The following is a 57,671-nucleotide window of genomic DNA, read 5'->3' as shown; positions in this document are numbered from 1 at the left end:
TGCGCTCATGGGCGGTCCGGACTGGGCGCCGAACCACGCGAGTCCCGCCTTGAGCTGTTCGGACTCGAAATACTCGTCGAGGAGGGAATCGCCGGAGGCCATCAATTCGGCGGTCAGGTTCAGCACCCGGCCGCCGCGCCGGCCGAACAACCCCGTGCGTGCCGTGGTGGCGGTGCCGCCGAGCCCGCCGAAGGCCCGGCCGAACTTCCCCATCGTCGCGGGTTGGTAGAACGCATCCATGACCGCCCGCGCCCGCGGCGTCCACATCTCCACGAAGCGTCGATATGCGGCGGCATCGGCTGCACCACAGGCGTTCTCGATGGAAGCGCACGTCGCGTCGAGGTCGGTGCGGAAGACGATCGGCGGGGCGGTCGCGGTGGCCGGGACGAACGCCCACGGATCGCAGTCGATGTAGCGCAGGCCGTGCGCGGCGAGGTCGAGGTCGTCGAGAACGGGGGAGTGACGGATCATCAGATGCGACGACGACCCCCGGTCGACCCGATGTCCGGGGAACCGTTCGACGGTGGAGACCGCGCCGCCTGGGATGTCGTCCCGCTCGAGTGCCTCCACATCCCGTCCGGCCTGTGCCAGGTAGGCCGCGGCGATCAGGCCGTTGTGGCCCGCGCCGATGACGACGGCGTCACGCCGTGTGCCGTGCATCGTCAGCTCCCGGTACCGGCGCGGCGGGCGGCGGCCGGGGGTTGCAGTTCCAGGGGGAGCGGACGGCCGAGGAACGCGAACGGACGCGGATCGCCGGTGAAGGTGAAGTGGCGCAGGACGTCGGTGAAACCCATCCGCCGGTACAACGACCACGCGCGGTTGTCCTCGGCGGGGATCTCCGGGGTCGACAGCAGCACATGGCGTTCGGGCCGGTCGGCCAGCAGCCGGGCGAGGAGCCCCTGGCCGATACCTCGGCCCTGAGCGGTCGGGTGGACGTGCAGCTCGGTGAGCTCGAAGTAGTCGCGCGCGATCGCCTCGACCGTCTCGGGCGGTCGGCCCGTCTGGCGGAGTCCGAGCCGCAGCTGCTGGTTCCACCATTGACCGGTCGCGCCGGTGTAGCCGTAGGCGATGCCGACGAGCAGGTCGTCGGGTCCGAAGCCGACCGGCGGACCGACCCGGCGCCGCGCGGCCGGCATGGTCCGCGCCTCGTGTGGGGTCACCGTCTCGACCGCGCCCATCGCACGCCATCCGGGCCGCGCGATGTGTTCGCGCCAGAGCCCGGCCCGATGGATCTCCGTACCGCGCGGATAATTCATCGCGGTCACGTAGATCTCCAGGGCCGGCTCGAGCCAGGCCCGGGCGTCCTGGCCACTCAGGCTCACCAGGCGGATGGTCAACGGATTTCCGTTCTCTGCATCGTTCGTCCTGCGTCGTCGACCTGCAGACGAGGTCGGCTGCCGCTGGGGCGGGCCGCCCTCTGCCGGGGGCATCGCGTCGCAGGCCACTTCCGGGAATTGTCCTATCGATGATGCACACTCGGCAGGAATCGGCCCGCAGGTGGTGGCGTTGTACTCCCCGGCGGGGGTTTCGGGTCACAGATGTCTTGAACGCCGACGCCGGGATAGCTATATTGAACGTGTCGAACGGATGTTCGATGAATGTGCCTCCGCAAGCTGTTCGCGTTCATCCGACGACACGGTCCGGCGGCGGACGAGGGAAGCGTCTGCCGCCGGACACAGCCCATACGCACGAGGAGGACGACATGGCCAGACACCGCAGCGCCACGGCTCTCACCCACGCGGCGCCCGTCGACCCGGTGATGGTCGGTCGAGCGCGCGATCTCCTCGAGCGTGCACACGTGCTCTTCGACAATGCCGACGGCGTCGACGACGACGTCGAGCGGTTCCGTCAGCTGTACCTCGTTGCCCTCCGCGCCTCGGGCGCGGCCCTCGCCGTGCACGAACCGGTCGGGACCGTGCGGCGCAGGACGTCGAACGCCTGGACCCGCATCGGTGTGGTCGCCCCAGAGCTGGCGCCGATCGCCGCCCGGTTCGCCGCGCTGTCGCCGGTTCGGATGAAGATCGAGTCCGGGATCATCCGCACGATCGACCCCGACAGCGTCGCCGGCATGCGGCTGCTCGTCCTCGACTTCCTGCGTCGGGTCGAGACGATGGTCATCGCCTACGAGCAAGGAAAACTCGGTGCCGAAGCGCCGCAGATCGGCGCGACGGCGTGAATCCGGCCACACTTTGCGGTTTCTGGCACCGCCCGGTCGTCGGCAACAGCGAGTAATGGTGGTCGCGGTCGATTTCACCTCGTATCATGGGACGATATAGGCGCAGACGCCTTTCCGGTCGCGGGTGACCTTCGTCGGCGTCACGGATCAGTGAGAAGGAGGGTCGGTGCCACTTTCGGAGCACGAGCAACGCATGCTCGAACAGATCGAGAGCGCGCTGTACGCGGAAGACCCCAAGTTTGCGTCCAGTGTCAAGCGTCGGCGCCTTGGGAAGTCGAGCGGTCGTCGTCGCCTGCAGGCGGCAGCGGTCTTCGTCGTCGGCCTGGTGATGCTGGTCGGCGGACTCATCGTCAACATCAACATCGGCGGATTCCCGATCGTGAGCCTCCTGGGCTTCCTGGTGATGTTCGGGGCCGGCCTCTTCGCTCTCTGGGGAGACAACAACACCGCCGAGGCGGGCTCGTCGTCGACCAGGTCCGGCAAGAAGCAATCGGGGTCGTCCGGCGCCAAGCGCAAGCTGTCAGAACGCATGGAGGAGCGATTCAATCGCCGGTTCGAGCAGGAGTGATCCGCTGATCCCGACTCCGCGTTCGTCGATCGGCTGACCGACTCCCGCAACTTCGCATATTCGACTGAGCCGCGTGCCTGCGGGCACGCGGCTCTTTCATGTCCTCGATTGCTCTCCAGAGCACGCTGAACGGATCCGGGCGCACGGTCGACGGGATCGAACGCCCGGTCAACGGTCCTCGCGCTTCCATACTGGCGATCCCCACTTCTCGCCACCGGCGATCCCCACTTCTCCCCACCGGGTCGCCCCACTTTGCCCCACTAGAGGATTTACGCCTGGAATTCCCGCCTCTCGGACCTCATCGGTATCTCTGGTCACACGCTGGTTGCCCTTCTTTCCGCCCATGACGCGCCGGCGACACGCGCGTTCATCGTCATCATGAGCTCTCTGAACTGGGAATTTGCTGTCAGTGGGTGAATGCGGGGGCGGTGGGGGTGGAAAGTGGTGGAAAGTGGGGTACTGTGGCATCACTGGGTGAGGCGAGATACGACGCGGAACCCGGTGGGCAGGAGGTGTCGACGTGTCCGTGCGATTCGTCGGTACCTACACGCCCAAATTGGACGACAAAGGGCGGCTCACGTTGCCCGCCAAGTTCCGCGATGCACTGGCAGGAGGGGTAGTGGTCACCAAAGGCCAAGATCACAGCTTGTCGGTGTACCGGACCGAAGAGTTCGACGCGATAGCCGCTCGGATCGTCGAGGCGTCTCGGAACGACCCTGATCTGCGCGCGTTCCAGCGAACGTTCTTCGCCGGTTCGGAAGAGCAGCGACCGGACGGTCAGGGCAGGATCAGCCTGTCCGGCGACCATCGCGTGTACGCGGGGTTGTCCAAGGAGTGCGTGGTGTTCGGCAGCTTCGATCACCTCGAGATCTGGGACTCGGCCGCATGGAACGAGTACCAGACGCGGCACGAGGAGAACTTCTCGGCCGCCAACTCCGCCGCGCTGAACGCGGTGCTGTAGCCGGAGGACCGGCCCGCCACACCGCCGAGACAGCAACACCAACGACAGCAACCGACCAGAAACCGACCGAAGAGACAGCAACCGATGGGCGAGTTCGGTGCCCAGCGGCTTCGGGTGGCACGAGGCCCCGGCCCGGTGGCGACCCTGGCGTACTTCCCCAACGCCAGGTGCGTGATCGGGTCGGGACCCCGCTCCATCCGACCGCCTGCTCTCGCCGACCCGAGGCATCCGCCCACCGCCGATACCGCATACATGCCGATGGGGGGTCTTCATCATGGTCGATGCCGAGGACGAACCGCGTCGGTCCGGCGAGTTCGGCCACATCCCCGTCATGGGTGCGCGCATCGTCGAACTGCTGGCCCCCGCGCTGGATTCCGACGATCCGCGCGTCTTCCTCGACGCCACGCTCGGCGCGGGCGGGCACAGTCAACTGGTTCTCGAGTCGTTCCCGAACGTCCGCGTGGTCGGCATCGATCGGGACGCCTCGGCACTCGAGATCGCCCGCGAGCGCCTGGCGTCGTACTCCGACCGGATCTCGCTGCACCAGGCCACCTTTCACGAGATCCGCGACGTGATGGACGCAGCGGGGGAGTCGGTCATCGATGCCGCACTGTTCGATCTCGGGGTGTCGTCGATGCAGCTGGACCAGGCCGGACGCGGTTTCGCCTATGCGGTGGACGCGCCGCTCGACATGCGCATGAACTCCGACGACCCGCTCACCGCCGCCGACGTGCTCAACACGTACTCGCACGGCGAATTGGCCCGCGTGCTCTCCGATTACGGGGAGGAGCGCTTCGCCGGCCGGATCGCCTCGGCGGTCCTGCGGGAGCGGGACAAGGAGCCCTTCACGACCAGCGCGCGTCTCGTCGAACTCCTCTACGACGCCATCCCGGCCGCCACCAGGCGGACCGGCGGGCACCCGGCGAAGCGGACGTTCCAGGCGCTGCGCATCGAGGTCAACCACGAATTGGACGTCCTGCGTGAGGCTCTGCCGGCTGCGCTGGACGCGCTCGCCGTGGGCGGACGGATCGCCGTGATGAGTTACCAGTCTCTCGAGGATCGGAGCGTCAAGCGCGAGTTCGCGACGCGCACATCGTCCACCTCACCTCCCGGGCTCCCGGTCGAGTTGCCCGGCACGGCACCGGAATTCCGTCTCGTCACGCGGGGCGCCGAACGTCCGGACGAGAACGAACTGGCCACCAACCCGCGCTCGGCGCCGGTACGTGTCCGCGCGATCGAACGAGTCGAGAAGAAGGGCTGAGCATGACCATCCTGCACGAGGCCCCGTCGCGGTCCGCCGACGACGAGCGCGATTCGCGACGGTCACGCCGAACCCGCATCGAGTCCGAACGTGCGACACGATCGCGGGCCGCCCAGCGGGCGCTCGACCGTCGACACCGACGCTCCGCGGCGGGTCGTGCCACGCCGCCGCGTCGTACCGGCGGCGGACTGTCCATGACCGGGGTGTCCCTGCGAGAGCGACTGCAGCACACCCCGTTTGTCGTGCCGGTGATCGCGCTGCTCGTCCTCGGACTCGGTCTCAGCCTGTGGTTGTCGACCAAGGCGGCGCAGGACTCCTACAAGCTGGGAATCGAGCGGACGCAGAACCAGTCCCTCATCGATCAGCGCGACGCGCTCAAGCGCACGTACGAATCGGGCAACTCGGCGCCTGAATTGTCCGACAAGGCAGCACGTCTCGGCATGATCCCCGCCGACAACCCCGCTCGGATGATCGTCGACGACCCGCGACGCCCGAGCGTGGTGGGCAAGCCGGAGCCCGCGTCCGGGCGTCCGATGGGGAGCCTGAATCCCGATACCGCACCGGATCCCGCGGAATCGATCGACCCGAGCCAGGTCGACGACTCGATCGGGCTGGGCGGCGGACCGGGTTCCGCGGGACCCGAGGCGGGTGGGACGTCCACACCGCAATCCGCACCGTCGCAACCCACATCGTCGCAACCGGCATCCGGCGAACCGGCGGCCGCCGGACCGTCTCCGTCGCAGACCGCACCGCCGGGCGCGAATCCGCTCCCGTCCGGTGCGAGTCCGGCTCCCTCCGGGGCCGGTGCCGTGCCCCCGGCCGCGCCGTCGGCCCCGACTCCGGCGCCGAATGTGGTGCCCACCCCGTGAGTTCGCCCCGATCCGCGCTTTCGAAGTGCGCTGGATCTCCGGCGCCATCTCCAACCCGCCGGGGTCAAATCCGGGGTAACCACGTTGAAGCGGTGAACAATTGACGACCATGACACGTGCGACCTTCGAGCGGCTCGGCGCCGGCCCGTCGCGTCCGGGACGCCGGCCCGGGCGTGGACCCGGAGCGGGGTCGGGAGGATCGGATCGGAAGGGGCCCGGCGGGCGGAACGGCCGTGGGCCGCAGGGTTTCGTCTTCCGTGCGCGCGCGGCCGGCGTGGTGGTCCTGCTGGTCGTTCTCGCCGTCGCGGTCAAGATGATCGTCGTCCACACGGTGCAGGCGAGTTCGATCTCTGCCGAGGCCGCACAGCAGCGCGAGTACACGCAGGTCCTCACCGCCAAGCGCGGTGCGATCCTCGACCGCAACGGGCGCCCGCTGGCCTACACCGACGAAGCGCGGTCGTTGACGTTCCTGCCCAAGGCCGTTCGCAAGACGATCGAGGAAGAGCACCGCAAGAACCCCGCGCTTCCCGACGTCGAGACCAGGCTCGAGGAGATCGCGAAGGGGGTGTCGGTGGCCCTCGGTGGTTCGATCAGCGAGGAGGATCTCCTCGAGAAGGTCACCGGCGAGGACACTTTCGTGTACCTCGCGCGGTCCGTGAGCCCCGACGTCGCGTCCCGGATCACCGAGGACTTCCCGGAGGTCGGTGCCGACCCGCAGAGCATCCGCCTGTACCCGGGTGGGTCGCTGGCGGCGAACGTGGTCGGCGACGTGAACTACGACGGCAACGGACTCATCGGGCTCGAGGCGTCGCTGGACTCGATCCTGTCCGGGACCGACGGCTCGCGGACCTACGATCGGGGATCGGACGGGGCCGTCATCCCCGGCAGTATGCGCAACGTGCATCCGGCTCTCAACGGGGCGACGGTGCGCCTCACCCTCGACTCCGACATCCAGTGGTTCGTCCAGAGCCAGGTCATGAAGGCCAAGCAGGCATCGGGTGCGCAGGGCGCGTCGGCCGTGGTGCTCGATGCCAAGACCGGTGAGGTGCTGGCGATGGCGAACGACGGGACGTTCAACGCATCCATCCCGTTGTCCGAGCAGCCCGATGCCGAGCTGGGCAACCCCGCCGTCACCTCTCCGTTCGAGCCGGGTTCGGTCAACAAGCTCATCGCCGCCGCGGCCGCCGTCGAATACGGCATCACCCGGCCCGAGACGGTGCACCGCGTTCCGGGCAGCATCCGGATGGCAGGGGTGACGGTGCGCGACGCCTGGGAGCACGGGGTCGAGCCCTACACGACCACCGGCATCTTCGGTAAGTCGTCGAACGTCGGCACCCTGATGCTCGCGCAGCGGATCGGTGAGGAGCGCTTCGCCGACATGGTCAAGAAATTCGGTCTCGGTCAGCGAACCGGGGTCGGCCTGCCCGCGGAGAGCGCGGGAGAGGTTCCCGCCCTGAGTCAGTGGTCGGGTGGTTCGTTCGCCAACCTGCCCATCGGACAGGGCCTTTCGATGTCGCTGTTGCAGATGACCGCGATGTACCAGGCGATCGCCAACGACGGCCTGCGCATTCCGCCGCGCATCCTGGCGTCGGAGCAGCGGGACGGGTCGGCGCCCGACGACCGGGCGCGGCCCCAACCCGTCCGGGTGGTGAGCGAGTCCACCGCCCGCACCGTCCGGGACATGTTCCGGTCGGTGGTGCAGGACGACCCGACCGGTGAGCAACAGGGCACCGGGACCAAGGCGGCCGTCGACGGCTACCAGGTGAGCGGCAAGACCGGCACCGCGCAGCAGGTCGATCCATCCTGTGGGTGCTACTCGAACTCGCGGTACAACATCACGTTCGCGGGCATCGCCCCGGCCGACAACCCGCGCTACGTCGTCGGGATCATGCTCGACAACCCACGGCGCAGTTCCGACGGGTCGGGCGGTCAGTCGGCGGCCCCGCTGTTCTCCACCATCACGTCGTGGATGCTCCAGCGCGCCCAGGTGCCGCTGTCCGCGCCGACGCCGCGCCTGACCCTGACCGCGCGGTAGCGCCCGCGGCGTCGGTCGCCGATCAGCCGGGCACCCGGACAGGTTCGGCCACGGGCGCACCGTGTGCCGTGGCGTCGGGGCGGGTCGGTATCGTGAGTGCGATTCTGCGCCTCCCGACGAGGCACCGACGCACCTCGCGGCACAGCCCGGTCCGACGTCCTGACACCGACACCCGTACCGAGCAGTCCCGCACGACCAGCACAGTCCCGAGGAGCGAGCATGTCCGCTCGCCCGTGGGAAACGCCGAGAGAAGAACCGAGGAGGCGAGGAGCACCGATGGCGTCTCGTCGACCATCACCCGACCGGAGTGGCGGACCCATCCGTCCGCGTCATGTCACGCCGACGCCGGTGTCCGTGTTGTCCACCGCCACCGGGGCCCGACTCGACCTGGTCGGCGGCGCCGACGCCGAGACCCAGGTGACCGGGGTCGTCCTGCGGGCGCAGGACGTCCGGCCCGGTGACCTGTTCGCCGCACTGCCCGGGGCCAGCACGCACGGCGCGAAGTTCGCCGATCAGGCCGTGGCGGCCGGTGCGACGGCCATCCTCACCGACCCCGCCGGCCGGGCCGAACTGGCTCGCGTCCTGCCGCCGGAGACGGCCGTCGCGGTCCTCATCCATCCCGCTCCACGCACGGTTCTCGGCAATGTCAGCGCCCGCGTGTACGGCAATCCGTCCCAGCGACTCAAGCTGATCGGCATCACCGGCACGTCGGGCAAGACCACCACGTCCTATCTGGTCGAGGCCGCTCTACTGGCCGCCGGGCACTCGGTCGGGCTCATCGGCACCGTCGAGACCCGCGTGAACGGCGTCGCCCAACCGAGTTCGCTGACCACGCCGGAGGCGCCGACCCTGCAGGCCCTGCTCGCGGCGATGCTCGAGGACGGCGTCGACATCGTCGTCATGGAGGTGTCGAGTCACGCGCTGGCGCTCGGTCGTGTCGACGGTGCGCATTTCGCGATCGGCGCGTTCACCAACCTCTCGCAGGACCACCTCGACTTCCACCTCACGATGCGCGCCTACTTCGACGCGAAGGCCCAGTTGTTCGTCCCGTCCGCCCCGACGCACGCGGTCCGGGCGGTCGTGTGCGTCGACGACGAGTGGGGTCGGCGAATGGCCGAGCTCGCCCGGCGGCCGGGCGAGGCCGCCCATCTGCAACCGGTCCTGGTGTCCACCGGGCCGACGTCGGCCCACTGGCATGCGGGTGAGTCGTCGGTCGCCGCCGACGGCTCGTCACGCACCCCGTTCACCGAGCCGGACGGCGAGCACGAGCTCCTCATCCCGTTACCCGGCCGGTACAACGTGGCCAACGGGCTCCTGGCCGTCGCCGTGGCACACGCCGCCGGGGTGCCGGTGCCGACCGCGCTCGAGGCGGTCGCGTCGGTGAGCGTGCCGGGACGCCTACAGCGCATCGATCGTGGACAGCCGTTCCTGGCCCTCGTCGACTACGCGCACAAGCCGGGCGCGATCGAGGCGGTGCTGGCGACACTGCGCGGGCAGACGACCGGACGGGTGGCCATCGTCGTCGGTGCCGGCGGCGATCGCGACACCGGGAAGCGACCGCTGATGGGGGAGGCGGCCGCGCGTGGTGCCGAACTCGTGGTCGTGACCGACGACAACCCGCGTACCGAGGACCCGGGTGCGATCCGGGCCGAGGTGCTCGCCGGTGCACAGGCCGTGCCCGGAACCGAGCGCCCCCGCGGCGCGGAACCGATCCGGGAGATCGGCGATCGCGCCGCCGCGATCGAGGCGGCCGTCGCCTGGGCACGACCCGGCGACATCGTGCTGGTCGCCGGCAAGGGACACGAGGCAGGACAGGAGATCGACGGCGTGAAGCATCCGTTCGACGATCGGGAGGTCGTCGCCCGTGCGCTCGAGTCCCGCGCAGCCGAGGCTCCGGGTGCGGTCACGGAGAGCGAACGATGACCACCGGAGCGGTCACGGTCATCCGCGGCGATGCGCCGGTGTCGGTCGACGACGCCCGCCGGCTGATCCGGCGCCTCGCCGAGTCTGCCGGCGCCGGCCGCACCTGGGCGGTCATCGCCGAGCTGGCCTCGCCGGCCGGCCTGACCGAGAACCAGCGCGTCGTCGAACACGATCTGCTGGGTCGCCTGGCGGTCCGGCTGGCTGTCGACAAGACTCTCTGCGTGGGGGATTCACGATCGGTGCACGCGCTGCACCAGGGCGCGGTCATGGAGGGTTCGTGGGGTGACGAGGCGCGCATCGTCGAGTCCGTCGACGCCGCCGCCCGACTCGCCGACACCGAACCGGACTGGCGGCCCGCCGCCGGCGACGTCATCCTGCTGGCCGCGGCCGGCGCCGATCTCGACTCGGTGATCACCGCGTGGTCCGAGCGGGGCGGATGGCGGGTCGTCGACGCGACGGCCGCCGACGAGGCGGCACCGTGAGCGCTCGCGCGGGCGTGAGTGGGCCGACGATGCCGCTCCGCCGCGGGGTGTCAGGCAGGTTCGGGAAGATCGCGGCCGGGAACAGACCGGTCGCGTACGGAGAGGATGCGGGGGCAACGCGGTGACACAGATACTCCTCGCGGGGGCGATCGCGATCGCGGTGTCGATCCTGCTGACGCCGGTCCTCATCAAGGTGTTCTCCCGGCAGGGCTTCGGGCAGGAGATCCGGGTCGAGGGCCCGCAGAGCCACCAGACCAAGCGCGGGACCCCGTCGATGGGCGGCGTCGCGATCCTGGCCGCCCTCTGGGCCGGCTATTTCGGCGCCCACCTCGTCGGGGTCTTCACCGACGCCGGGAACGGGCCGACCGCCTCCGGACTGCTCGTCCTGGGGCTGGCGACCGCGTTGGGCGTCGTCGGGTTCCTCGACGACATCATCAAGATCCGCAAGCATCGCAATCTCGGTCTGAACAAGACCGCGAAGTCGATCGGGCAGTTCATCGCCGCCATCCTCTTCGGCATCCTGGTGCTGCAGTTCCGCAACGACTACGGCTACACGCCGGCGAGCACGAACCTGTCCTACGTCCGCGACATCGATGCGATCACGCTCGGGTCGGTCGTGTTCGTGGTGTTCTGCTGGCTGGTGGTCGCGGCCTGGTCGAACGCGGTGAACTTCACCGACGGGCTCGACGGCCTGGCCGCCGGCTCCATGGCGATGGTCCTGGGCTCCTACGTCCTGGTCACCTTCTTCCAGTTCGTCAACGCCTGTGCGGGCGGCGCGAAACCGCCGAGCGAGATCCCCACCGGCTGCTACCAGGTCCGTGACCCCCTCGATCTCGCGCTCATCGCCGTGGCCGGCGGTGGAGCGTGCCTCGGCTTCCTCTGGTGGAATGCGGCGCCCGCCAAGATCTTCATGGGCGACACCGGCTCGCTCGCCCTCGGCGGCATGCTCGCCGGTCTGTCGATCACCACGCGAACGGAGTTGCTCGCGGTCGTGATCGGCGCGCTGTTCGTCGCCGAGATCATGTCGGTGGTGATCCAGATCGCCTTCTTCCGGACCACCGGTCGTCGCGTGTTCCGGATGGCGCCGTTCCATCACCACTTCGAACTCGGTGGCTGGGCGGAGACCACGGTGATCATCAGATTCTGGTTGCTCACCGCCATCGCCTGTGCGCTCGGCCTGTCGCTGTTCTACGGCGAGTTCCTGACCACCAATGGCTGATCAGCCGGAAGCGAGTCCGACCCCCGGGGGGCCCGACCCGCGCGCCCTGGCCGGCCGGACCGTCGTGGTCGGCGGGGCCGGGACCGCGGGGTTGTCCGCCACCCGGTTCCTGGTGACGCTCGGCGCGCATGTCCTGCTCGCCGACGACCGGTTCGCCGGTGCTGACGCGCCGCCCGTCGACCGGAACGCCGCGGCCGCGGCGGTCGCCGGGGTCACCGAACTGATGTCGCAGGGCGTCGAACCGGTCGCCGTCGCGGATCTGCTCACCGGTCCCGGGCGACTGGCGACGGCCAAGGTCGTGATCGTGTCACCCGGCTTCGCGCCCACCCACCACCTGGTGGCGGCCGCGGCCGCCGCCGGCGTACCGGTCTGGGGCGAGGTCGAACTGGCCTGGCGCGTGGACGTCGCGGGACTGCTGGGCGAACCACGCACCTGGCTTGTCGTGACCGGCACCAACGGCAAGACGACGACCACGTCGATGCTCGCCGGGATCGTCGAGGCGTCGGGCCGCAGGGGTGCGGCCTGTGGCAACATCGGGCTCCCGGTGCTCGACGCGATGCAGGCCGAGCCCAGGGTGGACGTGCTGTGCGCCGAACTGTCGTCATTTCAGCTGCATTGGGCGCCGTCGGTCCGTCCGCATGCGGGAGTCGTGCTCAACGTGGCCGAGGATCACCTCGACTGGCACGGGACCTTCGAGGCGTACGCACTTGCCAAGGCGGGAGCGCTGCGCGGTGCGGTGAGTGTCGTCGGACTCGACGACCCGGTCGCGTCCGGCCTGCCCGCCGCGGGCCGCCGCATCGGTTTCACGCTGCGCGAGCCGCAGCCCGGACAACTCGGCGTCGCGGACGGTGTGCTGATCGACCGCGCCTTCGACGCGGGCCGGTTGTATGACGCCGACGAGGTGCGCCCGGCCGGACCGTCGGGTGTCGCCGATGCGCTGGCCGCGTCGGCTCTCGCGCTCGCGGCCGGCATCGGGCCGGAGGCGATACGGGCGGGGCTGGCGTCCTTCCGGCCGGCCGGTCATCGCGGCGAAGTCGTCGCCTCGCGGGACGGGATCGACTTCGTCGACGACTCGAAAGCCACCAACCCCCACGCCGCCCAGGCGGCGGTCGCCGCCTTCGATCGGGTCGTCCTGATCGCGGGCGGTCTGCTCAAGGGTGCGTCGATGGATGAGATGCTCACCGCGGTGGGCAGTCGGCTGGCCGGGGTGGTCGCGATCGGCCGCGACCGGGACCTGGTGATCGAGGCGATCGCGCGACACGCCCCAGAAGTCCCAACAGTCACAGTATTCACAGGGGACGATGGCACGGTGAACGCGCATCGTCCGGGACAGGCCGGTCCCCAAGCCTCAGCAGTTGATCTCCCGGGGACGGGCTCCTCGACATCGGTGGCGGTCATGGACCGGGCCGTCGAGGAGGCGTGGGTGCTCGCGGAGGCGAGCCCGTCCGCGCCCGACGCCGTGCTGCTCGCACCCGCGGCGGCCTCGCTGGACATGTTCGCCGGATACGGCGCGCGCGGTGACGCTTTCGCCGCCGCCGCGCGTCGGATCGCCGGCTTGCCCGACACCGGACGCTGAGTCGGATGAGCAGCCGCAACCCGGCCGCGGACAACGACCCCGTCGACGATGCCGACGACCGCAGCGGTCTCGACGGCGTCGGAGATGATGGTGTCGCTGCCGACAACGGGAGCGCTGATGTCGAGACCGGCGGGGACACCGGTGGCCGGACGCGCACGAGAGACGAACGGCCGGGCGTGAAGCGCGGCACCGGCGCCAGGTCGGCACGGGACGACGCCTCGGGCCGCTCCGCGGGTGCGGCAGCAGCGACTGCCGCGTCGATCCCCGCGATCGTGCTCGACGCCATCCGCAACCTGTTGGCGCGTCCGCTGGCGTCCTATCAGCTGATCCTCACGATGTCGTTCCTGCTCACCACATTCGGCCTGGTGATGGTCCTCTCGGCGTCGTCGGTCGAGGGGTATTCCAAAGAGGGATCGGCGTACGGGCTGTTCGCCACGCAGGTGATCTTCGCCCTGCTCGGCCTGGTGGTCTTCTACTTCATGCTGCGGATTCCGGTGCGGTTGCTTCGACGGTTCGCCGCTCCGGCGATGTTCGTCGCGGTGGTGCTGCTGGCGCTGGTCCTCATCCCCGGCGTGGGCACGCTCAGTCAGGGCGCGCGCCGCTGGTTCGTCATCTACGGCCTGTCGGTGCAGCCGTCGGAGCTGGTGAAGGTCGCGTTGTGCATTTGGGGTGCGCACCTGCTGGCCTCGCGCCGACGGGACAACGCCTTGCTGCGCGAGCTGCTGGTCCCGCTCGTCCCGGTGGCCATGCTCGTGTGCCTGCTCATCATCCTCGAGCCGAACCTGTCGACGACGATCACCATCGCGATCATCGTCGGTGCGCTGTTGTGGTTCGCGGGACTGCCGGTCAAGGTCTTCGTCTCGTTCGCGGTGTCCGGCATCGCGCTCGCCGTGATCCTCGCCCTGGCCGAGGGCTACCGCTCGCAGCGCGTGATGAGCTTCCTCGGCAACGTCGATGACCCGCAGGGCGCCGGCTATCAGGCGCGCCAGGCGACCTACGCGCTCGCCAACGGCGGGGTCTTCGGCGTGGGCCTCGGCCAGTCGAGTGCCAAGTGGAACTATCTGCCGAACGCGCACAACGACTTCATCTTCGCGATCATCGGCGAGGAGCTCGGGCTGCTCGGCGGGCTCATGGTGGTGTTCCTGTTCGTCGTCCTCGCCTACATCGGCTTCCGGATCGCATCCCGGTCGACCGATCCCTTCCTGCGCCTGATGTCGGCGACCATCACGGTGCTGATCACCGCGCAGGCGTTCATCAACATCGGCTACGTCATCGGATTGCTGCCGGTGACCGGGATCCAGCTGCCGCTGATCTCGGCCGGCGGCACGTCGACGCTCACCGTCCTCGCGATGCTCGGTCTGCTCGCCAACGCCGCGAGGCACGAACCCGAGGCGGTCGCCACGCTCACCGGCGGGTCGCCGAGCCGCGTCGCACGGTGGCTGCGCCTGCCGACGCCGGTGGCCTACCGGCAGACACGGGCGGAGTCGCTGCGCGATCGACTGGACCAGCGCCGCACGGCCGGTCCGCGTCCGACGGCCGGTGCGGGTCGCGGCGGCCGAGGACCGCAGTCGCGTCGCCGTCCGCCGAGCGGGCCCGCGCCGTCGGCCGATGCCGGACGTGGCCGTCGACGCTTCCCGTTGCCCTGGCGGCGTGCCGCCGAGACGTCGCAGCGGCGTGCCGCCCCGTCGTCGCAGTCCGCGCGGGACGATCGGCGGCAGGGCCGGTCGTCGACGCGATCCGGTGCCGGCGACACCCGAGGGGCCCGGTCGGCGGCCTCCGGCCGGGCGGGTGTCCCGCGCGGGCGGGTCCGGCCGGGGACTTCTTCGCGGAGCGGCGTCGACTACGGTGTCGGGTATCGGGGGAGCGGGTCGTATGTACGCGGCGCCGGGAGCGGAGCGAGCGGGCCGTATGTACGCGGCGCCGGGAGCGGAGCGAGCGGGCCGTATGTACGCGGCGCCGGGAGCGGAGCGAGCGGGCCGAATGTACGCGGCGCCGGCCGTCGGTGACCGGCGGTGGGAGCGGCTGAGGTGCGGGCCCACGACGGGAGATCTCCCGGCCGGGAGCCCGCGAATGAGATCGAAAGCTGAAATGGAGTGACGACGCCGGTGAGTTCGGGTGCGGTACAAGCTGATACGACCGGACGGCCGAGCGGCCGGCCGTTGTCGGTGGTCGTCGCAGGCGGCGGCACGGCCGGTCACATCGAACCCGCCCTCGCCGTCGCCGACGCGGTCAGCCGCATCGATCCGACGGCCCGTATCACGGCGCTGGGTACGAGTCGGGGCCTCGAAGTCGATCTCGTCCCGGAACGCGGATACGACCTGCAGCTGATCCCGCCGGTGCCGTTGCCGCGCAAACCCGGCCTCGACCTGGCGCGCACCCCCGGTCGTCTGCTGGGTTCGGTGGCCGCCACCCGCAAGGTTCTCGACGAGGTGGACGCCGACGTGGTCATCGGTTTCGGTGGTTACGTCTCGGTGCCGGCGTACCTCGCGGCGCAGATGCACCTGCGCCGACGCAATCGGATCCCGATCGTCATCCATGAGGCCAATGCCTCGGCCGGCATCGCCAACAAGGTCGGTGCCCGCTTCGCCGATCGGGTCCTGGCGGCGGTCGACGGTTCCGGGCTCGATGCGACGGTCGTCGGAATCCCGGTGCGCGGTGTCCTCGCCGAACTGGACCGGCCCGCCCTGCGGGCGAAGGCGCGCCACTACTTCGGACTCGACGACGACGCTCCGACGCTGCTCGTCTTCGGCGGCTCGCAGGGCGCGCAACGACTCAACGACGCCGTGTCGGGCGCGGCGAAGACATTGGGTGAGGCCGGCATCGGCGTGCTGCACGCATACGGTCCCAAGAACTCGATCGACCCCGCCGTCGTCGATGACGCGCCGCCCTACCGCGCCGTCGGGTATCTCAAACGGATGGATCTCGCGTACGCCGCCGCGGATCTCGTGATGTGCCGGTCCGGCGCGATGACCGTCGCCGAGGTGTCGGCGACCGGGTTGCCCGCGATCTATGTCCCGCTGCCGCACGGGAACGGCGAACAACGACTGAATGCGCTCCCGGTCGTGGAGGCGGGCGGGGGACTGCTCGTCGACGATGCGACGGTGGACGCGGAGTGGGTTGCCCGCGAAGTGCCTGCGCTGCTGACGGATTCGGCTCGGCTGCACGAGATGTCGATCGCTGCCGCGGGCACCGGGCATCGGGACGCCGCGGCGGCGGTGGCCACCGCCGCCATCGAACTCGCGCAGGATTTCCGGGCTGGACGTCGTCGCGGTGGGAGGTCGGCCCGTGAACGATGACGCCGTGAGCGAAGCGACGGAGAGGGACGAGGCGGCGTCGGCTCCGGGGTCGCTGCCCGATGAACTGAGCCGCGTCCACATGGTCGGCATCGGCGGCGCCGGGATGTCGGGGCTGGCCCGGATTCTGCTGGCCCGCGGGGGACAGGTGTCGGGGTCGGATGCCAAGAACAGTCGCGGCATCCTCGAACTCCGGACCCGCGGCGCCCGGGTGCAGGTCGGGCACGATCCGTCGGCGCTCGACCAGATCCCCGGTGGCCCGTCTGTCGTGGTGACCACTCACGCCGCGATCCCGAAGACCAATCCCGAACTCGTGGCGGCACGGTCGCGCGGCATCCCGATTCTCCTGCGACCGCGCGTCCTGGCCCAGCTGATGGCGGGTCAGCGCAGCCTGCTGATCGCCGGCACCCACGGCAAGACCTCCACGACCTCGATGGCGGTCGTCGCGCTGCAGCATGCCGGGACCGACCCGTCGTTCGCGATCGGCGGCGAGCTGAACGAGTCGGGGACCAACGCCCACCACGGTGGAGACCCGATCTTCGTCGCCGAGGCCGACGAGAGCGACGGCTCCCTGCTGGAGTACACACCCGACGTCGTCGTCGTCACCAACATCGACGCCGACCACCTCGACTTCTTCGGTTCCATCGAGGCATATGTCGAGGTGTTCGACCGGTTCGTCGCGCGCATAGCGGGCGGCGGGTCGCTCGTCGTGTGCCTCGACGACCCGGGCTCGGCCGCCCTGGCCGGCCGCGTCGCCGAGTCGCTCACCGCGCGCGGGGTGGAGGTCCTCGGTTATGGACGGGGGACCCACGCCGCGCTGGCGCCGACCGTCCGCAACGTCGCGACCATGACGTCCTGGCAGCCGCGCGGAGGCGGCGGAGCCGCCACGGTCCGGTTCACCTCGCCGCTCTGCCCGGATGTCGAGGATCGACCGATCGTCCTCCCGCTCCCGGGCGAGCACATGGCGCTCAACGCGATCGCCGCGGTGATCGGTGCCGCCCGGGTGGGTGCGCAGCTCGGCGTCGCAACATCCGACGCATCGACCGGGGCCGGGCGGCTCGATGGCATCGTGGCCGGGATCGGCGCGTTCGGCGGTGTCCACCGCCGCTTCGAGTTCCGCGGCCGGCGCGGCGGCGTCGAGGTCATCGACGACTACGCCCATCATCCGACCGAGGTGCGGGCCGTGCTCTCGGCGGCGCAGGACATGGTGTCCGCCCGCGGCGGGCCGAGCGGTTCGCGCGGGCGCGTGATCGCGGTGTTCCAGCCGCACCTCTACTCGCGGACCGTCGAGTTCGCCGACGAGTTCGCCGCTGCTCTCGACCTCGCCGACGCAGTCGTCGTCGCCGATGTGTACGGGGCCCGTGAGGCCCCGATCCCGGGAGTCAGCGGGCGCACGATCTCGGACAAGCTGACCGTGCCGGGGATTTTCGCCCCGGACCTGTCGCGGCTGGCCGCGCAGGTCGCGCGACTGGCGCGGTCCGGGGATGTCGTGCTGACCCTGGGGGCGGGCGACATCACCATGCAGGGTCCGGAGATCCTCGACGCCCTGGCCTCGGCCTCGACGACCGCCGACACCGCCACCGTGACCGGTTCGGGCGCGACTCCGACCGACGGCCCGGCGGACTCCGACGGCCGGACGGGGCGGGTGTCGTGATCCGCTGGCCGCAGCGCCGCCGGTCGCGCGTGGTCCTCGGCACGCTCATGGTGGTCGCGGCCGGCGTCGGATTGGTGCTCATCGCCTACCTCACGCCGCTGATGTCGGTGCGCGGCACCGACGTCCGCGACAACGGGTCGATTCCGGCCGACGAGATCCTGCGGGTCGCGGCAGTGCCGTCGGGCACCCCGCTGCTGCAGGTCGACACCCGGGCGGTCGCGCAGCGCGTCGCCACCATCCCGTCCGTCGAATCGGCGCGCGTGCAGCGGAGTTACCCCTCGTCGCTGACCATCACCGTCGTCGAGCGGGTCCCGGTCGTGATCGTGAACAACGGCGACGACGTCCACGTGCTCGACAAGTCCGGGGTGGCGTTCCTCGACTACGACCGCACGCAGGGCGTCCCGCCCGAGGTGCTCAAGCTCCCGGTTCTCGACACCCCGAACCCGGGGCCGGCGGACCCGACCACCAGGGAGACCATCGCGGCGGTGGCGGGCTTGCCCGAATCGCTGGCGCGGCAGGTCATCCGGGTGACCGCGACCTCGCCGGTCGACATCGAGTTCACGCTGTCGGAGAAGCGCACCGTGGTGTGGGGGGACAGCGACCGCGGCGCCGAGAAGGCCCGCACACTGACGCATCTGCTCACCCGCGAGGCGCGGATGTACAACGTGTCGAGTCCCGAGTTCCCGGCCTATCGCTGACCGCACGCGGATCCGGCCGACCCCGAATTCTCCGGTCGGGGTGGCGCGGACCCGCGTGACGGAACCGGACGACCCCCGTGGGGCGGCGAAAAGCTGAGGGTTCCGGCGGATTTCGCCACGACTTCCCGACACGCCGAGCGCGGATCTGGATACCGGGGCCCGCGATGCCTAGCGTCATCACCACAACGAGTTACTTGACATAACTCTAAATCTATGGTTCAGGTTTAGGGTTTGTCGCGAGCGGGACGTGGACCGGCCGGTTCACACAGGACATATCGAGACCAGAACTCGAACAACGAGATCGACCACACAAGGAAGGCGAGCGCATGACGCCACCGCACAACTACCTGGCCGTCATCAAGGTCGTCGGCATCGGCGGTGGCGGCGTGAATGCCGTCAACCGCATGATCGAACAGGGACTCAAGGGAGTCGAGTTCATCGCGATCAACACCGACGCCCAGGCGTTGTTGATGAGCGACGCCGACGTCAAGCTCGATGTCGGGCGCGACTCGACACGGGGTCTCGGCGCCGGTGCCGATCCCGAGGTCGGTCGCCGCGCCGCCGAGGACGCGCGCGACGAGATCGAGGAACTGCTCAAGGGCGCCGACATGGTCTTCGTGACCGCGGGCGAGGGCGGCGGGACCGGAACGGGTGGTGCACCCGTGGTCGCGTCGATCGCGCGTAAGCTCGGTGCGCTCACCGTCGGCGTGGTCACCCGGCCGTTCGCCTTCGAGGGCAAGCGGCGCGGCGGACAGGCCGAGGCGGGCATCACCGCGCTGCGCGAGTCCTGCGACACCCTGATCGTGATCCCCAACGACCGTCTGCTTCAGCTCGGCGACGCGCAGGTCAGCCTGATGGACGCGTTCCGCAGTGCCGACGAGGTGCTCCTCAACGGCGTGCAGGGCATCACCGACCTCATCACCACGCCGGGCCTGATCAACGTCGACTTCGCCGACGTCAAGGGCGTCATGAGCGATGCCGGCAGCGCGCTGATGGGCATCGGTTCGGCCCGCGGCGAGGAGCGTGCGCGCAAGGCCGCCGAGTCCGCGATCAACTCGCCACTGCTCGAGGCCTCGATGGAAGGCGCCCGCGGTGTGCTGATCTCGATCGCCGGTGGCAGCGACCTGGGTCTGTTCGAGATCCACAACGCCGCGACCCAGGTGCAGGAGGCCGCGCACGAGGACGCCAACATCATCTTCGGCACGGTGATCGACGACAACCTCGGTGACGAGGTCCGGGTCACGGTCATCGCCGCCGGCTTCGACGGTGGCTCACCCAAGAAGCGGACCGACGTCCCGGCCGCCGCGGGGCGTTCCGCGGTCGGTCAGGGCCAGGCCGGCGCCGTGGCCTCGCCGCCGAAGAACGATCCGCTCTTCGGGGACATGCCGAAGGGTGCGGGCGATCCGTTCGAGCAGGAGCCGGAGCCGCCCCGCCGCAACACCGTTCGGCTCGACGACGACGATGTCGACGTGCCGTCGTTCATGAAGCGCTGAGCCCGCGCATGCGGGTGCGTCGTGTCATCACCACCCGTGCCGGCGGGGTCTCGGTGTCACCGTACGATTCGTTCAATCTCGGTGATCACGTCGGAGACGATCCGGAAGCCGTGGCGGCGAACAGGATTCGGCTGGCCGAGCAGATCGGGGTGGCGGCCGGGTCGGTGGTCTGGATGGAACAGATCCACAGTCGCAACGTCACCGTGGTCGACGGACCGGTTCCCGAGCCGGTGCCCGCCACCGACGCGCTGGTCACGACCACGCCCGGTCTCGCCCTCGCCGTGCTGTCCGCCGACTGCGTCCCGGTACTCCTCAGCGACGACGACGCCGGTGTGATCGCGGGGGTCCATGCGGGCCGCGTCGGCGCCCGGATCGGCATCGTGCCCGCCACCCTGCGCGCAATGGTCGAACTCGGCGCCCGGATCGGGTCCATCGGCGCCTTCCTCGGTCCTGCCGCGAGCGGAGACCACTATGAGGTGCCCGCCGACATGCAGGCCGACGTAGAGAAGCATCTGCCGGGCAGCGCCGTGCGTACCAAGAAGGGCACGGCAGGTCTCGACCTGCGTGCCGGCTTGCGGCGGCAGTTGCTCGAGGCCGGCGTCGCCGGAGTCGCGGTCGACCCGCGGGACACCATCGCCGACCCGAGCCTGTTCAGCCATCGCCGGGGCGCACCCACGGGTCGCCTGGCCTCGGTCATCTGGATGGATCCCGATGACGGTGCACACGGCGACGATGCACACGGCGACGATGCACCCGGTGAGCGGCGCCCGCTCGGGGAGTGACCCGGTGGCGAGAAGGATGGGGACATGACCGGGTCATCTGATGCGCGCACCGCCGAGTTGGGGGAACGGTTGGCCGCGGTGCGTCGGCGCCTCGACGCCGCGGTCGAGGCCGCCCATCGGCCGGCGGGCTCCTGTCAGCTCCTCGTGGTCACGAAGTTCTTTCCCGCGGATGACGTCCGTCGGCTGCTGCAGCTGGGGGAGCGCGCGTTCGGCGAGTCACGCGAACCCGAGGCCGGCCGGAAGGTGGCGGAGGTGCTGGGGGACTGGGAGTCCCCGGAGCCCGGCGACGTCCCCGTCTTCGACATGATCGGTTCGGTGCAGTCCAAGAAGGCCCGGTCGGTGGCGCGGTGGGCGCGCGCGGTGCACTCCGTCGACCGCCCGAAGGTCGTCGACGCCCTGGACCGTGCCGCGGCCGCGGCACTCGACGAGGGGGAGCGCGCCGATCCGCTCGGCATCCTGCTCCAGGTCAGCCTCGACGGCGATCCGCAACGCGGCGGCGTCGTCGAAGAGGATCTCCCGGCTCTGGCCGAGCGGGTCGTCGAGGCCGATTCACTGCGGTTGCGCGGGCTCATGGTCATCGCCCCGCTGGACGGCGAACCCGGACACTGGATGGCCGAGGCCGCACGCATCCATGAGGCGTTCCGCGGGCGATTCGACGCCGCCGAACTGTCCGCGGGCATGTCCGGGGACATGGAGGAGGCGGTCGCCGCAGGCTCGACATGCGTGCGTGTCGGAACCGCGATCATGGGCGATCGGCCGCTAATCTCTCAGTAATCACATTGGTAACACCAGAACCAAGTGACACACGAAGCGCAATTAGCTCACTGACCACAGATGCACCATCCGGCACGGCAGCAACCGGCGTCGCACTACCAGAGAGGCCGTCAATGACCACGATGCAGAAGTTCAAGGCTTACTTCGGCATGGTGCCGCCCAGCGAGTACGAGGACGACTACCTCGAGGAGTCGGCCCCGCCGCTGCGGGAGCGGTCTCGTGAGCGCGCCTACCGTGACGACTACTACGGCGACTCCTCCTACGATCCCGGATACGAGCCGTCGTTCCGGGACGCCGGCTACCGAGACGAGATCGCGTACCGCGACGAGCTGTCCGACCGCCACTACGACGCCGGCTTCGACCTGGCCCCGGAGTACGCGGCGGAGTTCGCCTACGCCGGCAGTCGCGCGGTGGGCGAGGGGCCGATGCGGGCGCCCGCCCGCCTCGAACCGCTGCAGCGTTCGTCGAGCGCGGCCCTGCGCGCTGCCACCGCGCCGCGGTCGATGGGTGCCGACCCCCGCGAACTCGAGCGCGTCTTCGCCGACAGCCCGCTGCAGAAGATCACCACGCTGCGCCCGTCGGACTACAGCGAGGCCCGTACCATCGGGGAGCGTTTCCGCGACGGCAACCCGGTCATCATGGACCTCGTCGACATGAGCAACGACGACGCCAAGCGCCTCGTCGACTTCGCCGCGGGTCTTGCGTTCGCGCTGCGCGGATCGTTCGACAAGGTGGCCACCAAGGTGTTCCTGCTGTCGCCCGCCGACGTCGACGTGTCGCCCGAAGACCGCCGCAAGATCGCCGAGACGGGCTTCTACAACCACTCCTGACCGGCGTCGGGTACCTCGGTTCGCCGTCGTCCGAGATGTTCAGGCACTCTTGACCCGTGGCTGCGATTTTGTTGAGCGTCTTGTACTACATCCTGCTGATCTTCTGGTTGCTCCTCCTGGGCCGGCTGGTGGTCGAACTGGTCCGGACCTTCGCGCGTGAGTGGCGTCCCACCGGGATCGCGGTGGTCGTCATCGAGATGGTCTTCACCGTGACCGACCCCCCGATCAAGGCGCTGCGTCGCGTTCTCCCCCCGATCCCACTCGGTCCCATCCGGCTCGACCTGTCGCTCATGATCGTGATGCTCGTCGTGATCATCGGCATGAACATCGTCAACGGCCTGCGCGCCGACGCCCTGGCCGAGTCGCTCGCGATCGCCGGCCACCTCGTCCGCCCCTGATCCCCCTGCTCCCTGAGGAGCGCCCGGAGCTTGCGGAGGGCGCGTCACGAAGGGCCCGTCCCCTGCGGGCGCACCCGATCGGGCGGCGGGTACCCCGCGTTAGGCAGATGGTCTACCGTTATAGGTCATCTTCGGATGACTGTTTAATTTCAACAGCGCATCGCAGAGATGCGACCAACGGTTCGCGTGTGACAGGATTGGACGCCAGTTACAATTTTTGACTGGTATGAATAGTTAGTGACAACCTGTATCGGTCGAACGACTCACCGTCGCGCGATCCGGGTTGGACGGCCCGCCAACTGAACACAAGTTCACCACCAGACATGAGGGGAACCGACATGCGGCTGACTCCAGCTGATGTGCACAACGTCGCGTTCAGCAAACCGCCCATCGGTAAGCGCGGTTACAACGAGGACGAGGTCGATCAGTTCCTCGACTTCGTCGAAGCCGAACTCGCACGGCTGATCGAAGAGAACACCGACCTCAAGCAGCGCGTCGAGGAGCTCGAGAGCGAGCTCGCAGATGCCCGTTCCGGTGGTGGCGCCCAGGCGGACGACCGGACCCAGATGTTCGCCAAGCCCGCCGCGGCACCCGAGCCGCCCGCCCCGGCGCCGACGCCGGCACCGCAGGCGACCAACGACGACGCCAACGTGCGTGCCGCACGCGTTCTCGCGCTCGCCCAGGACACCGCGGACCGGCTCACCGGCAGCGCACGCGCCGACGCCGACGCGATGTTGTCCGACGCCCAGACGCGCGCCGACACGCTGGTCTCCGAGGCGCAGACCAAGTCCGATGCCATGCTCGCCGATGCCCGGCAGCGCTCGGAGGCGATCCTCGCCGACGCCCAGACGCGATCGGAGGCGCAGTTGCGGCAGGCACAGGAACGTGCCGATGCCCTGCAGAGCGACGCCGAGCGCAAGCACAGCGAGATCATGGGCACGATCAACCAGCAGCGCGGTGTGCTGGAAGGCCGGATCGAGCAGCTCAAGACCTTCGAGCGCGAGTACCGTACGCGTCTGAAGACCTACCTCGAATCCCAGCTCGACGAACTCCAGCAGCGTGGCAGTGCGGCGCCTGTCGAGGGCGGCCGACCCGATCAGTCGTTCTCGAACGATCCGGGTAACGGTGGATTCAGCAGCTACTCACCCAGCTGACCTGGGCGGATCGGTGCGCACTAGGCTGGTGATGTGCTGACCTTGGCGCTGGCCGCGACCCTCCTGGGGTTCGTGCTGCTCATCCTCGGTCTCATCACCGGGACCGTGTGGCTGGCCGTGGCCTGCATCGTGGTCTGTCTGGTTGGCCTCGGCTTCCTCCTGGCGGACGTGTTCGCCGGTCGCAAGGGCGAAGCGGCCCGGTCACTGGAAGACATGGTCCCGGGCGCCGGTCGCGACACCGATCCGTCGCACGACGCCGATGACGACGCTGTCACCGGGCACGACTCGGACGGCGATCGCGGCGCCGATGCACCGACGCGTCGGTACCCCGCCGCCGACACCCCCGGTGTCGGCGATTCCGAGTCCGCCGGCTATCGGCCCGGGGCCTTCGACCCCGGAATGGCCGCGCCCGCTGGTTCGGTCCCGCCGAATCGACCTGCTCCCGAGCGTCGTGAGGGCAACCTCGAGGACTATCTGCGTTCGGTCGGCGGCGACAGTCCGAGTGGTGACGGGCCGCCCCGCGGGGCCCCGCCCACCGGTGTCGATGTCGCCGGTGGTCGCGCCGGTCCGCCGCCGGGTTCCCGACCGCCCGGCGTGGGACCGCAGAGTCGCCAACCCGGTGTCGGTCAACAGTCGTGGACTCAACAGCAGGCCCGGCCGCAGCAGGGGCAATTCGGTCCTCCGCAATCCGGCCCGCCTCCGACCAGGGGCCAACGGCCTCCGGTCGGCCCGCCGTCGGCTCCGCGTCCGTTCGACCCGCAGTCCTCGGGGTGGGCCCCCGACGACGTGCCGGGCGGCGACGTCGCCGGCCCGGACGACTGGGCAACAAGTCCCGATGAGTCCGCGCCGCGTCGTCGGCGTGCGGGTTTCGATCCGCTTGATCCGAACTGGCATCCGCCGCCGGACTGAGCGCACCCGGGTAGCCGCGCACCGGTCGAGAACCCATTGGCCCGACCGGGTCGGTCGTCGCTACACTGGTTCACGCGTTGATCCGGCCATCACCGGGGAGCACCCGGAAGAACGGTGTCATCGAGTGCGGCGTCCAGTGGACGGTGCGAATGCGTGACTCCCAGTAGAACCGGGCGGGCGTGGCCCGTGACAGCCACAGGATCGTACGGTCACCGACCGTCGCGATTCGTCGAGTGGCGTCGAATCTCCGACGCAAGCGGGGTGGTACCGCGCAGACCTCCGGTGTGCGTCCCCGTGCCGATGAGACATCACCAGGCACGAGGAGACGAGCCGTGAGCGACGCGACCGACCCCACCCAGTCCGCCCCCACTGAGTCCGGGCGGGTGTATCCCAAGGTCGACATGACCGGGGGCACCGGGCGCAGCGCCCCCGACTTCCCGTCCGTGGAACAGCGGGTCCTGCAGTACTGGGACTCCGACTCGACCTTCGCCGCGTCGATCGAGAACCGGGCCGACGCCGAGGAGTTCGTCTTCTACGACGGTCCGCCGTTCGCGAACGGCCTGCCGCACTACGGTCACCTGCTGACCGGTTACGTCAAGGATGTGGTACCCCGGTACCAGACCATGCGTGGCAAGAAGGTGGACCGCCGATTCGGCTGGGACACACACGGTCTGCCCGCCGAGCTGGAGGCCGAACGCCAGCTCGGGATCACCGACAAGTCGGAGATCGAGAAGATGGGCATGGCGAAGTTCAACGAGTACTGCCGCGACTCGGTGCTGCGGTACACGGGGGAGTGGCGTGACTACGTGACCCGCCAGGCCCGCTGGGTCGACTTCGACAACGACTACAAGACACTCGATCTCGACTTCATGGAGTCGGTGATGTGGGCGTTCAAGGCGCTCTACGACAAGGGGCTCATCTACCAGGGCTATCGGGTGCTGCCCTACAGCTGGTACGAGCAGACGCCGTTGTCCAACCAGGAGTCCAAGCTCGACGATGCCTACCGGATGCGGCAGGACCCGGCGGTCACCGTCACGATGCCGCTGCGGGTGCCCGACGGTCCGCTGTCCTCCCTCGACGGAGTCAACGCGCTGATCTGGACGACGACGCCGTGGACCCTGCCGTCGAACCTCGCGATCGCGGTGAACCCCGAAGTCACCTACGTCCACGTGAAGGCCGCCGACGGCCGGGAGTACCTGCTGGCCGAGGCGCTGCTCGGTGTGTACGCGAAGGAAATCGCCGATCCGGAGGTGCTCGGCACCCACCTGGGCAAGATCTTGGAGAACCTGTCGTACACACCGCCGTTCGACTTCTTCGCCGGTCACCCGAACTCGCACCGGGTGCTGCTGGGCGACTACGTGACCACCGACAGCGGCACCGGGATCGTGCACCTCGCACCGGCTTTCGGCGAGGAGGACATGGACCTCGCGACCGCCAACGGCATCGAGGTGGTGCAACCGCTCGACCCGGGCGGACGCTTCACCGCGCAGGTCCCGCCGTACGAGGGTCTGATGGTGTTCGACGCCAACCCGGTGATCATCAAGGACCTGAAGGAAGCCGGCCGGATCCTGCGCCATGAGACCATCGAGCACTCCTACCCGCACTCCTGGCGGTCGGGCCAGCCGCTGATCTACATGGCGGTGCCGTCGTGGTTCGTCGCGGTGACGCAGTTCCGCGACCGCATGGTGGAGCTGAACAAGCAGATCACCTGGGTGCCCGAACACATCCGGGACGGGCAGTTCGGCAAGTGGCTCGAAGGCGCCCGGGACTGGAACATCAGCCGCAACCGGTACTGGGGGGCGCCACTGCCGGTCTGGGTGTCCGACGACCCGGAGTTCCCGCGCGTCGACGTCTACGGTTCGCTCGACGACCTCGAGCGCGACTTCGGGGTGCGTCCGGACAACCTGCACCGGCCGTTCATCGACGAACTCACCCGGCCCAATCCCGATGACCCGAGCGGGAAGTCGACCATGCGTCGGGTGCCCGAGGTCCTCGACTGCTGGTTCGAGTCGGGTTCGATGCCGTTCGCCCAGGTGCACTATCCGTTCGAGAACCGCGACTGGTTCGACGGTGGTGACTCCGCGCACGCCCCGGCCCACAACCCGGGCGACTTCATCGTCGAGTACAACGGGCAGACCCGTGGCTGGTTCTACACGCTGCACGTGCTGGCCACCGCGCTGTTCGACCGGCCGGCCTTCAAAACCGTTGCTGCGCACGGGATCGTGCTGGGCGACGACGGCCAGAAGATGTCGAAGTCGAAGCGCAACTACCCCGACGTCAACGAGGTCTTCGATCGCGACGGATCGGACGCGATGCGATGGTTCCTGATGGCCTCGCCGATCCTGCGCGGCGGCAACCTCGTCGTGACGGAGCGAGGCATCCGGGAAGGGGTGCGCCAGGCGCTCCTGCCGCTGTGGAACGCCTACAGCTTCCTGCAGCTCTACGCCGAGCGCCCGGCGACCTGGCGGACCGACTCGCAGCACGTGCTCGACCGCTACATCCTGGCCAAGCTGGCGACGACCCGCGACACGATGACCGCGGCACTCGACACCTACGACATCGCGGGGGCGTGCGACGCCTTCCGTGAGTTCGTCGAGTCGCTCACCAACTGGTACGTGCGTCGTTCCCGGGCACGCTTCTGGGCCGGCCAGGACGCGGACACCGACGCCTTCGACACCCTGTACACCGTGCTCGAGGTCGCCTGCCGGCTGGCCTCGCCGCTGCTCCCGCTGGCGACCGAGGCCATCTGGCGGGGTCTCACCGGGGAGCGGTCGGTGCACCTGACGGACTGGCCGACGAACGATGAGCTGCCGGCCGATGCCGACCTGGTCATGGCCATGGACCAGGTCCAGGCGGTGTGCTCGACGGCGTCGAGCGTCCGCAAGGCCAACAAGCTGCGGGTCCGACTGCCCCTGTCGGGGCTGACGGTGGCCTCGCCGACCGCGGCCGCGCTCGAGCCGTTCGTCGACCTGATCAAGGACGAGATGAACGTCAAGGACGTGACTCTGGCGACCGATGCCAGCGAGTACGGACGTCACGAGATCGCGGTCAACGCGCGTGCCGCCGGCCCCCGCTTGGGCAAGGACGTGCAGCGTGCGATCAAGGCGGTGAAGTCGGGCAACTGGACTGCGGGCGAGGGCGCCGACGGGTCCGAGGTCGTGGTCGCCGACGGCATCGAACTCCACGACGGGGAGTTCACCCGGCGGCTGGTGGCCGTCGAACCGGACTCGACCGCGGAGCTGCCGGGCGGGAACGGCCTGGTCGTCCTCGACACGGCGGTCACGCCCGAACTCGAGGCCGAGGGGTGGGCGAAGGACCGGGTTCGCGAGCTGCAGGATGCGCGCCGCACCCTGGGACTGGACGTCTCCGACCGGATCACGGTGCGACTCGTCGTACCGGCCGAACGTCTGGACTGGGCGAGGACGCACGCCGACCTGATCGCCGGCGAGGTGCTCGCGGTGCGGTTCGACGTGACCGGCGATGGTGACGCGGGCAGCATCGAACTGGGAGACGGTGTGACCGCCGACGTGGCGAAGGCGAACTGATCGCTGACACGTGCACCGCGCGGACATCCCGGCCGGGTGTCCGCGCGGTGTCGTCGTCGGTCGCGCGGGAGGTGTGATCGGACGAGACGATCTGGGACACCGATCGCAACAGTCGCACCCTGGTGGTGCTGCGCCACGTACGGTGTGGAGACTGCCGCGACCCGGCCCCGCAGGGTGAGCACACACCCGAGCGCGTCGTTCGCCGCCCGGACCATCTACGAGGGGGCAGACCCCGATGACCCGCATGGACGTGGACCCGATCCCGGCGCGATCCGCCGCGTTCGAACCGCTGTTGTTCACGGTGGCCTACGAGATCCTGGGCTCGGCGGTGGACGCCGATCATGTTGTACGACACTGCCCCTGGGATCATCCGGCGAGCGCGCCGGTGGACGCGCTCGGCCCCGGGTCGGCCCGAGCGCACTTCATCGCGCAGGTCGCCCGGCGCGCGCTCGAGACGCTCACCGCGCGTCGACGTGTTGCCGGGGACTACATCGGACCGTGGTTGCCCGATCCCATCCGGTTCGACGGCGACGTCCTCGCCGACGCGGGTCTTGCGGAGTTCGCGTCGACCGCGATGCTGCTCGTTCTGGAAGAACTCGAGCCCGCTGTGCGGACGGTATGCGTCCTGCGTGAAATCTTCGGATTCGCCGACGACACGATCGCCACGATGCTGTCCTGGACGCCCGGCGAGGTGGGGATGCTCGCGGAACGAGGCCGGTCGTTCGTCGAGCGTCGCCGCCCCCGGTTCGATCCGATGGACCGCGCCCGCGCCGCGGAGGTCGTCGAGACGTTCCTCGACGCGGCGGAGTCGGGCGACGCCGACGCCCTCATCGCCCTCATGGCACCGGAGGTGGTGCTGACCTCGGACAGCAACGGCAAGGCCACCGCGGTACGGCAGCCCATGCGCGGGGCGCCCGCGGTGATGCAGGTGCTGTCGGGGTTCGCCCGGATCGGCGCTGTGCTCGAGGACTACCGCGCCGAGTTCGTGGTCTTCAACGGTCAGCCCGGGATGATCCTCTACTTCGACGGCCGGCTGCAGACCGCGATCACCCTCCGCGTCGTCGACGACCTGATCGTCGACATCTACGTGATGCGCAACCCCGACAAGCTCGTCGGGGTCGAGCTCCGTCGGCCGGTCACCCGCTGATCCACCCACCGCGCGGAGTGCGGGACCTGTACCGGAAACCGGTACGAATACCGCACTCTGTCCGATCTCAGGCGAACAGGCCCGCCAGTGTCTGCTCGATCTGGAGCCGGAACAGCTGCTCGGGATGCGCGAAGGTGTCGGTCCCGTACTGGCCGAAGGTCTCCAGGCTGATCGCGCCGACGAGTACGGCCCACAACGTGGTGGCCGCGGCCAGGACCGCGGCGGGTGTGTCGAGGTCGAACTCGTCGCGGATCGCGTCCATGTCCGCGGCGACATCCGTTGTGGGAGAGGGTAGGTCGGCGCGTAGCAGGCCTTCGGCGTGGGCGGCCGAGCACTCGCGGAGGAGCCGCACGGGAATGCGTGTGCCGGGCCCGATGGTCCGCTCGCCGGGGGCGGAGTAGCCGGGCACCGGGCTTCCGTAGATCAGCGCCCAGCGGGATGGCTCGGCGAGAGCCCAGGTCCGCGCTGCCCCGGCCGCGGCTGCGAGTCGATCGCGCCGTCGGGAGGTGGCAATGGAATCGGCCGCGGCATCGACGGCGTCCGCGACATCGGTGTAGGCCTCCACCAGCAACATGGTCAGCAACTCGTCGCGGCTCGGGACGTACCGGTACACCGCCGAGGAGACGACGCCCAAGTCGCGCGCGATGGCGCGCAACGAGAGCCCGGCGGCGCCGTAGGTGGTCAGGTGTTCGCGTCCCAGTCGACGGATCTCGTCGGTCATCATCGCGCGGTTCTCCGCGCGGGTTCGTCCGGTGGCCATGGCGACGATCCTGCCACAAACCGAGAGCGGTGCTCTTGATTTCCCGGCGGCGTCGCTGCATACTCAACTTCGAGAGCACTGCTCTCGAAAGTGCCACCTCGACGAAAGGCCGATCATGACCGCGACCACCCACTACAAGGCCCCCAGCGGATTCGACGCCGCCTTCAACCGCGCGGTGCGCTGGCTCGCCGACCGCGGGGTCAACCTGGCCGGGGCGCAGACGCTCACCGTCGTCGGCCGGAAGACCGGCATGCCGCAGCGGGTTCCGGTCAACGTGCTGCGGCTCGACGGGGCGGAGTACCTGGTCGCCGTCCGGGGCGACACGCAGTGGGTGCGCAACGCGCGCGTGGCCGGCACGGTGGAACTCCGCCGTGGCCGACGTCGGGCCGTCGTCACCCTCACCGAAATCGACCCCGCCCTTCGGCCGCCGGTCATCCGGGAGTACCTGCGTCGCTGGGGGTGGGAGGTCGGGCGGTTCCTGCCCGCGGGCCTCGCGCTCGCCTCGTCGGACGAGGATCTCGCCGCCCACGCCGGGTTGATCCCCGTCTTCGCCGTCACCGCTGCTCACTAGACTCGGTGAGGTGTCACGCCTCGAACCCGAACCGCCGCGCCCGGTCGGTGCGGTGTCGGGGCGGGGGTCCGAACGCAGCCCGCGCTGGGTGATGCACCTCGACATGGACGCGTTCTTCGCCTCCGTCGAACAGCTCACCCGCCCGACGCTGCGCGGCCGCCCGGTACTGGTGGGCGGGTCCGGTGGGCGCGGGGTGGTCGCCGGCGCCAGCTACGAGGCACGCGTGTTCGGGGCCGGCTCGGCGATGCCGATGCACCAGGCGCGTCGGCTCATCGGGCCGACCGGCGTGGTCATCCCGCCGCGCGGATCGGTGTACAGCACGGTCAGCAAACGTGTCTTCGCCATTGTGCGCGAAGCGGTTCCGGTCATCGAGACGCTGTCGTTCGACGAGGCGTTCGGCGAGCCGGAAGAACTCGCGGGGGCGACCGTCGACGCGGCCAGCGAGTTCGCCGAGGAGCTCCGATCCCGGATCCGGAGCGAGGTCGGACTCGCCGCGTCGGTCGGGCTCGGAAGCGGCAAACAACTCGCGAAGATCGCCTCGGGGATGGCCAAACCCGATGGGGTGATGGTGATCCCACCGTCCGGCCAGCTGGAGTTCCTGCATTCGCTCCCGGTCCGCAAGCTGTGGGGCATCGGGCCCGTGTCCGGCGATCGGCTGGCGCGGCTGGGGATCGCGACCATCGGTGACCTCGCGGCGATGTCGCCGGTCGAGGTGGCCTCCGTGCTGGGCGCCACCGTCGGTCCCGCGCTGCATCGCCTTGCCCACGGCATCGACGACCGGCCGGTCGCCGAACGTGCCTCCTCGAAGCAGATCAGCGCCGAGTCCACCTTCGCCGAGGACATCGTCGAACTCGACGCGCTGCGTCCCGCCATCCGCAAGGCTGCCGCCGGCGCTCACCGCCGACTGCTCACCGACGGCCGGGGAGCGCGCACCGTCGTACTGAAACTGAAGAGATCCGACATGTCGATCCTGACGCGCTCGGCGACGACCGCGGCGGCCACCACCGACTTCGACGACCTCGAGCGGACGGCGCAGCGGCTCGCGCTCGATCCGCGTTCCATCGGGGCGATTCGCCTGGTCGGCGTCAGCTTCTCGGGGTTGACCGCGGTGCAGCAGTACGCCCTCTTCGGCGAGCTGGGCAGCGAGGGACCGGCCGATGTCGAGACCACCCACCACGACACCGCCGCAGGCCACGGTGCGGAAGAAGGGGGTCGCGCCGAGGTGGCGACGTCACCGGACCCGGCCGGGGCCGAGGCGTCGGCCGTCCAGATAGCTGACTCGGCGCCCGAACCCCCGCGGTTCGCGCCGGGAGGGAGTTCGATGCCGGTCGGCCGCTTCGGCCCCGGCGCCGACGTGACCCACCCCGACCACGGGCACGGCTGGGTTCAGGGGAGTGGACACGGGGTCGTGACCGTGCGATTCGAGACCCGCACGAGCGGGCCGGGGCGCACGCGCACGTTTCCGGTCGACGATCCGGACCTCCGTCCGGCGGATCCGCTCGACAGCCTCGAGTGGGATCTTCCCGGCGACGGTTGACCGATCGGGCACGGTATCGACCGGCCGTGACCGCCACCCGGCGGGTGCCGGTGGCAGCACTCAGTCCTGTTGTGCGACAAAGAAATCGGTGATCAATTCGAGATCGTGACCCGAGGTCAGCAGTGCGATGAGCGCCATGCGCGCCTGCGGTGCGCGCAGCCAGGGTGACACGATCGCCCCGGCCCGCCGCAGATCGACCGCGCCGCCGCCCCCGCCGTAGGTCGCGGTCACCTCGCCGTACGGGACGCGGCTGGTGACGACGACGGTCACCCCGCGCTGGACGGCGAGTGCCACCTCGGCGGTGATGTCCGGGTGGGTGTTCCCGGAGCCGGTCGCCGCGAGGACCACGCCGGCGGCGTTCTGTGCGACCGACGCGGCGATCAGTCCCGGTGACACGCCCGGGTAGAGGGTGAAGGCGTCGACGCGTGCCGGCCGGCCCACCGGTACCGGTCCGGCGAGCACCCGTCGCGGCACCGGCGGGTCGTCGGCCCGACCGGTGCCCTGCACGGTGTCGAAGGCCGCGGGGTCGGTGGTGGAGACCTTGAACAACCCGCGTGCCGGCAGGAGTCGGCCGCCCATGGCCACGAGGACTCCTCGACCGCGGGCGGTCGGGTCGTCGATCGCGGCCAGCGCGGCGGCGAGATTCGACGGCCCGTCGGCGTGTGGGGAGTCAGACGGCAGCATGGCCCCGGTGAACACGACCGGCCGCTCGTCGGCGGCATACAGGTCGGCGAGGTAGGCCGTCTCCTCCATCGTGTCGGTCCCGTGCGTGACCACCACACCGCGAACGGCGGGGTCGGCAAGCGCGTCGGCGATCGCGCGGACCACCGCGAACTGGTCGGCGACGGTCATCGCGGAACTGTCCACCGACATGAGGTCGACGGTGCGGATCGCCGACGGAGTGCGCGACGTCCCGTCGTCCCCGGCCCTGTCGGTCCCGGTGGTGATCGTCCCGGCGGCGGAGAGGAGAGCGGCCGAGCCGAGCGCCGGGATCGCGCCGTCGTCGGTGGTCTGGGCGGCGATCGTGCCTCCGGTGCTGATCAGCACGGTGACTCCGGTGGCCGCGGGCGGGGTGCCTGTCATGGTGCCCAAGGGTCACCGGAACCCTGTCGGCCCGTCAAGCGTTGCCTGCTCGGCGCCATCGGTCGGGCGGATCGTCGTCGCGTGTCGCCGGGCCACCGGGGACCCCTGGTGCCCGCCGTTTGGCATAGTGGTGTGGGCCGTCGCCGGGGGACCCCGGCACACAAGTCCGGTCGGGGCACACCCCCGGCAGACGTCCGGCATCGCGGTACGAGAGCGCCCGCCGGCGCACCCCATGCCCGAGAACACAGTGAGGGAGATCGTTGAAGTATCGGAAATTCCTGGGCGCGACCATGATCGCGGCCGCGTTGATGACCACCGTCGCGGCCTGCGGGAGTGACGACAGCGACGCGCCGCCCGCACCGACGCTCACCAGCACCGACACCGCAGCCGCGAGCGGCGACGGCTCCGAGATCACCGACGGCAGCAACCCGCCGTCGATCGCCGCCCTCAACGAGATGGTCGACCAGGCTGTCGACCCCGACATCCCGCGGGCCGAGAAGGTCGAACTGGTCGAGGGTTCGGAGAAGGACCCGGCGATCTTCGACGAGCTGGTCAAGGCGCGTGCCGAGAACTCCGACGTCGACTGGGTCCTCGTCAACCCCGTGATCAGCGCCGGCCCGAACAAGGCTCGCGTCAAGGTCCGGATCGAGACCGCGGGCAACCCCCCGACCAACGCCGAGTCGACCATCGTCTTCGACGACGGACGCTGGAAGCTCTCGAACGAGACCGTGTGCAACCTCCTCGGCCTCTACCAGGTCGAGAGCGCCATGTGCGCTCCCGCGAGCTGACCTCTCCTCGCCTCGCCACCGAGACCGGTGGTGTACGCGACGGCGCCTTCCGGCTCGTCTCTGGCACAGCATGATCCGCGGCCCCGTGTCGCCGACGCCTATCGGTGACCCGGGGCCGTCGGCGTTCAGCGCCAGGTGACGGACAGTCCGGTCCGCTGCACCAGCGGCCGGTTCGGGTCCGCACCGACCAACTCGCGAGCGCCCCGATAGGTGGCTTCGCCGGCGATGGGCAGCCCGCGGGTCAGGTCGACGGTCACCGAGCCCTGACCGGTGTAGCTGTAGCGGCTGATGGTGAGGCTGTCACTGCCGCCGGGGATCGCGAACACCGAGTTCACCGGGGTCTCGTCGGCGGTGTACTCGATGGTCAGCCGGTTGCCGTCCCATCCGGTGAGCCGTGCCTCGATGGTCTGGGTGACGGTCGCCGCGGCCGCGATCACCCGCTCGCTCCGCCACGTCGCACCCACCGCGACCGGTTCGGTCGGGAGCACGACCGCGGCGTTGAACGCCGACACCAGCGCCTGCTCGACCGCCAGTCGCGCCTCGCCGCCGGCCGGCTCCGGCGGCGCGATCCGCAGCGACACCGGCGCCAGGCCCGGACCGAGCGTGAGACCGGCTTTCGCGCCGGCCATCGCCGACAGTTCGTCGTTCAGGGTCGTGTCGGGGGATGTGACCGTGCCGAGGTCGAGTTCGAGGTCGGCGGGATCGGCGCACCCGAACCGCGCGGTCAGTGGCATCTCGACGGTCTGGGCGTCCGAGGTGCCCGGTGACGCCACCTCCGAGGTCGTCACCAGGGTCACCGACTGGGCGGTGGCGACGTCCGGCGCAGTCGTCGGCACGCGGCGCTCCCCGGTTCCCGCGTCGACGATCGTCACCGTCGCCGGTGCGATCGGGACCGGCGCCGCACCGGCGGCGCGGGACGGCGAGTCGGTGCTGCAGCCCGCCGATGTGCTCGCCGCCGGAGCGCCGGGCGTCTCGTCGGGACCCGATGCGCATCCCGCGACCAGTACGGACAGCGCGGTCACCGCCCCGATGGACGAGACGACGGACCGGAGGCGACGGGGATGCGGGGACACGGGTAGCCAGCGTATTCGACGTGTCGTGGACAATGATGCTGTGGATGACCAACCCCTGACGGATCGAGAGCACGTGGACCCGCACGACCGTGTCGAACCCGGGGCCGACCGCCGACCCGGCGACACCGACGCCGCCGCACGTCCCGGCCGCCGGGTGCCGACGGCGACGATCGTGGTGCTCGGCGTCGCGCTCGTGGTCCTGGGACTCGACCAGCTGACGAAATCGATCGCGGTCGCCGCGATCGACCCGATGCGCCCGGTGGAGATCATCGGCGACTTCGTCACGCTGCGTCTGGTCCGCAACAGCGGCGCGGCCTTCTCCATGGCCACCGGATACACCTGGGTGCTGTCGATCATCGCCCTGGTGGTCGTGCTCGTGATCATCCGCTACAGCAGCCGGCTGCGCTCCTGGTGGTGGGTGGCGGGTCTGGCCCTCGTGCTCGGCGGCGCCATCGGCAACCTGACGGACCGCATCTTCCGTGCCCCGCAACCACTTCAGGGCCATGTCGTCGACTTCGTGTCGGTGGGGTGGTGGCCGGTGTTCAACGTCGCCGACTCCGCCGTGGTGTGCGGTGCGATCCTCCTGGTCGTCCTCTCCGCGCTCGGTTTCGACTACGACGGCACCCGCACAGGCTGGGCGGCCCGTCGCGAGCAGCGCGATCCCGCCGGCACCGAGGGCGGCGCGCATGCGTGAATCGCGGTTCCTGCCGGTGCCCGACGGCCTCGACGGGATGCGCGTGGATGCCGGTGTCTCCCGGATGCTCGGGCTGTCGCGCACCGTCGTCGCCACTCTGGCCGAGGAGGGCGACGTCGTCGTGGACGGCGTGGCGGTGGGGAAGTCGCACAAACTCGCCGCGGGCACGATGCTGCACGTCACGTTGCCCGAACCAGAGGAGCCGCTGCGCGTCGAGCCGACCCCGGTCGAGGACCTCGAGGTGATCTACCACGACTCCGACATCGTCGTCGTCGACAAGCCGGTGGGTGTCGCCGCGCATCCCTCGCTGGGCTGGAGCGGCCCGACGGTCATCGGGGCCCTCGCGGCTGCGGGTTTCCGGATCTCGACCTCGGGCGCGCACGAACGGCAAGGGATCGTCCACCGTCTCGACGTCGGCACGTCGGGGGTCATGGTGGTCGCGGTGTCCGAACGGGCGTACACGTTGCTCAAGCGGGCGTTCAAACAGCGGACCGTGCACAAGGGTTACCACGCGCTCGTCCAGGGGCACCTCGATCCGCCGTCGGGAACCATCGATGCGCCGATCGGCCGCCACCGCGGCAACGACTGGAAGTTCGCGGTGACCGCGAACGGCAAACCGAGTGTCACCCACTACGACACCCTGGAGATGTTCGCGTCGGCGTCGCTGCTGGACGTTCACCTCGAAACCGGTCGCACGCACCAGATCCGGGTTCACTTCTCGGCCCTTCACCATCCGTGCTGCGGTGATCCCACGTACGGCGCCGATCCGGTGCTGGCCAAGAAGCTGGGTCTGGAACGCCAATGGCTGCACGCGCGGTCGCTCGGGTTCGCCCATCCGGCCGACGGCCGACAGGTGGAGTTCACCTCGTCATACCCCGAGGACCTGCAGCACGCGCTCGAGGTCCTGCGCGCAACCTGATGCCTCGCGCGACCAGGCCGTTCGATCGACTATTTCCGAGACACACCGCTAGATTGGGGGAGTGCTCGAGCCGGGAACCCTCGTCGCCGGGTACCGCGTCGAACGGGTACTCGGCAGCGGCGGCATGGGTGCGGTCTTCCTCGCCCGGCATCCGGAGCTGCCCCGGTACGACGCCCTGAAGGTGCTGAAGGCCTCGGCCGGGCTCACGGACAGCAACTTTCGCCGGCGGTTCCTGCGTGAGGCGGAGGTCGCGGCCACGCTCGACCACCCGAACATCGTCACCGTGTTCAACCGCGGACGTGCGAGTGTGCCGGTGGCGTCGAGGCCGGACAAGTCGGCGGAGGCCGATCTGCTCTGGATCGCCATGCAGTACGTCCCGGGAACCGACTGTGCGCGCGAACTCGCCGGACGCGGCCGCCTCGCCCCGCGTCGCGTGGTGCACATCGTGTCGGAGGTGGCGCGGGGGATCGACCACGCCAACCGGCGCGGACTGCTGCACCGCGATGTGAAACCCGCCAACATCCTGCTCGCCGAGGTCGACGATGATTCGTCGTTCGACGAGCAGCGGGTCCTGCTGACCGACTTCGGGGTCGCCAAACTGTCCGACGAGACCGAGGCGCTCACCTCGGTCGGCACGGTCCTCGCCACGCTGTCGTACGCGTCCCCGGAGCAGCTGACGGGTCGTCGACTCGATGGCCGGACCGACCAGTATTCGCTGGCGGCCACCACTTTCCACCTGCTCACCGGGCGCGTGCCCTTCGACGACCGCGACAACGGCGCCGTCATCGGAGCACATCTGAAAGAACCCGTACCGCGGGTTTCCGAGCTCGTGCCCGGACTCTCGCCCGACGCCGACGCGGTCATCGCGCGTGCGATGGCGAAGTCCCCGGACGAGCGCTTCGCCAGCTGCCGGGAGTTCGCCGACGCGCTGGCGACGGGTCTGCGGAACGTGCGGCCGAGGTCGGCCGCCGACCTCGACGCGGAGACGGTTCGCGGCCTCCCCGGTCGGATGGCCGGCGGCGCCGTCCCGGGTCCGCGCGCGCCGGACATGCCCGGACGGTCCGACCGGCCGACACCGCCGCCCGCCGGTCGCGCCGCGACCCCCGACCGACCACCCGCGGAACGTCGATCACGGCCGGGGCCGGCCGAGCCCCGCCGACCCGGGCCCGGCCGTCCCGCGGCGAACGTTGACCCGGCACATGAAGCGACGCAGCGCGCGGCCCCGGCGCGCGGCGGTCCGCCGAACGCCCCACCGGGTGCCGCCACGCCGCCCTCCGGCCCCGCGCCGGGCTCGCGGGTGCCCGGGCGCGGCCCGAGATCGAGGCCGACGACCGGTGCCGATCCGGCGGTGTGGCAGCATCCGCCGTCGAATCCGTTCCGGCAGAGCAACGACCACCTGCGGCCCGACCGGAGCCGCCTGGGCGGCGTCGGCCCGACACCGGCCGGCACCCCGCCGCGCGGCCTGGATGCCGCGGGACCCGGCGGGCTGCCCGGTCAAGGTCCCCGGGGCTGGGCCGGGCCGGCGGGTCCGACTTCATCGACGCCGTCGTCGTCGAACCGGTTGCCCATCGTGCTGGCGATCGTCGCCGCGGTGTTGCTGGTCGCGATCGTCCTCGTGTTCATGGCCCTGTGAGCGCGGTGAGCGAACCGGCTCCGCTACCACAGCTGTCCCATCCGTCACGACGCGGAGTGGGAGCCCGGCGGTGTCGGTGCACGCGCCTAGAGTGGACCCGGACTCGGACCCGCCCGACCGCCTTCGGGCGCACTCTCCCGGGTGCCGATGACCGCCGACCGAACCGACATCTGACGACTGACCCGACATCTACCGACTGATCTCGACAGAAGAGGCGCCGTGACGGACTCGTTTGTACACCTGCACAACCACACCGAGTACTCCATGCTCGACGGTGCGGCGAAGGTGTCCCCGTTGTTCGCCGAGGCCAAACGTCTGGGAATGACCGCGATCGGCATGACCGACCACGGAAACATGTTCGGCGCCAGCGAGTTCTACAACACTGCGGTCAAGAACGACATCAAGCCGATCATCGGCATCGAGGCCTACATCGCCCCCGGCTCACGATTCGACACCAAACGAATCCAGTGGGGCACCCGCGATCAGAAGAGCGACGACGTCTCCGGCTCGGGTGCCTACACCCATATGACGATGGTCGCCGAGAACGCGACCGGGCTGCGCAACCTGTTCAAGCTGTCGTCCCTGGCGTCGATCGAGGGGCAGCTCGGCAAGTGGTCGCGGATGGACGTGGACCTGATCGCCGAGCACGCCGAGGGGATCATCGCGACGACGGGGTGCCCGTCCGGTGAGGTGCAGACCCGGCTCCGGCTCGGCCACGACCGCGAGGCGCTCGAGGCCGCGGCGAAGTGGCAGGAGATCTTCGGCAAGGACAACTTCTACCTCGAACTCATGGAGCACGGGCTCGAGATCGAGCGGCGTGTGCGCGACGGTCTGCTCGAGATCGGTCGCAAGCTGGGCATCAAGCCGATCGTCACGAACGACTGCCACTACGTGACCAAGGAGCACGCCGCGGCGCACGAGGCGCTGCTGTGCGTGCAGACCGGCAAGACCCTCTCCGATCCGACCCGGTTCAAGTTCGACGGCGACGGTTACTACCTGAAGTCCGCGGCCGAGATGCGCGAGCAGTGGGACTCGATCGTCCCCGGGGCGTGTGACAACACCCTGGAGATCGGCGAGCGCGTCGAGTCCTACAAAGAGGTCTTCACCCACCGCGACCGGATGCCGGTCTTCCCGGTCCCCGACGGTGAGACGCAGCAGACGTTCCTGCGCAAAGAGGTCGCGAAGGGACTCGCGGAGCGTCGTTTCGCCGGCACCGAGGTGCCCGAGGAGTACCTGCAGCGCGCCAACTACGAACTCGACGTCATCATCCAGATGGGGTTCCCGGCCTACTTCCTCGTCGTCGGCGACCTCATCCGCCACGCTCTCGAGGTCGGCATCCGGGTCGGCCCGGGCCGTGGCTCGGCGGCCGGTTCGCTCGTGGCCTGGGCGCTGGGCATCACCAACATCGACCCGATCCCGCACGGCCTGCTCTTCGAGCGGTTCCTCAACCCCGAGCGGGTGTCGATGCCCGACATCGACATCGACTTCGACGACCGTCGTCGAGGCGAGATGGTGCGGTACGCGACCGACCGGTGGGGCAGCGACAAGGTGGCCCAGGTCATCACGTTCGGCACCATCAAGACGAAGGCCGCGATCAAGGACTCGGCGCGCGTCCAGTTCGGTCAGCCGGGATTCGCGATCGCCGACCGCATCACCAAGGCGCTGCCGCCGCCCATCATGGCCAAGGACATCCCGGTCTGGGGTATCACCAACCCCGAACACGAGCGCTACAACGAGGCCGCCGAGGTCCGCACGCTCATCGAGACCGATCCGGACGTCAAGAAGATCTACGACACCGCGATCGGACTGGAGGGTCTGATCCGCAACGCCGGTGTGCACGCGTGTGCGGTGATCATGTCCTCGGAGCCGCTGACCGACGCGATCCCGGTGTGGAAGCGCGCGCAGGACGGCGCCATCATCACCGGCTGGGACTACCCGTCGTGTGAGGCGATCGGCCTGCTGAAGATGGACTTCCTGGGTCTGCGCAACCTCACCGTCATCGGCGACGCCCTGGAGAACATCAAGCTCAACCGGGGAATCGATCTCGACCTCGACTCGCTGCCGCTCGAAGACGAGAAGACCTACGAACTGCTCGCCCGCGGTGACACCCTCGGGGTGTTCCAGCTCGACGGCGCCGCCATGCGCGAACTCCTGAAGATGATGCAGCCCACCGGGTTCGAGGACATCGTCGCCGTGCTCGCGCTGTACCGTCCCGGCCCGATGGGTGTGAACGCCCACACCGACTACGCCAAGCGCAAGAACGGTCTGCAGGAGATCCGGCCGATCCATCCCGAGCTGGAGGAGCCGCTCAAGGAGATCCTGTCGGAGACCTACGGTCTCATCGTCTACCAAGAGCAGATCATGCAGATCGCGCAGAAGGTCGCCGGGTACTCGCTCGGACAGGCCGACCTGTTGCGTCGCGCGATGGGCAAGAAGAAGAAGGAGATCCTCGACGAGGCCTACGACGGCTTCGCGGAGGGCATGCGCAACAACGGTTTCTCCCAGGCCGCGATCACCGCGCTGTGGGACACCGTCCTGCCGTTCGCCGGCTACGCGTTCAACAAGTCGCACGCCGCCGGCTACGGGCTGGTGTCCTTCTGGACCGCGTATCTCAAGGCGAACTATCCCGCCGAGTACATGGCCGGCCTCCTGACCTCGGTCGGTGACGACAAGGACAAGGCCGCGATCTACCTGGCCGACTGTCGCAAGCTCGGGATCACCGTGCTGCCGCCCGATGTCAACGAGTCGCAGCGGAACTTCGCCGCGGTCGGCAAGGACATCCGATTCGGTCTCGCCGCGATCCGCAACGTCGGCTCCGGCGTCGTCGGTTCGATCATCGCCGCGCGCGAGGAGAAGGGGAAATTCACCAACTTCTCCGACTACCTCGGCAAGATCGACGTCACCGCCTGCAGCAAGAAGGTGACCGAGTCGCTGATCAAGGCCGGCGCCTTCGACTCACTCGGACACCCGCGCAAGGGTCTGTTCCTCGTACACGGGGAGGCCGTCGAATCGGTCATCGGAACCAAGAAGGCCGAGGCGATCGGACAGTTCGACCTCTTCGGCGACGCCGGCGGTGCCGACGACTCGATGGCCGAGGTGTTCGCGGTCAAGGTGCCCGAAGAAGAATGGGACACCAAGCACAAGCTCGCCATCGAGCGGGAGATGCTGGGGCTGTACGTGTCCGGCCATCCGCTCAGCGGCGTCGAGCATGCGATCGCCGCGCACACCGACACCTCGATCTCGACGCTCCTCGAGGGCAACGTCGCCGACGGCGCCCAGATCACCATCGGCGGCATCATCTCCTCGGTGACCCGGCGGGTGAACAAGAAGGGCGAGCCGTGGGCCGCGGTGACCCTCGAGGACATGGTCGGTGGAGTCGAGGTGTACTTCTTCCCGCGGGCCTACGTCGCGTACGGGATGGACATCGTCGCCGACAACATCGTCCTGATCAAGGCGCGCGTCAACCTGCGCGACGACAGCATGATGATCAGCGCGAACGATCTCGCGGTGCCGGATCTGGAAACCGCGGGGGCGACCAAACCGGTGGCCCTGACACTGTCGGCGCGACTCTGCACCCCCGACCGCGTGGCGGCGCTCAAGCAGGTGCTGACCCGGCATCCCGGCATGGCCGACGTGCACGTGACGCTCGTCAGCGACAAGCGGCAGACCCAGCTGAAACTGACCGAGTCGTTACGTGTGGCCCCGAGTTCGGCGCTGATGGGCGACCTCAAGGCCCTCCTGGGGCCAAGCTGTCTGAGTTGACGCGGCTGAAGTGAGGGTCGCCTGCTCGACGGACTTCACCCGGCCGTGACTCAGGATTCGGGTCGCCGAACATTTTCGTTCGTTCTGCGCTACACTCGACGGCACGTCCAGCGCACCCGGCCAGTGAGGGAGTGATCCGACATGGCGACTCTGATCGACGTCGACCCCGGTCGTCCGGCATCGCGGCAGCCCCGCACCGTCGATGTCCTGGGTGCGCAGTGGCCGGTCCACAAGGCGCACGCCGTCGCCGCCGCGGTCGTGGTGGCACTGGTCAGCCTCGTTCTCCTCGGCTCACTCGCGGTCACCGCCTGGGCGAGCGGGCTGACGCTGCTCGCGGTGTGGTGGGGCGAGCGCTACCTGCCGGGGACGGCGGCCGTCGCGCCGGCATCGAACCCGCCGGGGATCTCGTAGATCCGTCCGTCGAATCCGGCGCGGAAGAGACGTCCGGCCGAGAACCCGCGGTCGCCTCGTCCGTAGGACACGACGCTCGAGGTCGGTAGGCCCGTCGCGAGCACGCAGTAGCTTCCGGGCGCCGTCACGCGCACGATCTCACCCGTCGCGTTGAACGGCACCACAGGTCGGTCGCGTGAATCGAGGGTCAGTCCGTCCGGCGTCGATGGCGCACCCACGTTGAGCAGGTTCTGCACGACACGCGGATTCGCAGTGGAGATCCGGCTGACGCCCGGGTTCACGAAGGTCCTCGACACGTACAGCCACCCGTCGCCGCGTCCGAGAACTGCTCCGTTCGCGCTCGGCAGCGCTCCCCAGGCGGCCTGCACGGCGCCGGTGGGGCTCACCCGACCGATGAGATTGCCGAAGTCGTTGGTGGCGTACACATTTCCGCGCGCCGACACGTCCATCCCGTTGGCCGCCGAAAGTCCCGTCACCCAGGCCCGCAGGGCGCGGGTATTGATGTCGAGCCGGGCGATGGATGCGTGTCGCAGCGCGTCGCCCACGAAGACACGCGGGTCGGCGCCGTATCCGACCAGCAGGGTGCCGCCGGGGGTCCACGCCAGCGCACCCGCTCCGCTCCCGCCCGGCACGCGTGCGATCGGAACCGCAGGTGCGCCCGGTCCGGCCAGACGATACACGCGACCGGTGATCAGGTCGGTGGTGTAGAGGCGTCCGGCGGCGTCGACGGTCAGGCCCTCGAGCGCCGCGCCGGGCACCGACCCGACAAGTCGCGCCGGCTGTCCGGCACCCGCACACACGGGGGCGGCCGCGGCCGGGGCGGGGTCGACGGCGGCGCCGAGCCCGACCGCCAGGGCGGCGGCCGCGCCGAGCGCGGCCAGTCGCGACAGGCGTCGCGTGCGGGGTGGGAAGGTTCGACGAGTTGTCATGGCTGCTCCCTGGTCGGTGAGGCTGGTCGCCGTCGGCGATGGCTGGGCGAGACGGTTGTCGGGAAGATTCCCGTCCGGCTCGCTGTCAAACGCACCCGTCCAGTGTTACGCCATCGGGTGCGCGAATGTGCCGCGATGCGATTCATCCGGCGCCGCGATGCCACCACCCACGACGCGGTCGCGGACGGGCGTCGGAACCCGCGACATCGGATCACCGGCAGACAGTGAGAACATGGCTGTCGTGAGTACGCACCACGTCCCGGTCCATCAACAGGCGTTGTCGGTAGACGCGATCGAAGCCGCATCGATCCGTATCGCCGACGCGGTGGCGCGTACCCCGCTCGAGATCTGCCCGCGGCTGTCCGCCGACACCGGGGCCGAGATCTTCCTGAAGCGCGAGGACCTCCAGGCCGTCCGTTCCTACAAACTGCGCGGTGCCTACAACGTGATGGCGCAGCTGTCGGCCGAGGAGCTGTCGCGTGGCGTCGTCGCGGCCAGCGCCGGCAACCACGCCCAGGGGGTCGCGTTCGCATGCCGGAGCATGCAGGTGCCCGGACGCATCTACGTCCCGACCACCACGCCCAAGCAGAAACGCGATCGAATCCGTTGGCACGGTGGCGACTTCGTCGAACTCAAGGCGGTCGGCGACACCTACGACGCCGCCGCGGCCGCTGCTCAGGACGACGTGATGCGTACCGGGTCCGCGTGGATCCATGCATTCGACGACCCGCGGACCGCGGCCGGTCAGGGGACCATCGCGCACGAGATCGTCGAACAGCTGGGTCGTGTTCCCGACGTCGTGGTCGCGCCGGTCGGCGGCGGGGGATGCCTGGCCGGGATGGCCACCTACTTCCGCGGCCTGTCCGAGCACGTCACGATCGTCGGTGTCGAACCGACCGGCGCGGTGTCGCTGAGCGCTGCCCTCGTCAACGGGGGACCGGTGACCCTCGCCGAGATCGACCCGTTCGTCGACGGGGCGGCGGTGAAGCGCATCGGGACCATCGGGCACCGGGTGCTGTCGGAGATGGGCGCGACAGTGACCGATCACCCGGTGCTGGCGAGCATCACCGACGTCCCGGCCGCACGCGTGGTACCCGACGAGCGTCACGCGCCCGTGCCGGGAACCGCGCATATAACCCACGTCGATGAAGGCGCCATCTGCTCGGCGATGCTCGAGCTCTACCAGAACGAGGGAATCATCGCCGAACCCGCGGGTGCTCTCGCCGTCGCGATCCTCGACAAACTGCAGCTGCCCGCGGACTCCACCGTGGTGTGCCTGGTCTCCGGCGGCAACAACGACGTGTCCCGGTACGGCGAGATCATCGAGCGCTCGCTGGTGCACCGGGGACTCAAGCACTACTTCCTGGTCGACTTCCCACAGGAGCCGGGTGCGCTGCGGCGTTTCCTCGACGAGGTTCTCGGACCCGACGACGACATCACGCTGTTCGAGTACGTGAAACGCAACAACCGGGAGACCGGCGCCGCCCTCGTCGGCGTCGAGCTGGGACACCGCGACGGGCTCGGCGACCTGATGGACCGGATGGCCCATTCCCGGCTGCACTGTGAGCGGCTCGAGCCGGGTAGTCCGGCGTACGCCTACCTGACCTGAGAATCGGGGCCGCGAAACTCCGGCGTCGACCATTCGGATGACTCACCAGACCACGGGAACATTCGCGTCCGGTGCCGCCTCCAAGTACATGAACCGCCCAGAGGCACTGCACCACCACAGCGCCTCGTCACTTGGAAGGACAACCCCATGAGCACCGAGATCCCCGCCGACGCCGTTCTCGTCGACACCGATGGCGACGGAGCCGTCGACGCCGCACTCACCGACGTCGACGGTGACGGCACCACCGACGCCATCCTCGACACCGACGGCGACGGCCAGGCCGACTCCATCGCCTATGACACCAATGCTGACGGCGAGATCGACGTCATCGAGGCCGACACCGACGCCGACGGCCTCACCGACATCGCGGTCGCCGACACCGATTGCGACGGCATCTTCGACACCGCGGTCGACGACGAGGGCAACGTCGAGGTCGGCGACTTCGGCAGTATCGACGGCGGCGACGCCGTCTGACCACTTGACTTCATGGCCCGGAGCCGCGGTACACGCGACTTCGGGCTATGAGCCGTCACCACGGCGGCCGACGATCACGTTGTGACCCGGCGAGGCGAGCTCGGAGCCCTCGGAACTCGGTGACTGCCACGCCAATTCGACGTCGAGCGAGATCGGGACGGTCACCGGTGCGGCGCCGGGAACGCAGACCACCGACCAGTCACCGCGATGCATCGCGAACCATCCGGCCGCCTCGTCGAAGTCGACGGACACCGACGAGAAGGCCGGATCGGACAGCGCGGCTTCGGCTTTCCGCAAGGCGATGAGAGTTCGATAGAAGTCGAGCACACGCGCGTGTGCGGGATCGTCGAGTTCGGTCCAGTCCAGCTTCGACCGCTCGAACGTCGCCGGGTCCTGCGGATCGGGCACGTCGTCGCTGTCCCAGCCGTGTTCGGCGAATTCCGATTTGCGCCCCTCCGCGGTGGCTCGGCCCAGTTCGGGCTCCGGGTGGGAGGTGAAGAACTGGAACGGTGTCGCGGCCGCCCACTCCTCACCCATGAACAGCATCGGGGTGAACGGGGACAGCAGGACCAGCGCCGCCTTGATCGCCAGCTGTCCGCCGTCGAGGTAGGCGCTCGGGCGGTCGCCGATCGCCCGGTTGCCGATCTGATCGTGGTTGCAGGTGTAGGCGAGGAGGGCCGACGCGGGCAGCCGGTCGGTCGGGATCGGTCGTCCGTGACGGCGTTTCCGGAACGACGAATAGGTGCCGTCGTGGAAGAACCCGCCGGTGAGAACCTTCTCCAGGCAGCCGTAGCTCCCGAAGTCGCCGTAGTAGCCCTGCCGTTCGCCCGACACCAGCGTGTGGATCGCGTGGTGGATGTCGTCGTCCCACTGCGCGGTGAGCCCGAGTCCGTTGACGCTGCGCGGGGAGATCATGCGGGGATCGTTGAGGTCGCTCTCGGCGATCAGCGACAGCGGTCGCCCGAGTTCGACGGCGAGATCGTCGGTGGCGGCGGCGAGTTCTTCCAGTATGTGCACGGCGCGGTGGTCGGCCAGCGCGTGTACCGCGTCGAGGCGCAGGGCGTCGACATGGAACTCGGTGAACCACCGCAGGGCCGTACCGGCGATGAACGCACGGACCTCGTCGGAGTCCGGATCGGACAGATTGACCGACGATCCCCAGGATGTGACGCCCTCGGAGAGGTAGGGCCCGAAGTCGGGTAGGTAGTTGCCGGACGGACCCAGATGGTTGTAGACGACGTCGAGGACGACACCGAGTCCCCGGGCGTGACAGGCATCGACGAACCGGGCCAGCGCTGCCGGTCCGCCGTAGGTCTCCTGCACCGCGTACCAGCCGACGCCGTCGTAGCCCCAGTTGTGAACCCCGTTGAACGCGTTGACCGGCATCAGCTCGACGAAGTCGACCCCCAGGTCGACGAGATGGTCGAGCCGGCCGATGGCGGAGTCGAGCGTGCCCTCCGGGGTGAAGGTGCCGAGATGGAGCTCATAGACCACCGCTCCCCGGATGTCGCGACCGGTCCAGTCTGCGTCGGTCCATCCGGCGTCGTCGACGGTGAACAATGCCGACAGTTCGTGCACCCCGTCCGGCAGGCGCACGGCCCGCGGATCAGGACGCACCGGTCCGCCGTCGATCGAGAATCCGTAGCGCAGTTCCTCGACGGGTTCGGTTCCCGGTGCGGTGTCCACCTGCCACCACCCGCCCGCGCCTGCCGTCATGGTGATCCGGTCCGCGGCCGGGTCCTGCGCGGACGACCCGATCACCAGCTCGACGACCTGCGCATTCGGTGCCCAGACCCGGAGTTCGCCCAGTGATCGCGGTGATCGGAAGGGCTCCACATTGGAACGAAGTGGTAGGTTTTGTTCCCGCTGGTCGTCCGACCAAGTTATCGTGCTCTGGGCAACAGCGGCAGCGGTCGGGGGATTCGTCACATCATGCAAGGTATGTCGGACCTCGGACAGGTGCAGTCGGGCGCTAGTGTGAGGCCGGACACATTCGGACGAGGGAAGTGGGGTATGTTACCCGCGGCGCTCATGCCCACGGGGGGCACGCGAAGCGGGTCTGCGGGAACGAGAACGCGCGTCGACGTCGACACGCGCCATCGCGACCTGACGGCCGGTGAACGGGTAAGCCGAGACGCAAGGGCAGGGTTTGAGCACTAACGCAGTCACCTCGGACGACGCGGAGGTGGGTCGCAAGAGGCCGGGGGCGGTGCGGTCGTGGGTGGACGGCCATGTCGTTGCCTCGTTCGACACATTCGGTCGCCAGCTCGGCATGTTCGTCGAGGTGTTCCGGACCCTCTTCGTCGATCTCTTCAAGCGACGGTTCCCGTTCGGGGAGTTCATCCGTCAGTGCGCCTTCATGGCCAGCACCTCGGTCTTCCCGACCCTCCTGGTCGCCATCCCGATCGGCGTCATCGTGTCGATCCAGGTGTCCAACATCGCCGGTCAGGTCGGTGCCACGTCGTTCTCCGGCGCGGCGACGGGTCTCGGTGTGATCCGGCAGGGTGCACCGCTGGTGACGTCGCTGCTCCTCGCGGGCGCCGTCGGCTCGGCGATCGCCGCGGACCTCGGATCCCGCACCATCCGCGACGAGATCGACGCGATGCGCGTCATGGGCGTCAACCCCATCGAGCGTCTGATCTCGCCGCGACTCCTCGCGACGATGGTCGTCAGCTTCCTGCTCTGCGGGTTCGTCTGCTTCGTCGGGTTCATCACCGGCTACGTCTTCAACGTCTACTTCCAGGGCGGCACACCGGGTAGCTACACCGGCACCTTCGCGTCCTTCGCCACCACCGCCGACCTCATGTTCGCGTTGGCCAAAGCCGTCATATTCGGCGCGATCGTGGCCATCGTCGCCTGCGATCGCGGCCTCTCGACGAAGGGCGGGCCTGCGGGTGTGGCCAACTCGGTGAACGCCGCTGTCGTCAACTCGGTCCTGCTGCTGTTCACGGTGAACGTGATCCTCACGCAGCTGTTCGCGATCCTGTTCCCGTCGAGGGTGGTGTGAGATGACCGCGTCACGGTATGTACCTCCGGCCCTGCGGCCGCTCGAGGCCGCCAAGGCGGTGTACCGCGGTCCGCGCGATGCGCTCGCCGCGATGGGCCATCTGATCACCTTCCTGGTCCGCTCGATCGCCGCGGTGCCGCTGGCGTTCCGTCACTACAGCAAAGAGGTGTGGCGCCTCCTTGCCGACGTGGCCTGGGGCAACGGCGCCATCGTCGTCGGTGGCGGCACCGTGGGTGTCATGGTGATCCTCGGCATCATGGGCGGCGCGACCGTGGGTATCGAGGGCTACACCGCCCTCAATCTGCTCGGCATGTCCCCGGTGACCGGCGGGCTGTCCGCCTTCGCGACGACCCGCGAGATCGCACCGCTGCTCGCCGCGACCGCGTTCACCGCCCAGTCGGGTTGCCGGTTCACCGCACAGTTGGGCTCGATGCGCATCGCCGAGGAGATCGACGCCCTCGAGGCGATCGCGATCCGGCCGCTGCCGTATCTCGTCACCACGCGGATGTGTGCGGCCGTCCTGGCGATCATCCCGCTCTACTCGGTGTCGCTGGCCGCCAACTACCTCGCCTGCCAATTCATGTTCATGCTGCAGAGCGGTCAGGGCGAGGGCACCTATCTTTACTACTTCAACCAGTTCCTCGTCTCGTGGGACATGTTGTTCTCGTTCTTCAAGGTGATCGTCTTCGTCCTACTGACGACGTTCATCCAGTGCTACTACGGCTACTTCGCCTCAGGTGGTCCCGAAGGAGTGGGAGTTGCTGCCGGACATGCCATCCGACTCGCGATCATCGTCATCGTGTTCGCGAACCTGGTCATGACACTCGTGTTCTGGGGCACGTCGCCCGGGATCAAGATCTCGGGATGAGGGGGAGACCGTGAACATCGCGACCGACGGGCGCAATCCCTCGCTGCTGCAATACGTGCTGCGCGGAGTCGCCTTCCTGCTCGTCCTGCTGGTGATCTTCGTGCTGCTGTTCATGCGGTATCAGGGCACGTTCAGCAAGACGGTGGCCGTGACCGCCGACCTCGTCGATGTCGGCGACGGGCTGTCCACCGGTGCCGACGTCCGCTACAACGGGCTGATCGTCGGCACGGTCAAGTCGATCAGCGTCGAGGACTCCGCACAGGCCGACGCGTCCCGGTTGATCAGGAACGTCGCCATCGACATCGAGCCGGCGCAGGCCGAGGGCATTCCCGCCTCGGTGACCGCGCGCACGGTTCCGTCGAACCTTTTCGGCGTCAACTCCGTCGAGCTGGTGCCGCCCGCCGAGGTGGGAGCCGACCGGCTGTCCGCCGGCGACGTGATCCCGGCCGACGACTCGCTCGAGACGATCAAGCTGCAGGACGCCCAGAACGAGCTGAAGCAGATCCTCGACGCGGTGCCGCCGGAGGAACTGGCGCAGGTGCTCGGCGTCATCGCCGACGCGCTCAAGGGCGGCGGCTCGGTGTTCGGGTCGTTCGTCCCCGTGCTGCGGAACTACTTCGACTCGATCAACGCCCAGTTCCCGCCGGGCGCGCCCCCGGGCTTCGACAACTTCGACGCCGCGCTCACCGGCCTCGCGCAATCGGCGCCGCAACTGCTCGACACCTTGGGCCGCAGCGTGATCCCGGCGATCACCATCGCGGAGAAGCAGCGTGACCTGACCGCGGTGCTGACGGCGAGTCAGGGCCTGCTCGACCAGACCCAGTTGCTGTTCGCGCGCAATGGCAACAGCGGTCAGCGTCTGGTGACCGATCTGAACCGGATGCTTGGAGCGCTCGTCCTCGAGCCGAACTCGTTGCCGCAGGGCGTGATCGCGCTGAACAACCTGGCCGCCCGGGTGCTGACGGTGTTCACCGGCACCAACGGCCACGTGCAGCTCAACATCGGTGTCAGCTTCGGCGCCTTCCAGCGCTACACCCGGCAGAACTGCCCGGTGTACGACGGCGGTCCGTACGGCACCCTGCGCGGCCCGGGCTGCGTGGGGCCCGGCACCGGCACGGGACCGACGATGTCTGGTCCGCTGGCGATCTATCCCTCCGACGGGATGCGCCGGAACAAGCCGGTCGGCAACGTCACCACCGATGCCGACAACAAGACGCTCGGCACCGTCCTGCGCCGTACCCCGTCGGCAGCGGACACGATCATGCTGGGACCGCTGGTCCAGACGCTCGAGGTGCGCAACGCCGCCGAGGCGGGCCGGGGCGGCGAAGGTCAAGGAGGAGGACGATGAGCGCGGCTTCGGAATCGATCCGCAAACCGCTGATCGGTTTCACCATCTTCGGGATCGCCGCGTTGCTGGTCACCTACGTGATCTTCTCGACGTTGGAGCGCTCGGTGCCGGGGACCACCAACAGCTACACGACCTACTTCGGTGATGCCTCGGGTCTCGCCACGGGCGACGACGTCCGCATGGCCGGTGTCCGCGTCGGTCGTGTGGACCAGATCGAACTCGCCGACGGCCGTGCCCGGGTCACCTTCGAGGTGCAGGACAACCAGCAGGTCTACACCAACACGCGGGGGGCGATCCGCTACCAGAACCTCATCGGGCAGCGATATCTGAACCTGACGCTGGTCCCGGACCGGGAGAGTCGGCCCCTCGATCCGGGGTCGACGCTCGAGCTCCCCTCCGAGGACTCCTTCGACGTCACCACATTGCTCGCCGGGTTCCAGCCGGTCTTCGAGACCCTCACCCCGGAACAGGTCAACGCCCTGTCCGAGGGCTTGATCCAGGCGTTCCAGGGCAATTCGGTGTCCTTGAGCTACACGGTCGCCGAGGTCGGCCGCCTCGCGGAGGACACGGCCAACCGGGACGTCGTGCTCGGCGCGATCATCAACAACCTGAGCGCGGTCATGCGCGACCTGTCGCGCCAGGGCGGCCAGCTGGGCACCGTCATCGAGTCGATGTCGGCGCTGATCGCCAACCTCAACTCGAACTCGGCGGCGTTCGGCAGTGCGGTGACCGACATCGGGCGCACCGCAAGCGGATTCGCCGACGTGCTGAGTGAGAGCCGACAGAGTCTGGCCGAGGCCGCCACGGACGGCCGGATCGCGACCAACACGCTGATCAGCAATGGCGCCAAACTCGATCGGATGGCGGTCGACGCGCCGATCTTCCTCGGTCATTTCCCGCTCGTGCTCGGTGAGGGCGCTTACTTGAACATCTATGCATGTGATCTCGACGTCGCGATCGGCGACGTCCTGCTACCGCCCGGGATCTTCAACAAGATCGGCGGCACGAATCACTCGGTGGTGTGCCGATGAGCTGGTTCCGCAGGAGTTTCCGTGACAACCGGCGCGTGTGGTTCGGCGTGATCGGCGCCGTGGTCATCGTCGCCCTGTTGCTCGGCGTGACCGCTCTCGCGACCGCGCATCTGGGCAAGAAGACCCTCACCGGCGACTTCGCCCAGGCCGGCGGTATCCGGCCGGGGGACAAGGTCCGCGTCGCCGGTATCGACGTCGGTGAGGTCACCGACACCGAACTCGCCGGACAGCACGTGGCCATCACCATGAAGGTCGACAGCGACGTCCGGGTGACGTCCAACGGTTCTGCCGAGATCAAGATGTCGACGTTGCTGGGTCAGCGCTACATCGATGTGTCGCTGGGGGATTCGCCGGAGGATGCACCCGACGGACACATCGCGAAGACCGCCGTGCCCTACGATCTCCAGCGCACCATCGAGGCGGGCGCGCCGATCCTGACCGGGATCGACGACCGGGCGCTCTCCGAGAGCATCCGCACCCTCAACCGGCAACTCGCCGGCGTGCCGGCGATCACCGAGCCGACCTTCGAGGCGCTCACCCAGATGTCGAAGGTCATCACCAATCGCAAGGACCAGATCAACCAATTGATCGCCGACACCAAGACGATCACCAACATCGTCAACGACAATCAGGCCCAGCTCGCCGTGATCGTGGGTCAGGGACGCGACCTGACCCAGAAGATCGTCGCGCGTGAAGAGCTGGTCACCCGGATGCTCGACGGCATCGCCGAACTCACCGAGCAGGCGACCGCGGTGGCCGGCGAGAACGCCAACCAGTTCGCGCCCATCATGGCGAACCTGAACACGATCACCCAGGGCCTGGAGAAAAACCGCAACAACCTCCGCAAGTTGCTGGAGATCCTCCCGGTCACCGCGCGCCTGACCAACAACGTCATCGGCGACGGGCCCTACGCGAACGGCTATCTGCCGTGGGGCATCTTCCCCGACAACTGGCTGTGCCTGGCCCGGGTGGTGGACGGATGCTGAGCGCGGAAACGATGAGCCCGGACACGACGGCAGGTACGACGATGCACGCCCACGGACTCCGCCGCCCGATCCTGCTGGTCGGGGTCGCGCTGCTCGGCATCCTCGGGCTCTCCGGCTGTTCGATGATCCCGGGGAGCTGGAAGGCGGCGGTCGGCCAGGCCATCGAGGTGACCGCCTACTTCGACAACGTCGCCGGGCTCTACGTGAGCAACGACGTCGCGGTCCTCGGCATGCCGGTCGGTCAGGTCACCGCGGTGGAACCGCAGGGCGAGCGCGTCAAGGTGACCATGACGATCGACAGCGACGTCCCCGTCCCGGCCGACGCCACGGCGGCGATCGTCAACACCTCGATCGTCACCACCCGCCACGTCGAGCTGTCACCCGCCTACGACGGCGGGCCGAAGCTCGAGGACGGGTCGGTCCTGAAGGAGACGAAGGCCCCGGTGTCGGTCGGCGAACTGTTCGACGCCATCGACGGTCTGGTGGTGGCACTCAAGGGTGAGGGAGAAGGACCCGGCCCGCTCGCGGAGATGATCGACATCACCTCCGGCATCGCCACCGGCAACGGCGAGGAGATCCGGGCGGCGCTCGACGAACTCGGCGGGGCGTCCGATGTGGTGGCGGGCAACAGCGATGCCCTCGTCGACATCCTCGAGACCATCGAGGGTCTGACCACCACCCTGGTGCAGAACTATCCGAAGATGACGGCGTTCTCCGAGTCGGTCAACCAGGTGTCGCAGCTGCTGGGAGACCAGGCGCCCGGTCTGCTCGCCACCCTGGCCAACCTGAATCAGACGCTGCAGAACACCACCGTGTTCCTGCAGAACAACACCAACACCATGTCGGTGTCGTTCGACCGGCTCGCCGCGCTGACCGCCAATCTCGGGGACTACTCGCGGCAGGTCGTCGAGACGGTCGACGTCGGCCCGCTGCTCTTCCAGAACCTGAGCAACTCGATCTCGGCCGAACAGGGAGCGTGGCGCGCGCAGGTGCTGCTCGACAAGACGCTCCTCGACAACGAACTCCTCGCCGAGTTCTGTGAGGCGATCAACCTGCAGAAGGACGGTTGCCGAACGGGCAAGCTCAAGGACTTCGGTCCCGACCTCGGTATCTACTCGGCGATGCTGGAGTTGACGAAATGAGAACGGCGACAATGGATTCGCTGAACCGTTCGGACGGTCCCGGGCGCCCTGTGCGATCCCCCGGCCGGGTCCGCCGAGGCGGGGTCATGGCGGTGCTGCTCGCGGCGCTCATTGGGCTCACCGGTTGCGGACTCCTCCCGAGTCTCACGGTGGAGCAGATCCCGCTGCCCGCACCGGGCGGCATCGGTGACTCGATCACGATCACCGCGAACTTCGCCAACGCGCTCAACCTGCCGGCGCAGGCGAAGGTGAAGCTGAACGGAACCGATGTCGGAGAGGTCACCGACCTCGTCGCCAAGGACTACACCGCCGTGGTGACCATGCAGGTCAGCAAGAAGACCAAGCTCCCGGTCGGGACCGGCGCCGAACTCCGCCAGGCCACACCGCTGGGCGACGTCTTCGTCGCCCTGCTGCCGCCGATCGAGGCGCGCGACGGTCTGATGGTGGACGGGGACACGCTCACCGGTCCGACGTCGGCCGCGGCGACGGTCGAGGATCTGCTGATCAGCATGAGCGGGGTCGTGGACAGCGGTTCGCTGAACTCGTTGACGATCATCCTCACCGAGCTGAGCAGCGCGGTCGCGACGAACCCGTCGGATCTCAACGGCGCGATCCGGGGCCTGACCACCGGTATCCGGAAGCTGAACCAGAGTTCGGCGGCGGTCGATCGGTCGCTGGCCGCCACGCGGGTGCTCAGCGGACAGCTCGCCGACGGGCGTGCGCAGATCATGGCGTCGATCAACAAACTGGGTCCGGCGCTCGAGTCGCTGAACGGGCAGATCGCCACGATCCTGACCACGCTGGACAAGACCCAGCAGGTCACCGCGGCCACCAACGACTTCCTCGACAGCGATCAAGACAACCTGGTCGAGATGCTGGGCCATCTGTCGACGGTGCTGGCCGGCCTCCGGCAGGCTGCCGGCCCACTCGGATCGCTGGCCGACAACCTGCACGAGCTCACACCGAAGTGGGTCAAGTCCACACCGGGTAGCGCGGCGGCGGTGTCGTCGAAGGTCTACTGGCTCAGCCCGGGTGTCGGCTTCGACTCGGCGAGCAGACTGCCCGAGATCCAGGACGTGGACGAGGGTTCGGCGGCGTTGCAGCAGACACTGACCCGTCTGCTGGCGCGGATCACGGGGACGAGGGGGTGTTGCGGATGAGCGGCATATTCGGTGTCCTACGCCGGAATTCGGTACTCGTGGGCAACATCGCCCTGGTACTGGTCATGGTCGTCGGACTCAGCTATCTCGCCCTGGGCATCCTGCGGTGGCAACCGTTCGCCGACAAGTACAAGCTCACCATCCAGTTCCCGATCTCCGGCGGTCTGCAGGAGACGTCTGGGGTCACGCTGCGCGGCGCGCGCATCGGCGACGTCGACACCGTTCGGGTGCAACCGGATTCGGTGGAGGTCGTCGTCACGGTCGAGGACCGGTACAAGATCAACCGCGACACCACTGTTGCGGCACTGGGTCTGTCGGCTGCGGGCGAGCAGTACGTCGACTTCCAGCCGGACACCTCCGATGGCCCCTACCTGGAGGACGGGGACGTCATCCGGGCCGACCAGACCGAGGTCACCGTGCCGTTCTCGCAGTTGCTCGAGTCCTCGCTGGAACTGATAAACCAGATCGATCCGGCGAAACTCCGTTCCGCCGTGGACAATCTGAAGATCGCCCTCTACGACGAGGACGGCATGAACGACCTGTCCGTCATCTTCGACTCCGGTGGCACGATCTTCGCGAAGCTGTACACCGCGCTGCCGGAGACCACCAAGTTCATCCAGAACGCGGGGACCATCTTCAAGACGACGGCGCAGATCCAGCCCGACCTCGGCACGACGGTGGCGGGGTTGAGTTCGCTGGTCAACTCGGCGGCTGCCTCCGACAGGGAACTCCGCGAGCTCCTCGACCGGGGTCCCTCACAGTTCACGAGCCTGGCCGGGTCGATCAACCAGTTGACGGATCCGATCACCGATGTGACGAAGCAATTCGTCGACATCGCCGAGCAGGGTGCGTTGCGTGCACCGGCGCTTGCGACGCTGTTCCCCGCGATCCGCGATGCCAGTGTCAAGAGCCTCACCATGTTCCACGACGGTGCGTGGTGGGCCTTCGGGTCGGTGTACCCGCGTCCGAGCTGCAACTACCCGGTGACGCCGCGGCGGCCGACGCAGATCCTCGAGCTGACCATCCCGACCAATCTGTACTGTGTGACCGAGGATCCGCGTCAGCAGATCCGTGGCTCGGCCAATGCGCCGCGGCCACCGGGCGACGACACCGCGGGACCGCCGCCGGGTTACGACCCGAACGCCCGTACCGTTCCGCTCGACAAGTGATGGGCCGCTCGACGACTGACGGCCACTCGACGACGACAGACAAGTTGTGTGACCTGTAGATGACTGACCGGAATGACCCAGATCGTACTGATACCGACGTGAATCCGACGGACGAGAAGGCCGACAGCACGTCGCCCGAGAGCGGGGCTGTCGCAGCCGATCACACCGATGGGGCGACGAGCGCGGAGGACACGAATGACGCCGGGACCGCGGCGACGCCGCGGGGGAAGTCGGCTCGACGGAGCGGAACCGGCACGGCGGCGAGCACGTCCAAGACCGACGGTGTCGACGCCTCCGGTGCCGCGGGTGACCCGTCGCCGGCAGCATCATCGAAGGCGGGTTCGGATCGCCGCGAGATCTCGTTCACGGTCACCGGCGGCGGGATCAAGAAGGTTCTCGCCGCCATCGTCGCGGTTGCTCTCATCGCGCTGGTGGCGTTCTTCGGCTGGCGCGCCTACGACCTCCAGCAGGAGGCCGACGCCTTCGCCGATTCCAAGGCGGCTTCGGCCGACTTCGTCACGAAGCTCGTGACGACACTCAACGCCGACAACGCGGGCAATTCGAAGGAACTGCTGGGTCCGCTGTCGACGGGGGAGTTGCGCAACCGCCTCGAGCAGGAACGGGCCGACACCGAGGCCAATGTGGAGTCCCTCAACATCGAGGTGTCCTCGACGATCAGTGTGGTCGCCGTCGAGACCGCCGATGCCGACACCGCCAAGACCGTGGTGATGGCAGAGGTGACCGGCCGCAGCGTCAAGTTGCCCAGCGGCGGAACCAGCCTGATGGTCTTCCGTCTGGACCTGAGCAAGGAAGACGGCAAGTGGCTGGTGTCCGAGGTCGACGGCCCGCCGGGGAGCCCCAGCGGTCAGATCGATCCGTCGCAGTCGCTGCCCGGCACCCCAGCCTTCGCCGGCACCCCAGCCTTCGCCGGCACCACAGCCCGCGCCGGGCGGCTGATCCGGGCCGACAC

Annotated in this window: 48 protein-coding genes and 1 pseudogene (1 of these 49 running past the window's edge); 42 read left to right on the top strand and 7 right to left on the bottom strand. The window is 69.0% G+C overall.

What is annotated here, in order from left to right; translation table 11 throughout:
- Together M4D77_RS05365 and M4D77_RS05360 are read right to left on the bottom strand one after the other, a co-directional pair.
- Positions 1-660, bottom strand: partial view of an NAD(P)/FAD-dependent oxidoreductase gene (locus M4D77_RS05365; RefSeq protein WP_259935697.1) — the 5' end (the start) only. Its footprint begins 960 nt before the window's first position; only the first 660 of its 1,620 coding nucleotides appear in the window; it begins with the start codon at positions 658-660; the stop codon falls past the left edge of the window.
- A gap of 2 nt (positions 661-662) precedes the next feature.
- Positions 663-1,337, bottom strand: coding sequence for an N-acetyltransferase (locus M4D77_RS05360; protein ID WP_137808481.1), 675 nt, complete (start codon positions 1,335-1,337; stop codon positions 663-665).
- A 365-nt stretch (positions 1,338-1,702) separates the two neighbouring features.
- Here M4D77_RS05360 and M4D77_RS05355 point away from each other — a divergent pair, with 365 nt between their 5' ends.
- The 23 genes from M4D77_RS05355 to M4D77_RS05245 all read left to right on the top strand — a co-directional run bounded on the left by M4D77_RS05355 (position 1,703) and on the right by M4D77_RS05245 (position 29,747).
- Positions 1,703-2,176, top strand: coding sequence for an SAV_6107 family HEPN domain-containing protein (locus M4D77_RS05355; RefSeq protein WP_058251704.1), 474 nt, complete (start codon positions 1,703-1,705; stop codon positions 2,174-2,176).
- A gap of 166 nt (positions 2,177-2,342) precedes the next feature.
- Positions 2,343-2,744: a DUF3040 domain-containing protein gene (locus M4D77_RS05350; protein WP_068970560.1), complete on the top strand. Its 402-nt coding sequence runs from the start codon at positions 2,343-2,345 to the stop codon at positions 2,742-2,744.
- 520 nt (positions 2,745-3,264) lie between these two features.
- Positions 3,265-3,705, top strand: coding sequence for a division/cell wall cluster transcriptional repressor MraZ (gene mraZ / locus M4D77_RS05345; RefSeq protein WP_058251706.1), 441 nt, complete (start codon positions 3,265-3,267; stop codon positions 3,703-3,705).
- Positions 3,706-3,979: 274 nt separating this feature from the next.
- The gene (gene rsmH / locus M4D77_RS05340; RefSeq protein ID WP_259935696.1) at positions 3,980-4,966 is read left to right on the top strand and encodes a 16S rRNA (cytosine(1402)-N(4))-methyltransferase RsmH; all 987 of its coding nucleotides are present in this window, start codon (positions 3,980-3,982) and stop codon (positions 4,964-4,966) included.
- A gap of 2 nt (positions 4,967-4,968) precedes the next feature.
- Positions 4,969-5,835: a hypothetical protein gene (locus tag M4D77_RS05335; RefSeq protein WP_259935695.1), complete on the top strand. Its 867-nt coding sequence runs from the start codon at positions 4,969-4,971 to the stop codon at positions 5,833-5,835.
- 109 nt (positions 5,836-5,944) lie between these two features.
- Entirely contained in the window at positions 5,945-7,870 is a 1,926-nt protein-coding gene (locus M4D77_RS05330; protein WP_065632294.1) for a penicillin-binding protein 2, read from the top strand.
- Positions 7,871-8,146: 276 nt separating this feature from the next.
- The gene (locus M4D77_RS05325; RefSeq protein ID WP_259935694.1) at positions 8,147-9,793 is read left to right on the top strand and encodes a UDP-N-acetylmuramoyl-L-alanyl-D-glutamate--2,6-diaminopimelate ligase; all 1,647 of its coding nucleotides are present in this window, start codon (positions 8,147-8,149) and stop codon (positions 9,791-9,793) included.
- Entirely contained in the window at positions 9,790-10,275 is a 486-nt protein-coding gene (locus M4D77_RS05320) for a UDP-N-acetylmuramoyl-tripeptide--D-alanyl-D-alanine ligase (protein ID WP_065632296.1), read from the top strand. Before M4D77_RS05325 ends, M4D77_RS05320 begins: the two co-directional genes overlap by 4 nt.
- A gap of 121 nt (positions 10,276-10,396) precedes the next feature.
- Positions 10,397-11,494 (top strand): phospho-N-acetylmuramoyl-pentapeptide-transferase, encoded by a 1,098-nt coding sequence (gene mraY, locus M4D77_RS05315; RefSeq protein WP_058251712.1) that lies wholly within the window; start codon positions 10,397-10,399, stop codon positions 11,492-11,494.
- A complete protein-coding gene (murD, locus tag M4D77_RS05310; protein ID WP_259935693.1) occupies positions 11,487-13,070 on the top strand; it encodes a UDP-N-acetylmuramoyl-L-alanine--D-glutamate ligase in 1,584 nt (527 codons plus the stop codon). Before mraY ends, murD begins: the two co-directional genes overlap by 8 nt.
- Before the next feature lie 5 nt (positions 13,071-13,075).
- Complete coding sequence (gene ftsW, locus M4D77_RS05305) at positions 13,076-15,076, top strand: putative lipid II flippase FtsW (RefSeq protein WP_259935692.1); 2,001 nt, start codon at positions 13,076-13,078, stop codon at positions 15,074-15,076.
- 99 nt (positions 15,077-15,175) lie between these two features.
- Positions 15,176-16,366 (top strand): undecaprenyldiphospho-muramoylpentapeptide beta-N-acetylglucosaminyltransferase, encoded by a 1,191-nt coding sequence (gene murG, locus M4D77_RS05300; RefSeq protein ID WP_259935691.1) that lies wholly within the window; start codon positions 15,176-15,178, stop codon positions 16,364-16,366.
- A 79-nt stretch (positions 16,367-16,445) separates the two neighbouring features.
- Positions 16,446-18,017 carry a UDP-N-acetylmuramate--L-alanine ligase gene (gene murC, locus M4D77_RS05295; RefSeq protein WP_226514255.1) on the top strand — a complete coding sequence of 524 codons (1,572 nt, stop codon included), beginning with the start codon at positions 16,446-16,448 and terminating at the stop codon, positions 18,015-18,017.
- Positions 18,014-18,715: a cell division protein FtsQ/DivIB gene (locus M4D77_RS05290; RefSeq protein WP_065632300.1), complete on the top strand. Its 702-nt coding sequence runs from the start codon at positions 18,014-18,016 to the stop codon at positions 18,713-18,715. Before murC ends, M4D77_RS05290 begins: the two co-directional genes overlap by 4 nt.
- Before the next feature lie 326 nt (positions 18,716-19,041).
- The gene (gene ftsZ / locus M4D77_RS05285) at positions 19,042-20,208 is read left to right on the top strand and encodes a cell division protein FtsZ (protein ID WP_058251716.1); all 1,167 of its coding nucleotides are present in this window, start codon (positions 19,042-19,044) and stop codon (positions 20,206-20,208) included.
- A gap of 8 nt (positions 20,209-20,216) precedes the next feature.
- The gene (gene pgeF, locus M4D77_RS05280; protein WP_259935690.1) at positions 20,217-20,990 is read left to right on the top strand and encodes a peptidoglycan editing factor PgeF; all 774 of its coding nucleotides are present in this window, start codon (positions 20,217-20,219) and stop codon (positions 20,988-20,990) included.
- Positions 20,991-21,014: 24 nt separating this feature from the next.
- A complete protein-coding gene (locus M4D77_RS05275) occupies positions 21,015-21,764 on the top strand; it encodes a YggS family pyridoxal phosphate-dependent enzyme (RefSeq protein WP_259935689.1) in 750 nt (249 codons plus the stop codon).
- 113 nt (positions 21,765-21,877) lie between these two features.
- Complete coding sequence (locus M4D77_RS05270) at positions 21,878-22,594, top strand: cell division protein SepF (RefSeq protein ID WP_065632303.1); 717 nt, start codon at positions 21,878-21,880, stop codon at positions 22,592-22,594.
- 56 nt (positions 22,595-22,650) lie between these two features.
- The gene (locus tag M4D77_RS05265) at positions 22,651-22,992 is read left to right on the top strand and encodes a YggT family protein (RefSeq protein WP_065632304.1); all 342 of its coding nucleotides are present in this window, start codon (positions 22,651-22,653) and stop codon (positions 22,990-22,992) included.
- 338 nt (positions 22,993-23,330) lie between these two features.
- Complete coding sequence (locus tag M4D77_RS05260; RefSeq protein ID WP_259935701.1) at positions 23,331-24,146, top strand: DivIVA domain-containing protein; 816 nt, start codon at positions 23,331-23,333, stop codon at positions 24,144-24,146.
- A gap of 33 nt (positions 24,147-24,179) precedes the next feature.
- A complete protein-coding gene (locus M4D77_RS05255; RefSeq protein WP_259935688.1) occupies positions 24,180-25,055 on the top strand; it encodes a hypothetical protein in 876 nt (291 codons plus the stop codon).
- Between the two features lie 332 nt (positions 25,056-25,387).
- Positions 25,388-28,600: an isoleucine--tRNA ligase gene (gene ileS, locus M4D77_RS05250; protein ID WP_259935687.1), complete on the top strand. Its 3,213-nt coding sequence runs from the start codon at positions 25,388-25,390 to the stop codon at positions 28,598-28,600.
- Between the two features lie 235 nt (positions 28,601-28,835).
- Positions 28,836-29,747, top strand: coding sequence for an RNA polymerase subunit sigma-24 (locus M4D77_RS05245; protein WP_259935686.1), 912 nt, complete (start codon positions 28,836-28,838; stop codon positions 29,745-29,747).
- 67 nt (positions 29,748-29,814) lie between these two features.
- On the opposite strand, the gene M4D77_RS05240 is transcribed toward M4D77_RS05245, so the two are convergent.
- Complete coding sequence (locus M4D77_RS05240) at positions 29,815-30,507, bottom strand: TetR/AcrR family transcriptional regulator (protein ID WP_259935685.1); 693 nt, start codon at positions 30,505-30,507, stop codon at positions 29,815-29,817.
- 115 nt (positions 30,508-30,622) lie between these two features.
- On the opposite strand from M4D77_RS05240, the gene M4D77_RS05235 reads away from it, so the two are divergent.
- Together M4D77_RS05235 and M4D77_RS05230 are read left to right on the top strand one after the other, a co-directional pair.
- Positions 30,623-31,078, top strand: a complete 456-nt coding sequence (locus M4D77_RS05235; protein WP_065632311.1) for a nitroreductase/quinone reductase family protein — start codon at positions 30,623-30,625, stop codon at positions 31,076-31,078.
- Positions 31,079-31,169: 91 nt separating this feature from the next.
- Positions 31,170-32,615, top strand: coding sequence for a DNA polymerase IV (locus tag M4D77_RS05230; protein ID WP_396266532.1), 1,446 nt, complete (start codon positions 31,170-31,172; stop codon positions 32,613-32,615).
- A gap of 60 nt (positions 32,616-32,675) precedes the next feature.
- Here M4D77_RS05230 and M4D77_RS05225 read toward each other — a convergent pair whose 3' ends face one another.
- Positions 32,676-33,698, bottom strand: coding sequence for an asparaginase (locus M4D77_RS05225; RefSeq protein WP_068970580.1), 1,023 nt, complete (start codon positions 33,696-33,698; stop codon positions 32,676-32,678).
- A 308-nt stretch (positions 33,699-34,006) separates the two neighbouring features.
- Here M4D77_RS05225 and M4D77_RS05220 point away from each other — a divergent pair, with 308 nt between their 5' ends.
- The gene (locus M4D77_RS05220) at positions 34,007-34,486 is read left to right on the top strand and encodes a hypothetical protein (RefSeq protein WP_189340060.1); all 480 of its coding nucleotides are present in this window, start codon (positions 34,007-34,009) and stop codon (positions 34,484-34,486) included.
- A gap of 125 nt (positions 34,487-34,611) precedes the next feature.
- On the opposite strand, the gene M4D77_RS05215 is transcribed toward M4D77_RS05220, so the two are convergent.
- Entirely contained in the window at positions 34,612-35,559 is a 948-nt protein-coding gene (locus M4D77_RS05215; RefSeq protein ID WP_068970582.1) for a hypothetical protein, read from the bottom strand.
- Between the two features lie 40 nt (positions 35,560-35,599).
- Here M4D77_RS05215 and lspA point away from each other — a divergent pair, with 40 nt between their 5' ends.
- The 5 genes from lspA (at position 35,600) to M4D77_RS05190 (ending at position 42,978) form a co-directional block, all read left to right on the top strand.
- Complete coding sequence (lspA, locus tag M4D77_RS05210; protein ID WP_259935683.1) at positions 35,600-36,253, top strand: signal peptidase II; 654 nt, start codon at positions 35,600-35,602, stop codon at positions 36,251-36,253.
- Complete coding sequence (locus tag M4D77_RS05205) at positions 36,246-37,172, top strand: RluA family pseudouridine synthase (RefSeq protein WP_055476137.1); 927 nt, start codon at positions 36,246-36,248, stop codon at positions 37,170-37,172. The genes lspA and M4D77_RS05205 overlap by 8 nt, the downstream gene beginning before the upstream one ends.
- 61 nt (positions 37,173-37,233) lie before the next feature.
- Positions 37,234-38,805: a serine/threonine-protein kinase gene (locus M4D77_RS05200; protein WP_055476138.1), complete on the top strand. Its 1,572-nt coding sequence runs from the start codon at positions 37,234-37,236 to the stop codon at positions 38,803-38,805.
- Positions 38,806-39,024: 219 nt separating this feature from the next.
- A complete protein-coding gene (dnaE, locus tag M4D77_RS05195) occupies positions 39,025-42,567 on the top strand; it encodes a DNA polymerase III subunit alpha (protein WP_058251733.1) in 3,543 nt (1,180 codons plus the stop codon).
- Positions 42,568-42,708: 141 nt separating this feature from the next.
- Positions 42,709-42,978: a hypothetical protein gene (locus tag M4D77_RS05190; RefSeq protein WP_055476140.1), complete on the top strand. Its 270-nt coding sequence runs from the start codon at positions 42,709-42,711 to the stop codon at positions 42,976-42,978.
- Here the strand turns inward: M4D77_RS05190 and M4D77_RS05185 are convergent.
- Positions 42,921-43,907 carry an SMP-30/gluconolactonase/LRE family protein gene (locus tag M4D77_RS05185; protein ID WP_259935682.1) on the bottom strand — a complete coding sequence of 329 codons (987 nt, stop codon included), beginning with the start codon at positions 43,905-43,907 and terminating at the stop codon, positions 42,921-42,923. The two genes, M4D77_RS05190 and M4D77_RS05185, sit on opposite strands and share 58 nt — an antisense overlap.
- Before the next feature lie 232 nt (positions 43,908-44,139).
- Between M4D77_RS05185 and ilvA the strand changes: the two genes are divergently transcribed.
- Together ilvA and M4D77_RS05175 are read left to right on the top strand one after the other, a co-directional pair.
- On the top strand, positions 44,140-45,516 hold the full coding sequence (ilvA, locus tag M4D77_RS05180) for a threonine ammonia-lyase IlvA (RefSeq protein ID WP_065632400.1): 1,377 nt from the start codon (positions 44,140-44,142) through the stop codon (positions 45,514-45,516).
- A 147-nt stretch (positions 45,517-45,663) separates the two neighbouring features.
- On the top strand, positions 45,664-45,990 hold the full coding sequence (locus tag M4D77_RS05175) for a hypothetical protein (protein WP_065632318.1): 327 nt from the start codon (positions 45,664-45,666) through the stop codon (positions 45,988-45,990).
- 45 nt (positions 45,991-46,035) lie between these two features.
- Here M4D77_RS05175 and treZ read toward each other — a convergent pair whose 3' ends face one another.
- On the bottom strand, positions 46,036-47,826 hold the full coding sequence (gene treZ, locus M4D77_RS05170; RefSeq protein ID WP_083207473.1) for a malto-oligosyltrehalose trehalohydrolase: 1,791 nt from the start codon (positions 47,824-47,826) through the stop codon (positions 46,036-46,038).
- 313 nt (positions 47,827-48,139) lie between these two features.
- On the opposite strand from treZ, the gene M4D77_RS05165 reads away from it, so the two are divergent.
- The 9 genes and pseudogenes from M4D77_RS05165 to M4D77_RS05125 all read left to right on the top strand — a co-directional run bounded on the left by M4D77_RS05165 (position 48,140) and on the right by M4D77_RS05125 (position 57,658).
- On the top strand, positions 48,140-48,997 hold the full coding sequence (locus M4D77_RS05165) for an ABC transporter permease (RefSeq protein WP_065632319.1): 858 nt from the start codon (positions 48,140-48,142) through the stop codon (positions 48,995-48,997).
- Between the two features lies 1 nt (position 48,998).
- A complete protein-coding gene (locus tag M4D77_RS05160; protein ID WP_055476553.1) occupies positions 48,999-49,865 on the top strand; it encodes an ABC transporter permease in 867 nt (288 codons plus the stop codon).
- 10 nt (positions 49,866-49,875) lie between these two features.
- On the top strand, positions 49,876-51,213 hold the full coding sequence (locus tag M4D77_RS05155; RefSeq protein ID WP_259935681.1) for an MlaD family protein: 1,338 nt from the start codon (positions 49,876-49,878) through the stop codon (positions 51,211-51,213).
- Complete coding sequence (locus M4D77_RS05150; protein WP_065632321.1) at positions 51,210-52,244, top strand: MCE family protein; 1,035 nt, start codon at positions 51,210-51,212, stop codon at positions 52,242-52,244. The genes M4D77_RS05155 and M4D77_RS05150 overlap by 4 nt, the downstream gene beginning before the upstream one ends.
- Positions 52,241-53,230, top strand: a complete 990-nt coding sequence (locus M4D77_RS05145; protein WP_259935679.1) for an MCE family protein — start codon at positions 52,241-52,243, stop codon at positions 53,228-53,230. The genes M4D77_RS05150 and M4D77_RS05145 overlap by 4 nt, the downstream gene beginning before the upstream one ends.
- A 41-nt stretch (positions 53,231-53,271) precedes the next feature.
- Entirely contained in the window at positions 53,272-54,372 is a 1,101-nt protein-coding gene (locus M4D77_RS05140; protein ID WP_259935700.1) for an MCE family protein, read from the top strand.
- A gap of 11 nt (positions 54,373-54,383) precedes the next feature.
- A complete protein-coding gene (locus tag M4D77_RS05135; protein ID WP_259935678.1) occupies positions 54,384-55,532 on the top strand; it encodes an MlaD family protein in 1,149 nt (382 codons plus the stop codon).
- Positions 55,529-56,701 carry an MlaD family protein gene (locus M4D77_RS05130; RefSeq protein WP_065632323.1) on the top strand — a complete coding sequence of 391 codons (1,173 nt, stop codon included), beginning with the start codon at positions 55,529-55,531 and terminating at the stop codon, positions 56,699-56,701. Before M4D77_RS05135 ends, M4D77_RS05130 begins: the two co-directional genes overlap by 4 nt.
- Before the next feature lie 59 nt (positions 56,702-56,760).
- A pseudogene (locus M4D77_RS05125) lies at positions 56,761-57,658 on the top strand (hypothetical protein).
- Positions 57,659-57,671 lie beyond the last annotated feature (13 nt).

It is taken from the genome of Gordonia sp. p3-SID1431 (assembly GCF_025143765.1).
Taxonomy (GTDB): Bacteria; Actinomycetota; Actinomycetes; order Mycobacteriales; family Mycobacteriaceae; genus Gordonia; species Gordonia hongkongensis.
This window is presented reverse-complemented; position numbering and strand designations above follow the sequence as displayed.

Bases quoted from the DNA above. Each gene is read 5' to 3' on its own strand.
- M4D77_RS05355 (WP_058251704.1), top strand. From the start codon at position 1,703: ATGGCCAGACACCGCAGCGCCACGGCTCTCACCCACGCGGCGCCCGTC.
- rsmH (WP_259935696.1), top strand. From the start codon at position 3,980: ATGGTCGATGCCGAGGACGAACCGCGTCGGTCCGGCGAGTTCGGCCAC.
- M4D77_RS05335 (WP_259935695.1), top strand. From the start codon at position 4,969: ATGACCATCCTGCACGAGGCCCCGTCGCGGTCCGCCGACGACGAGCGC.
- M4D77_RS05330 (WP_065632294.1), top strand. From the start codon at position 5,945: ATGACACGTGCGACCTTCGAGCGGCTCGGCGCCGGCCCGTCGCGTCCG.
- M4D77_RS05325 (WP_259935694.1), top strand. From the start codon at position 8,147: ATGGCGTCTCGTCGACCATCACCCGACCGGAGTGGCGGACCCATCCGT.
- M4D77_RS05320 (WP_065632296.1), top strand. From the start codon at position 9,790: ATGACCACCGGAGCGGTCACGGTCATCCGCGGCGATGCGCCGGTGTCG.
- murD (WP_259935693.1), top strand. From the start codon at position 11,487: ATGGCTGATCAGCCGGAAGCGAGTCCGACCCCCGGGGGGCCCGACCCG.
- ftsW (WP_259935692.1), top strand. From the start codon at position 13,076: ATGAGCAGCCGCAACCCGGCCGCGGACAACGACCCCGTCGACGATGCC.
- murC (WP_226514255.1), top strand. From the start codon at position 16,446: ATGGTCGGCATCGGCGGCGCCGGGATGTCGGGGCTGGCCCGGATTCTG.
- ftsZ (WP_058251716.1), top strand. From the start codon at position 19,042: ATGACGCCACCGCACAACTACCTGGCCGTCATCAAGGTCGTCGGCATC.
- pgeF (WP_259935690.1), top strand. From the start codon at position 20,217: ATGCGGGTGCGTCGTGTCATCACCACCCGTGCCGGCGGGGTCTCGGTG.
- M4D77_RS05275 (WP_259935689.1), top strand. From the start codon at position 21,015: ATGACCGGGTCATCTGATGCGCGCACCGCCGAGTTGGGGGAACGGTTG.
- M4D77_RS05270 (WP_065632303.1), top strand. From the start codon at position 21,878: ATGACCACGATGCAGAAGTTCAAGGCTTACTTCGGCATGGTGCCGCCC.
- M4D77_RS05260 (WP_259935701.1), top strand. From the start codon at position 23,331: ATGCGGCTGACTCCAGCTGATGTGCACAACGTCGCGTTCAGCAAACCG.
- M4D77_RS05245 (WP_259935686.1), top strand. From the start codon at position 28,836: ATGACCCGCATGGACGTGGACCCGATCCCGGCGCGATCCGCCGCGTTC.
- M4D77_RS05240 (WP_259935685.1), bottom strand. From the start codon at position 30,507: ATGGCCACCGGACGAACCCGCGCGGAGAACCGCGCGATGATGACCGAC.
- M4D77_RS05235 (WP_065632311.1), top strand. From the start codon at position 30,623: ATGACCGCGACCACCCACTACAAGGCCCCCAGCGGATTCGACGCCGCC.
- M4D77_RS05230 (WP_396266532.1), top strand. From the start codon at position 31,170: ATGCACCTCGACATGGACGCGTTCTTCGCCTCCGTCGAACAGCTCACC.
- M4D77_RS05225 (WP_068970580.1), bottom strand. From the start codon at position 33,698: ATGACAGGCACCCCGCCCGCGGCCACCGGAGTCACCGTGCTGATCAGC.
- M4D77_RS05220 (WP_189340060.1), top strand. From the start codon at position 34,007: ATGACCACCGTCGCGGCCTGCGGGAGTGACGACAGCGACGCGCCGCCC.
- M4D77_RS05205 (WP_055476137.1), top strand. From the start codon at position 36,246: ATGCGTGAATCGCGGTTCCTGCCGGTGCCCGACGGCCTCGACGGGATG.
- M4D77_RS05190 (WP_055476140.1), top strand. From the start codon at position 42,709: ATGGCGACTCTGATCGACGTCGACCCCGGTCGTCCGGCATCGCGGCAG.
- M4D77_RS05185 (WP_259935682.1), bottom strand. From the start codon at position 43,907: ATGACAACTCGTCGAACCTTCCCACCCCGCACGCGACGCCTGTCGCGA.
- ilvA (WP_065632400.1), top strand. From the start codon at position 44,140: ATGGCTGTCGTGAGTACGCACCACGTCCCGGTCCATCAACAGGCGTTG.
- M4D77_RS05175 (WP_065632318.1), top strand. From the start codon at position 45,664: ATGAGCACCGAGATCCCCGCCGACGCCGTTCTCGTCGACACCGATGGC.
- M4D77_RS05160 (WP_055476553.1), top strand. From the start codon at position 48,999: ATGACCGCGTCACGGTATGTACCTCCGGCCCTGCGGCCGCTCGAGGCC.
- M4D77_RS05150 (WP_065632321.1), top strand. From the start codon at position 51,210: ATGAGCGCGGCTTCGGAATCGATCCGCAAACCGCTGATCGGTTTCACC.
- M4D77_RS05145 (WP_259935679.1), top strand. From the start codon at position 52,241: ATGAGCTGGTTCCGCAGGAGTTTCCGTGACAACCGGCGCGTGTGGTTC.
- M4D77_RS05140 (WP_259935700.1), top strand. From the start codon at position 53,272: ATGCACGCCCACGGACTCCGCCGCCCGATCCTGCTGGTCGGGGTCGCG.
- M4D77_RS05135 (WP_259935678.1), top strand. From the start codon at position 54,384: ATGGATTCGCTGAACCGTTCGGACGGTCCCGGGCGCCCTGTGCGATCC.
- M4D77_RS05130 (WP_065632323.1), top strand. From the start codon at position 55,529: ATGAGCGGCATATTCGGTGTCCTACGCCGGAATTCGGTACTCGTGGGC.